The sequence below is a fragment of the Algoriphagus sp. genome (assembly GCF_024305035.1).
GTDB lineage: Bacteria > Bacteroidota > Bacteroidia > Cytophagales > Cyclobacteriaceae > Algoriphagus.
The window spans coordinates 57,672-115,342 of sequence record NZ_JAMWZB010000006.1; the positions used below are offsets into that span (position 1 = coordinate 57,672).

General features: G+C 42.6%; 47 protein-coding genes (2 of these 47 cut by a window edge). 25 read left to right on the plus strand and 22 right to left on the minus strand.

Annotated elements, in window-relative coordinates:
• The 4 genes from Q0L00_RS04600 to Q0L00_RS04615 all read left to right on the plus strand — a co-directional run.
• Positions 1-330, plus strand: partial view of a GNAT family N-acetyltransferase gene (locus Q0L00_RS04600; protein WP_297335690.1) — the 3' portion only. 150 nt of this gene lie to the left of the window's left edge; the window shows 330 of its 480 coding nt (coding positions 151-480); the start codon falls outside the window, past its left edge; its stop codon occupies positions 328-330.
• Positions 327-1,592 (plus strand): MFS transporter, encoded by a 1,266-nt coding sequence (locus Q0L00_RS04605; RefSeq protein ID WP_297335691.1) that lies wholly within the window; start codon positions 327-329, stop codon positions 1,590-1,592. The genes Q0L00_RS04600 and Q0L00_RS04605 overlap by 4 nt, the downstream gene beginning before the upstream one ends.
• A 106-nt stretch (positions 1,593-1,698) precedes the next feature.
• Positions 1,699-3,195, plus strand: a complete 1,497-nt coding sequence (locus tag Q0L00_RS04610) for a glycoside hydrolase family 3 N-terminal domain-containing protein (RefSeq protein ID WP_297335692.1) — start codon at positions 1,699-1,701, stop codon at positions 3,193-3,195.
• Between the two features lie 99 nt (positions 3,196-3,294).
• Complete coding sequence (locus tag Q0L00_RS04615; RefSeq protein WP_297335693.1) at positions 3,295-4,764, plus strand: phage tail sheath C-terminal domain-containing protein; 1,470 nt, start codon at positions 3,295-3,297, stop codon at positions 4,762-4,764.
• Positions 4,765-4,943: 179 nt separating this feature from the next.
• Here Q0L00_RS04615 and Q0L00_RS04620 read toward each other — a convergent pair whose 3' ends face one another.
• The 3 genes from Q0L00_RS04620 to gndA form a co-directional block, all read right to left on the minus strand.
• A complete protein-coding gene (locus tag Q0L00_RS04620) occupies positions 4,944-6,086 on the minus strand; it encodes an aldose epimerase family protein (RefSeq protein ID WP_297335694.1) in 1,143 nt (380 codons plus the stop codon).
• Between the two features lie 95 nt (positions 6,087-6,181).
• Entirely contained in the window at positions 6,182-7,549 is a 1,368-nt protein-coding gene (locus Q0L00_RS04625) for an amidohydrolase family protein (protein ID WP_297335695.1), read from the minus strand.
• 113 nt (positions 7,550-7,662) lie between these two features.
• Positions 7,663-9,564: an NADP-dependent phosphogluconate dehydrogenase gene (gene gndA, locus Q0L00_RS04630; protein WP_297335696.1), complete on the minus strand. Its 1,902-nt coding sequence runs from the start codon at positions 9,562-9,564 to the stop codon at positions 7,663-7,665.
• Between the two features lie 102 nt (positions 9,565-9,666).
• Here gndA and Q0L00_RS04635 point away from each other — a divergent pair, with 102 nt between their 5' ends.
• The 3 genes from Q0L00_RS04635 to Q0L00_RS04645 all read left to right on the plus strand — a co-directional run bounded on the left by Q0L00_RS04635 (position 9,667) and on the right by Q0L00_RS04645 (position 14,643).
• A complete protein-coding gene (locus tag Q0L00_RS04635; protein ID WP_297335697.1) occupies positions 9,667-11,121 on the plus strand; it encodes a DUF294 nucleotidyltransferase-like domain-containing protein in 1,455 nt (484 codons plus the stop codon).
• A 240-nt stretch (positions 11,122-11,361) separates the two neighbouring features.
• On the plus strand, positions 11,362-13,689 hold the full coding sequence (locus tag Q0L00_RS04640) for a glucosamine-6-phosphate isomerase (RefSeq protein WP_297335698.1): 2,328 nt from the start codon (positions 11,362-11,364) through the stop codon (positions 13,687-13,689).
• 93 nt (positions 13,690-13,782) lie between these two features.
• Positions 13,783-14,643 (plus strand): ROK family protein, encoded by an 861-nt coding sequence (locus Q0L00_RS04645; RefSeq protein ID WP_297335699.1) that lies wholly within the window; start codon positions 13,783-13,785, stop codon positions 14,641-14,643.
• A 56-nt stretch (positions 14,644-14,699) separates the two neighbouring features.
• On the opposite strand, the gene Q0L00_RS04650 is transcribed toward Q0L00_RS04645, so the two are convergent.
• The 3 genes from Q0L00_RS04650 to Q0L00_RS04660 form a co-directional block, all read right to left on the minus strand.
• Positions 14,700-15,869 (minus strand): 6-bladed beta-propeller, encoded by a 1,170-nt coding sequence (locus Q0L00_RS04650; protein ID WP_297335700.1) that lies wholly within the window; start codon positions 15,867-15,869, stop codon positions 14,700-14,702.
• A gap of 48 nt (positions 15,870-15,917) precedes the next feature.
• On the minus strand, positions 15,918-16,160 hold the full coding sequence (locus Q0L00_RS04655) for a hypothetical protein (protein ID WP_297335701.1): 243 nt from the start codon (positions 16,158-16,160) through the stop codon (positions 15,918-15,920).
• A 106-nt stretch (positions 16,161-16,266) separates the two neighbouring features.
• Positions 16,267-17,385 carry an endo-1,4-beta-xylanase gene (locus tag Q0L00_RS04660; RefSeq protein ID WP_297335702.1) on the minus strand — a complete coding sequence of 373 codons (1,119 nt, stop codon included), beginning with the start codon at positions 17,383-17,385 and terminating at the stop codon, positions 16,267-16,269.
• Positions 17,386-17,506: 121 nt separating this feature from the next.
• Here Q0L00_RS04660 and Q0L00_RS04665 point away from each other — a divergent pair, with 121 nt between their 5' ends.
• Positions 17,507-18,466: a carbon-nitrogen hydrolase family protein gene (locus Q0L00_RS04665; protein ID WP_297335703.1), complete on the plus strand. Its 960-nt coding sequence runs from the start codon at positions 17,507-17,509 to the stop codon at positions 18,464-18,466.
• A gap of 152 nt (positions 18,467-18,618) precedes the next feature.
• Here Q0L00_RS04665 and Q0L00_RS04670 read toward each other — a convergent pair whose 3' ends face one another.
• Positions 18,619-19,995, minus strand: coding sequence for a Gfo/Idh/MocA family oxidoreductase (locus Q0L00_RS04670; RefSeq protein WP_297335704.1), 1,377 nt, complete (start codon positions 19,993-19,995; stop codon positions 18,619-18,621).
• 135 nt (positions 19,996-20,130) lie between these two features.
• On the opposite strand from Q0L00_RS04670, the gene Q0L00_RS04675 reads away from it, so the two are divergent.
• The 11 genes from Q0L00_RS04675 (at position 20,131) to Q0L00_RS04725 (ending at position 34,733) form a co-directional block, all read left to right on the plus strand.
• The gene (locus Q0L00_RS04675; RefSeq protein WP_297335705.1) at positions 20,131-21,003 is read left to right on the plus strand and encodes a geranylgeranylglycerol-phosphate geranylgeranyltransferase; all 873 of its coding nucleotides are present in this window, start codon (positions 20,131-20,133) and stop codon (positions 21,001-21,003) included.
• An 82-nt stretch (positions 21,004-21,085) separates the two neighbouring features.
• Positions 21,086-22,168, plus strand: coding sequence for a glutamate 5-kinase (proB, locus tag Q0L00_RS04680; protein ID WP_297335706.1), 1,083 nt, complete (start codon positions 21,086-21,088; stop codon positions 22,166-22,168).
• A complete protein-coding gene (locus tag Q0L00_RS04685) occupies positions 22,161-23,402 on the plus strand; it encodes a glutamate-5-semialdehyde dehydrogenase (protein WP_297335707.1) in 1,242 nt (413 codons plus the stop codon). Before proB ends, Q0L00_RS04685 begins: the two co-directional genes overlap by 8 nt.
• A gap of 106 nt (positions 23,403-23,508) precedes the next feature.
• Positions 23,509-24,066, plus strand: a complete 558-nt coding sequence (purN, locus tag Q0L00_RS04690; RefSeq protein ID WP_297335708.1) for a phosphoribosylglycinamide formyltransferase — start codon at positions 23,509-23,511, stop codon at positions 24,064-24,066.
• Positions 24,067-24,175: 109 nt separating this feature from the next.
• Entirely contained in the window at positions 24,176-25,702 is a 1,527-nt protein-coding gene (gene purH, locus Q0L00_RS04695; protein ID WP_297335709.1) for a bifunctional phosphoribosylaminoimidazolecarboxamide formyltransferase/IMP cyclohydrolase, read from the plus strand.
• 159 nt (positions 25,703-25,861) lie between these two features.
• The gene (locus Q0L00_RS04700) at positions 25,862-26,068 is read left to right on the plus strand and encodes a hypothetical protein (RefSeq protein WP_297335710.1); all 207 of its coding nucleotides are present in this window, start codon (positions 25,862-25,864) and stop codon (positions 26,066-26,068) included.
• A gap of 282 nt (positions 26,069-26,350) precedes the next feature.
• Positions 26,351-27,844 (plus strand): cysteine--tRNA ligase, encoded by a 1,494-nt coding sequence (gene cysS, locus Q0L00_RS04705; RefSeq protein WP_297335711.1) that lies wholly within the window; start codon positions 26,351-26,353, stop codon positions 27,842-27,844.
• Positions 27,834-28,814, plus strand: coding sequence for a M28 family peptidase (locus Q0L00_RS04710; protein WP_297335712.1), 981 nt, complete (start codon positions 27,834-27,836; stop codon positions 28,812-28,814). Before cysS ends, Q0L00_RS04710 begins: the two co-directional genes overlap by 11 nt.
• 77 nt (positions 28,815-28,891) lie before the next feature.
• The gene (locus Q0L00_RS04715) at positions 28,892-29,929 is read left to right on the plus strand and encodes a LacI family DNA-binding transcriptional regulator (protein WP_297335777.1); all 1,038 of its coding nucleotides are present in this window, start codon (positions 28,892-28,894) and stop codon (positions 29,927-29,929) included.
• Between the two features lie 2 nt (positions 29,930-29,931).
• A complete protein-coding gene (locus Q0L00_RS04720) occupies positions 29,932-31,080 on the plus strand; it encodes a galactokinase (RefSeq protein ID WP_297335713.1) in 1,149 nt (382 codons plus the stop codon).
• 212 nt (positions 31,081-31,292) lie between these two features.
• Positions 31,293-34,733, plus strand: a complete 3,441-nt coding sequence (locus Q0L00_RS04725; RefSeq protein WP_297335714.1) for a ThuA domain-containing protein — start codon at positions 31,293-31,295, stop codon at positions 34,731-34,733.
• Between the two features lie 284 nt (positions 34,734-35,017).
• Here the strand turns inward: Q0L00_RS04725 and Q0L00_RS04730 are convergent, their stop codons facing one another.
• Genes Q0L00_RS04730 through Q0L00_RS04740 form a run of 3 tightly spaced genes read right to left on the minus strand, consistent with a single transcriptional unit; the run spans position 35,018 to position 37,803 of the window.
• Positions 35,018-36,313, minus strand: a complete 1,296-nt coding sequence (locus Q0L00_RS04730) for a TRAP transporter large permease (protein ID WP_297335715.1) — start codon at positions 36,311-36,313, stop codon at positions 35,018-35,020.
• 1 nt (position 36,314) lies between these two features.
• Positions 36,315-36,803 (minus strand): TRAP transporter small permease, encoded by a 489-nt coding sequence (locus tag Q0L00_RS04735; protein ID WP_297335716.1) that lies wholly within the window; start codon positions 36,801-36,803, stop codon positions 36,315-36,317.
• A gap of 10 nt (positions 36,804-36,813) precedes the next feature.
• Positions 36,814-37,803 carry a TRAP transporter substrate-binding protein gene (locus Q0L00_RS04740; RefSeq protein ID WP_297335717.1) on the minus strand — a complete coding sequence of 330 codons (990 nt, stop codon included), beginning with the start codon at positions 37,801-37,803 and terminating at the stop codon, positions 36,814-36,816.
• A 196-nt stretch (positions 37,804-37,999) separates the two neighbouring features.
• Between Q0L00_RS04740 and Q0L00_RS04745 the strand changes: the two genes are divergently transcribed.
• Entirely contained in the window at positions 38,000-39,640 is a 1,641-nt protein-coding gene (locus Q0L00_RS04745) for an altronate dehydratase family protein (RefSeq protein ID WP_297335718.1), read from the plus strand.
• Positions 39,641-39,650: 10 nt separating this feature from the next.
• Complete coding sequence (locus Q0L00_RS04750) at positions 39,651-41,039, plus strand: tagaturonate reductase (RefSeq protein WP_297335719.1); 1,389 nt, start codon at positions 39,651-39,653, stop codon at positions 41,037-41,039.
• Here Q0L00_RS04750 and Q0L00_RS04755 read toward each other — a convergent pair.
• From Q0L00_RS04755 to Q0L00_RS04795, 9 genes are all read right to left on the minus strand, one after another.
• Positions 41,031-41,810: a zinc-dependent peptidase gene (locus Q0L00_RS04755; RefSeq protein WP_297335720.1), complete on the minus strand. Its 780-nt coding sequence runs from the start codon at positions 41,808-41,810 to the stop codon at positions 41,031-41,033. The genes Q0L00_RS04750 and Q0L00_RS04755 overlap by 9 nt on opposite strands.
• A 40-nt stretch (positions 41,811-41,850) precedes the next feature.
• Positions 41,851-43,416: a ribonuclease Y gene (gene rny / locus Q0L00_RS04760; protein WP_297335721.1), complete on the minus strand. Its 1,566-nt coding sequence runs from the start codon at positions 43,414-43,416 to the stop codon at positions 41,851-41,853.
• 69 nt (positions 43,417-43,485) lie between these two features.
• Complete coding sequence (locus Q0L00_RS04765; protein ID WP_297335722.1) at positions 43,486-43,770, minus strand: cell division protein ZapA; 285 nt, start codon at positions 43,768-43,770, stop codon at positions 43,486-43,488.
• 1 nt (position 43,771) lies between these two features.
• Entirely contained in the window at positions 43,772-44,056 is a 285-nt protein-coding gene (locus Q0L00_RS04770; RefSeq protein ID WP_297335723.1) for a hypothetical protein, read from the minus strand.
• A 3-nt stretch (positions 44,057-44,059) separates the two neighbouring features.
• On the minus strand, positions 44,060-46,474 hold the full coding sequence (gene pheT, locus Q0L00_RS04775) for a phenylalanine--tRNA ligase subunit beta (protein ID WP_297335724.1): 2,415 nt from the start codon (positions 46,472-46,474) through the stop codon (positions 44,060-44,062).
• Between the two features lie 112 nt (positions 46,475-46,586).
• Positions 46,587-47,204, minus strand: coding sequence for a DUF1684 domain-containing protein (locus tag Q0L00_RS04780; RefSeq protein WP_297335725.1), 618 nt, complete (start codon positions 47,202-47,204; stop codon positions 46,587-46,589).
• A 213-nt stretch (positions 47,205-47,417) separates the two neighbouring features.
• The gene (radC, locus tag Q0L00_RS04785; protein ID WP_297335726.1) at positions 47,418-48,113 is read right to left on the minus strand and encodes a DNA repair protein RadC; all 696 of its coding nucleotides are present in this window, start codon (positions 48,111-48,113) and stop codon (positions 47,418-47,420) included.
• Positions 48,114-48,211: 98 nt separating this feature from the next.
• Entirely contained in the window at positions 48,212-48,466 is a 255-nt protein-coding gene (rpsT, locus tag Q0L00_RS04790; protein WP_087939707.1) for a 30S ribosomal protein S20, read from the minus strand.
• 1,118 nt (positions 48,467-49,584) lie between these two features.
• Positions 49,585-50,895, minus strand: coding sequence for a pyridoxal phosphate-dependent aminotransferase (locus Q0L00_RS04795; protein WP_297335727.1), 1,311 nt, complete (start codon positions 50,893-50,895; stop codon positions 49,585-49,587).
• A gap of 233 nt (positions 50,896-51,128) precedes the next feature.
• Between Q0L00_RS04795 and Q0L00_RS04800 the strand changes: the two genes are divergently transcribed.
• Positions 51,129-52,361 carry a metallophosphoesterase gene (locus Q0L00_RS04800; protein WP_297335728.1) on the plus strand — a complete coding sequence of 411 codons (1,233 nt, stop codon included), beginning with the start codon at positions 51,129-51,131 and terminating at the stop codon, positions 52,359-52,361.
• A 242-nt stretch (positions 52,362-52,603) separates the two neighbouring features.
• Complete coding sequence (locus Q0L00_RS04805; RefSeq protein WP_297335729.1) at positions 52,604-52,885, plus strand: hypothetical protein; 282 nt, start codon at positions 52,604-52,606, stop codon at positions 52,883-52,885.
• Positions 52,886-53,033: 148 nt separating this feature from the next.
• Here Q0L00_RS04805 and ettA read toward each other — a convergent pair whose 3' ends face one another.
• Positions 53,034-54,713 carry an energy-dependent translational throttle protein EttA gene (ettA, locus tag Q0L00_RS04810; RefSeq protein WP_297335730.1) on the minus strand — a complete coding sequence of 560 codons (1,680 nt, stop codon included), beginning with the start codon at positions 54,711-54,713 and terminating at the stop codon, positions 53,034-53,036.
• Positions 54,714-54,843: 130 nt separating this feature from the next.
• On the opposite strand from ettA, the gene Q0L00_RS04815 reads away from it, so the two are divergent.
• Positions 54,844-56,091, plus strand: coding sequence for a DUF349 domain-containing protein (locus Q0L00_RS04815; protein WP_297335731.1), 1,248 nt, complete (start codon positions 54,844-54,846; stop codon positions 56,089-56,091).
• A gap of 77 nt (positions 56,092-56,168) precedes the next feature.
• Positions 56,169-56,390, plus strand: a complete 222-nt coding sequence (locus tag Q0L00_RS04820) for a DUF2795 domain-containing protein (protein WP_026952747.1) — start codon at positions 56,169-56,171, stop codon at positions 56,388-56,390.
• Positions 56,391-56,451: 61 nt separating this feature from the next.
• Here the strand turns inward: Q0L00_RS04820 and Q0L00_RS04825 are convergent, their stop codons facing one another.
• Positions 56,452-57,174, minus strand: coding sequence for a LytTR family transcriptional regulator DNA-binding domain-containing protein (locus tag Q0L00_RS04825; RefSeq protein ID WP_297335732.1), 723 nt, complete (start codon positions 57,172-57,174; stop codon positions 56,452-56,454).
• A protein-coding gene (locus Q0L00_RS04830) for a histidine kinase (RefSeq protein ID WP_297335733.1) crosses the window boundary here: on the minus strand, positions 57,171-57,671 show its end. Its footprint extends 540 nt past the window's final position; 501 of the gene's 1,041 nt are visible here — the last part of the coding sequence; its start codon lies beyond the right edge, outside the window; the stop codon is at positions 57,171-57,173. Before Q0L00_RS04830 ends, Q0L00_RS04825 begins: the two co-directional genes overlap by 4 nt.

Here is a 57,671-nt window from a genome sequence, read left to right on the forward strand (position 1 = left end):
TATTGGCAGTCGGAGGTGGACGTTGCCTTTTCCCGTCAACCGGTAGCCTGCTGGATCGCACAGCGGGAAAACGAGATTCTGGGTTTTGCCTGCTATGAGTGCACCGCTAGAAATTTCTTTGGCCCAACCGGAACCCAAGAATCCGAACGCGGAAAAGGAATCGGAAAAATACTCTTAATCAAATCCCTCGAATCCCTCCGGGAAATGGGCTATGCCTATGCAATTATTGGCGGTGTGGGCCCTTCGGAATTTTACACTAAGACGGTGGGGGCTAAACTCATTGAGGACTCCGAAATTAGTGTTTATCAGCATTTACTCCGAAAATCATGACCCAACACCCCACTAAAAACCCATGGATCTGGGTTCCATCACTTTATCTTACCGAGTCCCTGCCTTATGTAATCATCATTACCGTGTCTGTGGTGATGTATAAAAGTTTGGGCATTTCCAATGCAGACATCGGACTATACACCTCTTTTTTATACCTACCCTGGGTAATCAAACCGATTTGGAGTCCGATTCTGGAACTTTTTGGAAACAAAAAACAGTGGTTTCTGAGCATGCAACTAATCCTATCCCTTGTTTTTTTGGCTGTAGGACTAACGACAGGAATCAACCAGTTTTTTTTAATTACACTTGCCTTTTTTTGGATGGGAGCCTTCGCTTCGGCCACCAATGACATTGCCTCGGATGGTTTGTATTTGATTGCTTTAAAACCGGATCAACAAAGCTTCTTCGTGGGGATGCGAAGTACATTTTATCGGGTCGGAATGATCACCGGGCAGGGTTTGATTGTGATTTTTGCCGGCTACCTTGAAAATAAATATGGAAATCCTGCTCAAGCTTGGTCCTGGACGATGATCGCTGTATCCGGACTGATGCTTTTACTAACAGGAGTCAATTATTTAGCTACTCCCAAAGTTATCGAGTATAAAATTGCGAAAGCAGATCGTCCCAGTTTCGGGAAAGTTTTTGAAACTTTTTTCACCAAGAAAAATATCGGCTTGTCTTTGGCCTTTGTTCTTCTGTACCGATTAGGGGAATCCCAATTGGTCAAGATGGCTTCCCCATTCTTTTTGGATACTAGAGAAGTGGGTGGCCTAGGACTTAGCGTGACCGAAGTGGGTTATTTGTATGGTACCTTGGGGGTAATCGCCCTGTTGGCTGGAGGCATTATTGGAGGCGTTTTAATTTCAAAGGATGGACTAGGCAAATGGATGATTCCCATGGCAATGGCTATTAATTTACCAAATGTCGGATATGTGTTGCTTTCTTGGATTCAGCCAGAGTCTTTTCTTTTCCCGGCAATTGTCGTCCTCATCGAACAGCTCGGTTACGGCTTTGGATTTGCGGCCTACATGGTCTTTCTGATTTATTTGGCGGAAGGACTCTTCAAAACTGCACACTATGCTTTAGCGACAGGTTTTATGGCTTTGGGAATGATGGTGCCCGGAATGATCTCCGGCTACATGCAGGAATGGCTAGGCTATCCTGGCTTTTTTGTATGGGTGGTGGTCGCTACGATCCCAAGCTTTGTAATGGCTTTTGCGGCTAAGTATCCAAAGGAATTTGGAAAAAAAGCAGAAGGCTAATGATTCACCAATCTTTCAGGTTGAACAGTGTCGAAGTCAGGTAAATGTCAATTCATTTGCTCCAATTAAGCGGGAGTGCCGCCACTCTCACAGGAATTTAAAGACCATGAATAAAAATCAAAAAATTGCACAATGCTTTTCGCCAGCGGCGTTTATTCACGATACGGAGGAAAATTATCAAGCCATCGAAAAGTTGATTTGCGAGCAGGGAATCGGAGGGTTGACCTTTTTTCACAGTAGACATTCCGCTGCAGCAAATTTTGAAAAAAGAACAGAATCCCTGAAAAGCGAAGGCACTTTCGAAAAACTCATTGAACTAATCAATCGTTATCAGGCTAGTTCCAAAATCCCATTGCTAATCAGTATTGATGGAGAATATGGTTTAGCCATGCGGGTGGAAAAAACACCCCAATACCCTTTTGCCATTACGCTCGGTGCGGTGAAAAAGGATTCGGAAAAATGGGTGGAGGAAGTCGGGTTTCGGATGGGGATGGACATGAAGCGCTCAGGCATTCATCTCAACTTGGCTCCCTGCGCCGATGTCAATACCAATCCGGAAAATCCTGTAATTGGATACCGATCCTTCGGGAATCAAACCGAAAAGGTTGCCAGCCTTTCATTTGCAGCTTATTTGGGCATGAAAAAGGCTGGAATTGGGGCATGCCTGAAGCATTTTCCCGGTCATGGAGACACCGCGGTTGATTCGCATTTGGGTTTACCCATTTTACATAAATCAAAAGCCGAACTCAAGGCTGAAGAACTTCTCCCCTTCCAATTTGGCATCGACCAAGGTGTAGAAATGATCATGGTGGGCCACTTAGCCGTCCCTGCGCTGACCGGCGGAAAAAACATTCCAGCCAGCATCAGCAGGGATTTGATCACTGATTTGCTCAAAAGAGAAATGGGATTTAAAGGCCTCGTAATTTCCGACGCCCTCAATATGAAAGCTGTAGCCGATCTATATCCGGAGCCCGGAGAACTTGAATGGCAGGCTTTTCATGCCGGAAATGACATTCTCTGTTTTTCGGATCACGTGCAGGAGGGGATTGAAAAAATTGCTCAAAATGCATCAGATGCCGAAGTAAATGTCGTGTTTGAAAAAGTAATGGACTTGAAAAGGCGATTGGGAATAAGGGAAGGCAAGCCCATTAAGGTTCCATCTTTCGATTGGGAAATTCATTCCCAACTCCAAAAGGACCTAGCAAAAAACTACGTTTCAGTAATTTCAGGAAAGATCGATACCGCAAATCTCCCCACTTTGGGAAATGGCGGAAAGCTGGCTTACCGAGAATTTTTTAACCAAAGCCCGAGTACCTTTTCTCAAGAGTTAAATTTACTTCCCATCCCTATCGAACAAGCAGAAAAAATGATTTTGGCCGTTTTTGTTCCAAGTCATAAACCGCTAAATCAATTTGGAATGAATCAAGCCGTATTGGATGAAATTCAGCACTTGGCAAAAAATAAACCCTGTATTTTAATCCATTTCGGAAATCCTTTGGCACTCCAGCAGTTGGGAAATCTGGACGATTTTGAAGCCGTGATCTGTGCTTATCAGGGATTTGAGGAAACCCAGCATGTGGTTGCTAACACTTTAGGCTTTTGAGTATAAAATCAGTTTTCTTAAGGTAAATAAAAGGAAATATCCACTTTGTTAGGCCTTAACTCATTCTAAAGGTATTTTGAATTCCTAAACCCCATTTTAATGAGTAAACATTACAGAAAACCAGGTATTTACATTGAGCAAGTCAGCCCATTACCCAGGACAATTACTCAAGCCTCTACTGCAATTCCTGTCTTCATTGGTTATACTGAATTAGCGATACACCAGGGGCAACCTGCCTTAAACACGCCAGTTAAGATCCATTCCTTTTCAGAATATCAAGCCAAATTTGGGGGAAATTATCCACCAATTTTTGAAATTCTTCCAGCTACCCCTACTGATCCTGACCCGATCACGATCCACGGCGAATTAAAATCTATTGTTTTAAAGCCGAAACAAAAAGCTTATCTGTACCACAGCATTCGGGATTTCTTCTACCATGGAGGAGGAAGCTGCTACATCATTTCGACGGGAACCTACGCTGATGCAAATGAAGTCTTCATCCATCGAGATGAACTCTTGGGAACCACCTCTTCAACTCCAGCTGGGCTACAGGTGCTAGCAAGCGTACCAGAAGCCAGTTTGGTTTTGATCCCTGACGCGGTAGAACTTGGCCATGAGGCTTTCCCAATCTATCAAGAGCTACTGAGAACCGCTGCTCAGGACCAAAAACGCTTTGCTATTTTAGATATTCCCAATGGGTTTCTCGAGCGAACCGTAGACCAGGATATCATTGAGGAATTCAGAACTGGAATTGGAAATCAGCATTTAAGTTTTGGGGCCGCATATTATCCTTGGCTGAACCGTCTGGAAAGTGATTTTAGGCTCAGTTACACCAATTTAGAATCCTCGCTTTCGTTGCAAGAGTTGCTTCCTGAACCAGCAGCTCAGCAGTTTCTGCAAACTACTACTGGATCAGCGGAAACTATTCATAGAAGCTTAGAAATACTAAGCCCCACTTATCAGGCTATACTTCATCAAATGGCGAAAAGATTAATCTCATTTCCAAGTTCGGGAGCGGTTGCGGGTGCTTTTTGCTTGACTGATACAAGCCGAGGTGTATGGAAAGCTCCAGCCAATATCTCGCTTTCCGGTTTTACAGGTCCTAGTGTCTCAATCAGTTCTTCTCAGCAGGAAGATTTAAATTCTGGTGGACTATCTGGAAAATCCATTAACGCGATTCGATTATTTCCTGGAAAAGGAATTTTAATTTGGGGGGCAAGAACTCTTGCAGGCAATGACAAGGAGTGGCGCTATGTACCCGTTCGAAGAACAGCCATCATGATCGAACAATCCATCAAGACAGCTTTACTAGCTTGGAGTGGCGAGCCCAATACTCCAACTACTTGGAATGGGGTCAAACTAAGTTGCGAAAACTTCTTATTAAACCTCTGGAGAAATGGAGGACTTGCCGGAGCAAAGTTTGAGGATGCTTTTTTTGTCCGTGTGGGGTTGGGTCAGACCATGACACAGCAAGATATTTTGGATAATCTACTGAAGGTAGAAATTGGATTGGCCATGATCCGACCTGCTGAGTTTATCATCATTAGAGTCAGTCAAGAGATAGATTAAGGTTAAGGTGTTGGCGAAAAATCCTGTCCCATTCCTTTTGCATGATCTAATCCAAATTTAAAAACCGAAGAAGTAAAGTTTAGGAAACATTTTCAGTCCTAATTCGGGAATTTTCCGAATCGCCTTCAAATAGCCAAAAAAGTCTCCAAGGAATATTAAGCCCTGGAGACTTCATTCTTTTATCTTTCGACCGAAAACCGATACTCAATAGTATGCTCGTATTTCTCTCCCGGGTTTAAAATCGGGCTGGGGAAGTTTTCATGATGGATGGCATCGGGCCAGTTTTGGGACTCGAGACAGAAGCCCCAATGCTTGTCATAGGTTTTACCATCCGCACCGGCAAAATCAGAGAGGAAATTTCCGGTATAAAACTGAACCCCCATGTTATCAGAATACATATCGAGAACTCGGCCGGACTCCGGATGACGAACGCGCACAAAATGCTTCATTTCATCCGATTTTTCCATTTTCATCACCATGTTATGGTCAAATCCCGCTCCATTAGCAGCAATCTGATCGCCCAGAATTTTTGGGGTGCGAAAATCGAAAGGGGTCCCAGTCACGTCTTTGACTTCACCCGTTGGAATTAAGCCTTCGTCAATTGGGGTATAGGCATCTGCCCAAAACTGAAACTCATGATCTAAGGCGTCACGTTTTACTCCGCCAAGATTGAAATAGGTATGATTGGTCAGATTGACGATCGTTTTTTGATCTGTGGTTGCTTCATAGCGGATCCGTAGTGTGTTGTCCGAAGTCAACTCGATCCACTGCGTAGTTTGCAATGTTCCCGGATAACCTTCCTCACCGTCAGGACTGGTATAGCTCATTTTCACTCCCACTACTTTTTCATCTGAGTAAGGTTCTGCCTGCCATACTTTTTTATTAAACCCTTCTACTCCCCCATGAAGATGGTTTGGCCCATTATTTTGTGCTAAAGTGTATTTTTCACCATCCAATTCAAACTCTCCTTTGGCGATCCGGTTGGCCACACGGCCTGCCGTTGCCCCAAAAAAGGGGTTTTCTTTGGTCAAAAACTCTTCCACCGTATCAAAGGTCAACGTAATATTTTCTTGATTTCCTTCGTTGTCCGGAGTTATGATTTTGGTGATTACTCCCCCATAATTGGTGAGCTCCACCTGCATGTTTCCATTGTCCAATACATATTTGGATACGGATTCACCTCGATGCTCGGCAACTTTTTCTGCTTTACTCATAAGTTTGATTTCTTCTTTAATCGTTTCTTTTTCTTCACTCGATTTTTGGGCGCAGGATAGTGCGAGGAAGAGCAAAATTCCTGCTGGAATGAGAGACTTAATTTTCATAGGATTTGGATTGGTTTTAAGCTTAGCGTAAGGGGACACGAGCTCCTCTAGCTTTCGCAGATTTGCCTGTCCCTAATGGAAGTGGGTAAACCACCTTAGTTCCGCTCATGATTTTTCTTTATTCGGTCCAGTTCTTTTTGAAGCTTTTCTCGACTGATCCATTTGCCATCGATCATCACTCCTAGGGGCTGATGCATAGTTTTCAAGTTTTCCAGCGGATTTTCTTCAACCATTACAAAATCAGCCAACATCCCCTCTTTAATCATACCCCACTCTGAGGCTGCATTCATGTAACGGGCAGGCTCAAGTGAACCGGTTTTCAAAATTTCATAGGTAGACATTCCCGCTTTGGACATCAACTCGATTTCATGATGAATGGAAAAACCAGGGACATTAAATACTTGAGGTGAATCCGAAGCCATAATCATGGGCACGCCTGCCCGGTGGAGCTCCATAAATAATTGATTTCGGAAAGCCAAATACGGTTCCACAAATTCCCGATCAAGCATTCCCGCCCGTTCCAATTGCTTTTTACTATTGACCCATTGCTGAATCATCGGACCTGGCAAATAGTCCATTTCCGGAGCCAAACGAAATTCATCCGCCGGAATATATCCAAAATACCGATCAAACAAGGTTAAGGTAGGTGCGATGTAAGTCCCTTGATCGAGCGTTTTTTGAATCAAAGCGGGTAATTTTTCCAGTTCCACTTGGTCTACCAACTTCAAATTAAACGGCCCGGAAGTTGTTGGATCAATTTCAAAATTATCCGGCAATAGCCCCTCCATGTATCCGTCCATGTGTTCAATGGATTTAAACCCTGCTCCTAAGGCATTTTCAATTCCTACAGCCAGGGGCACATGTCCTCCGAAGGGGATTTTTTCCTCTTTGGCTGTTTTGGCAATCTCCCACATTTCATCCAGTTCTACTCCAGGATGGATTTTCAGGTGATCATACCCGGCCTCTTTCTGCTCTTTAACCATTTGGGCAGCTTGCTCCGGGCTGCTGATTGAGTTGCCATTAAATGAAGGACCAGAAATAAATACCCGGGGCCCCAGGGTTTCCCCTGACCGCACCCGACTTCTCAAATCCAGATGAGAGGGATGCCCTAGCATACTTCGAATTCGCAACACCCCATTAGCCAGATAAAGCCACATGGATTCCTCTTGAAGTTGGGTACTGCCATCGCTAGCGACCGGCAGATGGGCATGAAACTCCGCTAATCCCGGAAAAATATAGGCCCCATTTCCATCGATTACCTGGTCTGCGCTCATCCGCGGTGTACGGGCAGTGAGCGGAATGATTTTCTGAATTTTCCCTTCGGAAATGTAAATCGCTTGATCCTTCAAAACCTGATCATTTTCCATGCTGATCACATGAACATTGGTCACCAAAAGATCCTGAGCTTTTAGGGGAAAAGCCATAAAAGACATTAGCAATAGAGCAATGAAATATAGTCGCATAGTTAGGTGATTTGGATGTGCAATGAATTTCGTCCTTTCAAAACTCCCAACCAATCCAGTGGTGGAATTTTTTACCGGAAAAGAAAAGAAAAGATGAGCAAAACTAGCGTAGCTTAAATTTCTTTTGAATTCCAATTCGTGTGAAAAAATTTCCCGCTTGGATCCTCTTTACGCTGATAAGTATGAGCTCCAAAATAATCCCGCTGTGCCTGGATTACCGAAGCACTGGATTCAGCAGTAATTCTTCCCAAAAGATAATTCATTCCTGCACTCATTACCGGCAGGGCAAATCCATGAGTAAGCCCCAAGCCCACCAATTCAGCTAGTGGCATTCGGTCTGAAATCACTGATTCTTTAATTCCCTTCATTTCAAAAAACGAATCAGAATACTTTTCGGAAATATGTTCCATCAATTCCGATCGGATGATACATCCATTAGTCCAGATGCGAGCAATTTCATGAAAATTTAGGGACCAACTTTTAGCATCCGAAACCGCTTTCATCAAGCCAAAACCCACCTCATGATTGATGATTCGGGCCAGGGCATAGGCTTGCTTGATTTTGGGGAGCCATGCATCTATTGAGTCATCAATTTTTCGAAACTCATGCTGAAAGGTGCGGGAAAATTCTTTTCGCTGCGTCTTTTTTCCTGAAACACCCCGAGCATTTACCGCTTCGGCCAGCGGACTGTAAGGTACTCCGAACTCCAAAGCCGTCGTCAACGACCATCCTCCTGTACCTTTCTGACCCGCTTGATCTAAAATTTGATCAAGCACTAGCCCTCCTTGATCCTTGAAGAGTAAAATATCAGCTGTAATTTCCAGTAAAAAGGACTTCAAATTGCCCTTATTCCAATCCGAATAAATTTCTGCCACCTGCGCGGCGGCACATCCAAACCCAAATCGAAGTAAATGAGTCAATTCTGCCAAAACTTGCATCTCCCCATATTCAATGGAATTGTGCACCATTTTGATAAAATGCCCGGATCCACCTGGACCGACATAGGTGACACAGGGCTGTCCATTTTTGTCTTTGGCCGAAATTCTACTTAAAAAATCGGTTACCATAGCATAACCTTCGGCATTACCCCCTGGCATAATAGAGGGGCCTTTTCTAGCCCCTTGTTCTCCTCCGGAGACTCCCATGGGCAAGAAATGAATTCCCAATTCCTGCAATCGATGGACTCTTCGTTCAGAATCTTTGTAAAAAGAGTTGCCTCCATCAATGATGAGATCCCCTTTTTCCAACGTTAATATCAATTGATCCAACTGCGCATCAATGGCTGTTCCGGCGGGAATCATCATCAAGATTTTTCGAGGTTTTTCCAAGGAAGACAAAAAAGCGTCCATTTCCTCAAAAGCTAGCATATTGGCAAAGTCAGGATTTTCTTCCAGCACTTTTTGGGCAATCCCCTCTTCCTTTCCGGCTACATAGCGATTGTAAATAGCAAGGGGCACCCCATTTTCAGCTAAATTTAGAGCGAGACTCTTCCCCATCACCCCCATTCCGATCACCCCCATTTTCATCTTTAAAGGATGGGATTGTATGTATCCTAAAGCCTTTGAAAGCATAATTTCTGGAGATTGATCTATCGAAAGCTGAAAACCATAGCTTGGATCCTCCCATGTGGAAAGTTGGGAGTCCAGCATTTCGGCTTTCATGTAGTGATTTTTTCGGGCAAGCATCCGCGACCAAATCAAATCCCGCTCACCGATTAAGTGAATCCAACGTAAGTTTTCCGATACTTGGAGCATCTGACGATAGGATTCCTTGAGGGCCGAACAAGCCAAAACAGCTCCCCCTGTTTTTTCAGACTCTTCAAGCTTTTGGGCTAGCGCCAACAGCCAAGGTTGACGATCCTCATCATTCAAGGGCTGGCCCTGACTCATTTTGGCAATGTTTTCGGCGGGATGAAAATCATCCGCATCAAAAAATGGGAGATGGAAACGTTTAGAAAGTGCTGTTCCGAGAGTCGTTTTTCCGGTACCGGAAACGCCGGTGACAATAATTAACATGGCTAGGCTGGGTTTGAATAGGTTGAGATTTTAAAGATATACGCTCTTGAGGGAATGAAAAAATCACATGAGAAAATTGTAAGATTCTGTAATTTAGGCAAGATGAAAAAAGAAAGCTCATTTATTTCGGATCAATTCTATTCCAAGCAAGTTCGGGACCTACATTTTCGGCATTTGCGGTTGGAAAAACCTACTTCCTCGATCCAATCCTGCGCAGAGCGAATGGCTCATGAGCAAGTAAGCTGTCTTTTTCTTGGAGAATCCATCCCACAAATTCAAGGGTATATTACCGATATCACGCTTCGTGATCAGGTTCTGGCTAAAGGACTTTCACCCCAATCCCCCGTCTCCCAAATCATGGAATTTGACATGGTCTCCATTCCTCCCGATGCCAGTTTGGTCGAGGCCCTGATGTTGATGTTTCGCACCAAATCCCGCTATCTTTTAGTCCAAGAAAATGGGCAATTTGTTGGCTGGATTAGTCGAACCAAAATCCTTACTGAGCAAAGTCAGGGACCATTCATGTTTATTCAATCGGTCAAAGAGGCTCGGCAAATTCCTGAACTCCGAAGCAAATGGCAGCGCATGCCGGAAATTATTCACCTATTGCTTAGCCGTGGGATGAAAGCTGCCATTGTCAATCAAATCATCACTACAGTAGCCGACACGATTACTCAACGAGTCATCGAACGAGTCATCAAAGAAATTGGACCCGCACCTGCAAAGTTTGTCTTTTTTGTGCTCGGCAGTGAAGGACGGGGCGAGCTCACGTTAAAAACTGACCAAGATAATGCCATCATTTATGAAGACAAGGCCAACGAACAACGAGAAATGGTTCGGACTTATTTTCTGGATTTTGCCACACGCGTTTCCACGGCACTGGATCAAATTGGAATCGATTTTTGCGCAGGAGAATTAATGGCAATGAATCCCAAATGGACCCATTCGCTCTCGCATTGGAAGCGTAATTATGAGCAATGGATTTCAGATGCTTCACAGGAAACGGCCATGAATTACACTACTTTTTTTGATTGCCGGGCAATTTATGGAGAAAATCAGCTTTTAGAGGAACTGCAATCTCATATGGGAAAGCTACTCGAAAAGGCCTCAGAGCGTTTTTTTATGAATTTGGGATTCAATGCACTTCAATATGAACCCCCGCTGACCTTTTTTAGAACAATCAAAAGCGAAAAAATCGACGGAGAAAAGCAAATCAACATTAAACAAATCATGCGTCCTATTGTGGATTTGGCGCGAGTTTATGCCTTAAAGTATCAGATTTTTGAAACCAATACAGCTAGAAGAATAGAGCTTCTCACTCAAAAGGGCGTATTTTCCGATCCCGAAAGTCAGGAACTTTTGCATGCGTTTAATTACTTAATGTCGCTTCGGCTGGAAAACCAGTCCCAATTGATCCTAACCGAAAATAGCAAAGCCAAAAACTACCTGAGTCTTTCCCTTTTAACCAAAGTACAATCGGTTACCCTCACTGAGATTTTTAAAGTTATCCGGGATTTTCAGGCACGAATCAAATTAACCTTTACCAGAAGTCTATAAATTTTACAGACAGGGTGTACTTTATTAAATTTTTTATAAAAGTTGTTTTTTATTATCCAAAGTTTTTTAATTTTGTTAAAACAAATAAATTGCAAAAAGGAAGGCCTAACTCAATAGATAATTTCACGAATAATCCATTTGAAGGGTATAATATTGAAGCCAATCCATTTCCTATTTCCTTTTATTTGGTAAAAGCTCAAATAACAACCAATCTTACAAACCTTAATCTGTCAAACCAGTATGCTCAGTAAGTATCCGCTTTCGGAAGTCGAGAAAAATTTCCTCCAAGAATCCGGTGTTGAAAAAATCAGCACGAAGATTCCCTACCTTATGGTGGACAATTTTCCAAAACTAGGACTCCTCACTGCATGCAGATTCCTGGAATGGGCTGCTGCTAATCCGGAGGGGGTGATCAGCTTGCCAACGGGAAAAACACCAGAGTTTTTTATCAAATGGACCCAATACCTTCTCGAAAACTGGGACAGTAAAAAAGGAAAGGAAATCCGTGAAAAATATGGGATGGACGGGCTCAAAAAACCAGTTCTCAAAGATTTGACTTTTGTGCAGATCGATGAATTTTATCCGATTTCCTCACAGCAACACAATAGTTTTTACGACTACGTCAATAAATTTTACCTTCAGGGTTTTGGACTTTCCAAAGAAAAAGCCATCCTGATCAATTCAGATGATATCCCTTTAGCAGAAGGCAAACACTACAGCGAGATTTTTCCTGACTTAAAAGTGGACCTTTCACTCCGCTTCCGAGAGCCGCAGAATGAACTCGAAAAACTCCAGCAAGATTCCATTTACAAAATCGATCAATGGTGTGCCGATTACGAGAAAAAAATCCGTGATTTGGGCGGAATTGGTTTCTTCCTCGGAGGAATCGGTCCGGATGGGCACATCGCATTTAATACGCGTGGATCGCATATTTACTCGGTGACCCGATTGACTGAAACCAATTTTGAAACCCAAGCCGTCGCTGCCGGTGACCTGGGTGGAATAGAAGTTTCTGCAAATCGCCTGGTCATTACTATTGGTTTGGATACCATCGTATACAATCCTGAAGCCGTGGCTATAATTATTGCCGCCGGAGAGGCCAAAGCCGGAATCGTGAAAGATTCATTAGAGACCTCACTTAACAATGTCTATCCTGCCACGGTTCTTCAAAAACTGAAAAATGGGCGCTTTTACCTGACTAAAGGCGCTGCGGTAAAACTGACTGACTCCATGGATTCCTATTACCAAAAAGGAGAATGGACCTTTGAAAAAACGGAGCGGGCAGTCATTGATCTTTGTAAAAAGCTCAACAAATACGGACATCGTCTCAAACTCGAGGACTTAAAAAATGACCGCTACTGCAAACTCATCCCAGACCTTTCCGAAGACACCGTCAGTCAAGTAATCCAGAGTGTGGATTCCAAACTAGCCAAAGGCCTAGAACCTGAACGGAATGAAGTGATACTTCACACCGGTCCACATCACGACGATATTTCCCTGGGGATTTTACCCCATATCACCAATCAGCTCAACGAACCTTCAAACGAAGCTCACTTTAGTGTACTCACCTCCGGATTTACCGCAGTGACCAATACTTTTGTCATTGATACGCTTCAGCACACCAAAAAACTTTTGGATGAAAATAAAATCCAAATGGTCAATTATGAGGATTTCTTTACGGTTGGATATAGCCTCAAAACAGACAAAGATGTTTATCATTACCTGACCAACGTAGCCTCTGAAAATGCGGATGCCCGTAAGCGAGGACTTTGCCATCGAGTAGTTCGAGCCTTGGTAATCGTATACGAAATCAAAAATAAAACCCAGCTTCGCGAAACAATCAACGATGTCATCAGCATCCTGCGAAGAAGTTACGACGGGGAGAAAAACCCTGCCAAAATCCAAAAATTGAAGGGGATGATCCGGGAGTTTGAGGAGGAATTGGTTTGGGCACACTTTGGTGTACAGGTAAAAAATGTTCACCACCTGCGATTGGGCTTTTATACTGGGGATATTTTCACCGAGCAGCCGGATAAAAAACGGGATGTGGAACCGATCGTGGAAATGTTCCGAAAAATTAAACCTACAAAGATTAGCTTAACGCTCGACCCGGAAGGATCAGGCCCTGACACTCATTACAAAGTTCTTCAGGCCACCGCCGAAGCTGTGCGTCAATGGAGTAAGGAGCATGATACCAGTGAACTCCGAATTATCGGATACCGAAATGTTTGGTTCAAATTTGAGCCACATGAGGCCAATGTGATTGTACCTGTATCGCTTGGAGACATGTCAGTCATGGAGGACTCTTTTGCCAACTGCTACCTCAGTCAGGTCAATGCTTCTTTCCCTAGCTATTCGCACAATGGAAAGTTCAGCACCGTGGCCAAACGAACTTGGGTCGGACAATTAAATGATATTCAGCTTTTGCTAGGTAAAAACTACTTCTACCTTCACGAGCGAGCCAAAGTTCGCTCCAGCCACGGATTGATTTTCTTCCGAGACATGAATGTGGATGAGTTTTTGGCAACAGCCAGAGATCTGGAAAAATCCATTGAAGGAATGCTCTAAAGGCCTTTCCTTTTTTCAAAAACACGGAGAAGCTTTAAAACTGATCCGGTTTTTGACTCAAACCTAATTTATCAACCAATTTAACCTAAGCGAATGGAAAAGGCCATTTTGGGAATTGACATCGGAGGTACTGGCATCAAAGGCGGTGTGCTGATCAAAGGCCATTTGGAGGATATCCGGTCCATTCCTACCCCGGCCCATGAGGATAAAGAGCATATTCTGGAAACGATAGCGGTTTTTATTGAATCGTATCTGCAATATGATCCTGCAGGAATCGGAGTGGGTATCCCCGGACTAGTAAACGTAGAGGAAGGGATCGTGTTGGGACTTTCAAATATCCCCGCTTTTCAACATGTGGAACTCGGTAAGTTTTTGACCGAGCGTTTTGCTCGGCCTGTATTTATCAATAATGACGCTAATTGCTTTGCTTTGGGCGTGCATAAATTCGGTGTAGGTCGAAAATTCAAAAACATGATCGGCATTACACTTGGAACTGGGCTCGGAGGAGGAATTGTCATCAACGGACATATTTATTCAGGAGTAAATTCAGCGGCAGGAGAGTGGTGCAGCGTGCCTTATTTGGATCATAATTTTGAACATTATTGCAGTGGAAAGTTCTTTCTGAATTATTACCATAGCAAACCTAAAGCCTTGGCAAAACGAGCCATGGCAGGGGATTTAGTTGCTCAAAAAGCCTTTGATGAATTTGGCCATCATCTTGGTGTATTGTTTAAACACATCTTGTATACTCTAGCTCCTGAGGCCATTATTCTAGGCGGATCGATTCGGAAATCTTTCCCCCTTTTCAAAGCTTCGCTAGAGCATACCTTGTCTACTTTTGCCTATCCTACGGTGTTGGAAAATTTCCAAATTTTACTCTCCGAGCTGGATGAAACTGCCATTCACGGAGCCGTGGCCTTAGTCGAAATCGAAGAAGAAACAGTGAATAGTTAAGAATAAAGTTGGTTTAGTAGATTCAAAAAGGCGACCCAGGATTTGGGTCGTTTTTTTTATTTCTTCCTATAAATAAATAGAACAGGATTTTCTTCCAAACTTGGTAAAATCTCCGTGAGAAAATCTTGGTAGGGATTTATTCCTTTTCTCATTTCTATGGATGAATAAATTTCGGTAGGCGATAAGTTGATAATCATTTGATTTGCCTGAAAGTTAGTTGGGAAAATTGCGGGGAGATTTTCAATAACACCATCCATATCATTTTTAAAGCTGGAGACAATTCTTGCTTTATTTTCTACTTTATCAAAAGCTAAAAGACCAAGCCTTCCCCCCTCATAAAAATTTACAAAAACAAGATCTCCTAAATCCAAAACCTGATCCCCAAGGTTTAAAAAATTATTAAATCTTATCTCCTGAAAAAGTTTTACCATGTGAATGGAAGGCTTTGATTCATCCCAAGGTAAATTTGATAGAGAAAAAATGCGATCTTCAGGAAACTCTAACGAGAAGACCTGATATTCTCCAGAGTTTAGTAAATAAAGATTACTGGATAAAGTTTCTTTAAAAAATAAATCACCATCAGACCCAGGATAAAAAAACTGAAACTTTGATCCCGCCTCTAATAAAAAATCATTCTCAATAAATTCAAGTGGTGTTTCCACGAAATCTAAATTCTGATCTAAATATTCTAATTCAATTGAAAGATTATCAAGCGAAGGTTTCAAAATGAGATACCCATCCTCATAGGGAATCATATCATTAAAAGACTCTCTAAAGTCAAATTTCTTTTCAAAAATCAATTCTCCATCAAAATTGAATGCCAAAATTTTAGACAATGAACTATCTTGGATAAAAACAATATCTGAATCCTTGGAAAGGTAAAAATTGGTAACTCTCAAAAATTCATTAGGTCCATTTCCTGTCCCAGAAAAAAAATTAATTAATTTGCCTTTATAGTCAAAAATGTAAAGTGATTCAGAAACATGTCTATCCAAGACAAAGATAAAGCTCTCTGTGGTGATCACTTTTGTCGCTTCTCCTAGAAGGGAATTTTCTGTCACCTCCAATGGCACAATTAAAGTAGTATCAAAAAAATCGGTAAATCTTAAATCGATAGTGTCGCCTAAATCTATTTCGATTTCCTCTAAGCTGCTATTTTCAAATTTTTCAACTCTAGTGCAAGAAAAATTTAGTACAACTAGAAATAAAATTAAATTTTTACTCATTGATATAAAATTTAGCGAATCCTTCATTTGAAGGATTCGCAATCTTAATTATTTACATTTTGGCTCTTCTTCTGACATACAAGGACAAAGTTCCCCCCAGGCAAAAACGCATATTTCCCAAGTCGCAAAATATCCATTGCACCATTTAATTTGCGGTTCAGGCTTAAAGTGTTCGGTATATTCGGGACATGTTAAAATCTGACCCTGAGCAGGCTGGTTTAGTATAAGAGTACCACATAAAAATAGTAACCCTAAAAAGAGGCTAAAGGATCCAACAAATAACTTTTTCATACAATGTTAATTTGGTTTAAACTAATTTACATTGCTAAAGGAAGAAAGAAAGAAAGAAAGAAAGAAGCAATATTTTTTTGTTTTTTCTTTAAGCTTTGATGTATTACTAAGTTGGAATTATCGTTTTTTTTTGGAATGATGCAGTATTCCACTTCAACCTCATCTCCCGATCAAATAGTAAAGGATAATTTGTGCGGCCTCGGACCGGCCAATTATTCAACCAAGTGCTGCCGTCATGCAAGCCCCAAAAGGTCACTCGGCTGATTTTGTCCGAATGCTTTTTGAATAGTCCAAAAAGGGAGACGTATCGGTTAACTAACTTATCATGCACCTCAGCAGGAATAAAATCGGCATATGGATTCCACTCGGGTGAATCTGCATAGGAAATCTCTAAATCCGCCCCATCGAAATCACTGGGCCGGGGTAATACATCCACATCGAGCTCAGTGATCATGACCTGAAAACCCGCCTGGTGAATTTCCTCAATGGCTGTTTCAATCTGATCTAAGCTCGGAAAATCCAGTCGATAATGCCCCTGCATCCCAATCCCATCAATTCGAATTCCCCGACTCCTAAGATTTTGAGCCATTTTCAAAATTGCCCTCCGTTTTTCCGGTTTCCAGACATTGTAATCATTGTAATACAATTCAGCATTTGGATCCACTTGATGAGCTTTGGCGAATGCCTGAGCAATATATTCCTCACCCATGAGCAAGTACCAATGCGTCTTCCGCCATCCCCCATCATCCTCAAAGGCCTCATTGACCACATCCCATCCATCAATTTGGTCTTTATATCGTCCCATTACGGTTTGAATATGATCGTCCATTCGTTCTTGTAGTGCCTCTTTGGAAAGGAAAGACCCCTCCTTATCCCGAAATACCCAATCGGGGACCTGTTGATGCCAAACCAAGGTATGCCCTACGATAAACGCATCCATTTTTTTCCCTCTTTTTACATAATTATCCCCAAACTCAAAAGCAAATTTTCCCTCCTCAGGTTGGACATTACTCCATTTAAGCCCATTCTCGGCAGTCAAGGAATTAAAATGAAGATCAAGCAAAGAATCAGCAGAAGCCATACTTCCATCGACTTGTCGGGCATTTACTGCCGCTCCAATAAAAAAATTGGATTGGAATTCATCCTTTAGCCCGCGCTCATTGGATGACTGACAGGAAAAAGCACCCAGCAAAATACAGGAAATTAAAAATCGGGAATGGTTCATCTTTAGGATTTTATAGGTTTGTTTAAAGATAAAAATACAAGGCTTCAATCCTTTCATTTTTTGATTAAAGGACCTTTCCTTAATTTGAGCTGACAATCTTTTCCACCAAATCCAATGAATCATGAATCCCACGCAATTGACTGTAGCTCTAGTACAAATCCCCTCAGTCTGGGCTAATAAATCAGCTACCCTCCAAGTAGCCAAGGACCGGATAAACGAAGCGGCAAATGAAGGTGCGGAATTGGTGATTTTTGGAGAGGGATTTCTTCCAGGATATCCTTGGTGGCTTTCGGTCACTGCGGCTAGCGCTTGGGATAATCAGGTGCAAAAAGAAATTTTTGCCCATTACGCCCGTCAAGCCATTCAGATTGAAAAAGGGGATCTTGATGAAGTTCAGGTTTTGGCGAAGGAAAAGAAAATAGCCGTATATCTGGGAATCATCGAGCGGCCTTCGGATCGGGGAGGTCATAGCCTTTACTGTTCGCTGGTCTACATTGACCCAAAAGGCGAAATCAAATCTATTCACCGTAAACTTCAGCCAACTTATGACGAACGATTGGTTTGGTCGCCCGGAGATGGAAATGGCCTGCAAGTTCATCCACTCAAGGCTTTTTCAGTGGGCGGATTAAATTGCTGGGAAAACTGGATGCCACTCGCACGAACAGCACTTTACGGATTGGGTGAAAATCTTCACATCGCCGTCTGGCCGGGTTCGGTGAGAAATACCGAACTAATCACCCGAATGATCGCCCAAGAAAGCCGCTCTTTTGTGATTTCGGTTTCCAGTCTGATGCGAAAGGTGGATTTCCCGACAAATACCCCCCACTTGGATTACATTTTAGAAAACTTCCCGGAAATCATGGGGAATGGAGGAAGCTGCATTGCAGGTCCGGATGGAAAATGGATTCTAGAACCGGTCGCTCATCAAGAAGGAATTTTAATGGAAACAGTAGACTATAACCGAGTGCTCGAGGAGCGTCAAAACTTTGACCCCGTTGGCCACTATTCCCGGCCAGATGTACTTCAGCTCCAGGTTAATCGGGAGAGGCAGGGAAGTGTTTGGCTATCGGAAAAAAAATAATGGAATGGTGTTATCTGTTGATACTTTGCTTCTCAATGGTCAGTTGGAATACCCAGAAAATCATCCTCCTATGGGAGATTTATTCTCTTAGGCATCTCATGTAGGGGAGTGTCACTAGCCCTCCTGAAAACCCTTAGACTTCGGGCTCAAACTTAGCCTACCCTCCCCCGACCACTTTCCATTAGCTCAATATCGGTCAAATCTGAAATATGGATCTTTTTGCCTTGCTCAATGCTGGTTCTAGCGGCCACTCCCACCAAAATCGACATGGCGCCATCCCGACTCCCAGCGGATTGACGCCAAGGATCAGCCATATCCGGATCCTTGAAAAGCTTATTCTTCAATCGAGTGTCTCCACCACCATGCCCTCCTTGGCCGTGAGGAATGACGATTTCTTCCCGCTCCCCAAAATTCCGAGTGAGATAAATGACATCTTCTTTGGCTTCCTCCCAAGGTTGACGCTCTTTGATCCAAGCTTCGAGTCGGCCTTTTGTTCCGTTAAATGCAATCCGATACCCTTCATAAGGTGAGTAGGTCGTTAAGGAATAGCTGACCTGAACTTTGTTTTTGTATTTAATCTGAACGGCCATTTTATCATAAATATCTACATCTTCCCGAAATACACAGCCGTCTCGATCGTAACCATCGAATTCACGATTGTCTACGTAAAGCTTGTTCAAATGCTCATTTTTAGTGATATCCCAGTAAAAATCACAGGATGAGGTATGCGGACATTCCCTACAGTTTTTAGCTCGGAAGGGACCGTTTTTTCCATAAAACTCCAATTCCCCATAGGCAAAAACCTCCTCCGGATCAGAATCAATCCACCAATTGAGCAAATCAAAATGGTGTGTGGATTTATGGACTAGTAGGGTACCCCCAAATTCTTTTTTGCGATGCCAACGACGGAAATAATCTGCTCCATGATACACATCCAAATACCAATGAAAATCCACAGAAGTCAAATCGCCGATTTCACCTGCACGCAAAAGTTCAAATAATCGCTGCCTGTGAGGAGAGTAGCGATAATTAAAAGTCACAATGAGTTTATTTCCACTTTCCCGTTCGGCATCCAAAATAGCCTGACATTTTACTTCATCCGTCGTCATTGGCTTTTCCGAAATCACGTTCATACCTGCCTTTAGTCCGGCAATGATATATTCATGATGAGTACTGTCCATGGTAGTCACAATTAATACATCGGCGCCCGATTCTTGAATCATTTGATGTCCATTAAGATAGACAGGACAATCTACTCCTATGAATGTTTTGGCATAGGTTAACCGCCCTTCATTGCTATCAGAAAGCCCCACAAATTCCACCTCCTGAGAATAATCACGAACTACATCTCGGCCAAACATGGTTGTCCCTCGAATCCCTGTCCCAATTAGGGCCACTTTCATTTTTTGCCCCGGTTTGTCAAAAATAGAAATTGCCTCAGCTATTGGATGAATGAAAAAGCTACCGGCCAGAAGGCTTCCAGAAAGTGCAATAAAATCCCTCCGGGATTGAGCTTCGTTTAAATTCATGGTTTTTGGGTATAAAAGGATTGATTTTCAAGATAATGAATTCGTCAAAAAAGTGAAAAACAAATTACGGAATCGATTTTTAAGAGTATTTCCCAGAAATCGAAAATATACCCGCATTTGACGTATTTTTGAGTAATGAATTCAATCAATCAGGAGCGTACCCTTTCTTTCCGGGGGCTTTTCCGAATCAGTCGTCCTATTAATTTGCTCTTAGTGGCTTTCACCCAAATGATGACTGCCTATTTTTTGGTGGAGGAAAGTGCGGCAGGAATTCCTGTTTTGCAAGATTTTAGATTGTATTTATTGATCCTGGCCACCTTGATGGTCACCGCGGCAGGATACATGATCAACGACTATTACGATGTCAAAATCGATTACGTCAACCGTCCCGAAGAAGTCGTCATCGGAAAAGGAATCAAACGAAGGGTCGTGATTTTTTTACATACCCTATTGAACTTTTCCGCTATTGGATTAGGGTATTTGGTAGCGCCACGAATCGCTCTTATTTGCTTCTTTGCTGCATTTTTACTTTGGCTCTACAGTAATCAACTGAAAAGAAAACCGTTTATCGGAAATTTGACCGTAGCCTTCCTTACTTCAATTTCGGTATATCTAATTGCGATTTATTACCAAAAAAATGAACTTTTGGTGCTCACTTATGCCATTTTTGCATTCTTTCTCAATCTTATCCGGGAGATCATCAAAGACATCGAAGACCGGGATGGAGACCGAAAGCACGGCTGCCGGACACTTCCTATTGTATTAGGCTTTCGCAAAACCAAACAAGTCATATTTTTGGTGGCGACCTGTTTCATCTTTGCTATTTTGATCATCACTTTTGAAATCAATAAGCCTGAACTTTTTTACTATTTCGGTGGATTAGGTCTGTTCTTTCTTTGGTTTATGCGCCAAGTGTACTTGGCAGACCGAAAATCTCATTTTAGCCAGTTAAGCACATTTGCTAAAGTCTTGATGCTTGTGGGAACACTAAGCATGAGTTTTCTTTAAAAAACCAAAAAATCAAAGAAACCTATCATTTTTTAGAAATTTGATTCCAATACCCTACTTTTGATTGAATAAATTCAAATAAATGTCCCCTTGCACAACAATCGTTATCAAAATCGGGTCCAATGTGTTGACTCAAGCGAATGGTCTACCAGACTTGGACCGCATGGAACATCTGGTAGATCAGGTAATGAAATTGAAAACTGCGGGAAAGAAGGTGGTTTTAGTTAGTTCGGGAGCAGTTGCTTTTGGTCGTCAAAAAGCAAAACTTCCCGAAAAACTCAACCCGGTTTTCAAAAAACAAATCTGGGCCTCCATCGGGCAAATCCACTTGATTAATCAGTATCAGCAGCTATTTGAAAATCAGGATCAAAGCATTGCCCAAATTTTGGTAACGAAAGAAGATTTTCGGGATCGAAAGCATTACCTGAATATGAAAAACTGTATCGAGGCTTTGCTGCAGCAAGATATTCTTCCAATTGTCAATGAAAATGATACCGTCACCATCACTGAATTGATGTTTACCGATAATGACGAACTGGCCAGCCTCACCGCGGCCATGATCAATTCGGACACCTTGATACTACTCAGCAATGTCGATGGCATTTTCACTGGAAATCCAGAAAATCCGGATGCCCAGCTCATTGAAAAAATTAAAGCCAATATGCCCGAAATTAATGAATATATTTCAGCGAGTAAGTCTTCTTTTGGGCGAGGTGGAATGCTTACCAAATATAGCATGGCTAAAAAATCGGCCGATTTAGGAATCCAGGTTTTGATTGCCAACGGTAAAAAAGATGGAGTACTCGAAGCTTTTGTAGATGGAAATTTACGCTGCACTTGGTTTGAGCCAAAAAAGCAAAAACAAGCCCCCAAAAAATGGCTGGCACATGGAAGTCATTATTACAAAGGTGAAATTTTCGTAAATTCTGGGGCAAAAAAATCGCTTACTTCATCGGTAATTCGAAGTCTCTTGCCCATCGGAATTACCCACATCGAAGGAGAGTTTTCCAAAGGAGATATTCTTTTGATTCGAGACGAAAATGGGCATAAAATCGGGCTAGGCCGAGCTGAATACTCCTCCAAATCCGCTGCCGAAAAAATCGGCCAGCATAAACAAAAACCAATCATTCATTACAATTACCTTTATTTATTTGACCATGAATAATTATTCCCAACCCTTCGCCGCTGTAAAACAGGCCAGTCGAAAATTGATCCGAGTTAGCATCGATCAAGTGGAAGATGTGTTGGAACGATTGGCTGAATTGCTGAAGGAAAAGACTTGGTTTTTACTCGAAGAGAACCAAAAGGACTTGGATCGCATGGATCCTGAAAACCCCATGTATGATCGTTTAGCACTGACTGAGGATCGGATTCTTGGAATCGCGCAAGAAATCCATAACGTACAAAAGCTTCCAAGTCCATTGCATATTCGACTGGAAGAGAAAATACTTTCAAATGGGCTTTATCTTGAAAAAATCAGCGTTCCGCTTGGGGTAATCGGGGTGATTTACGAGGCCAGGCCTAATGTCACGTTGGATGTGTTTTCTTTGGCTTTAAAATCTGGTAATGGATTGATTTTGAAAGGCGGATCGGATGCAGAGTTTTCAAATAAAGCCATTATTCAACTCATCTATCAGGTGCTTCGGGAATTTGATTTGCCACAGCAGGCTTTTCTCCTTCTTCCCTCTGATCGCCAAGCCACTTCAGCCTTGTTGGAGGCCGTAGATTTTGTGGATGTAATTATTCCTCGGGGTTCGCAGGGTTTAATTGATTTTGTTAGACAAACTGCCAAAGTTCCCGTGATCGAAACCGGTGCAGGGATTGTCCATGCCTATGTAGATGAATCCGCAGATTTAGAAAAGGCCAAAGCGATTATTCTAAATTCAAAAACCCGTCGTCCTAGCGTTTGCAATTCGTTGGATTGTTTGATTATTCATCAATCCCATTTACCCAATTTGGAACAGATGCTATCCCCTTTGCTGAAGGCAGGAGTTGAGGTATTTGCTGATTCGGATTCATTTGCAGCATTGAACCCAAACCCAAAAATTTCAATAGCCTCTGAAAATCACTTTGGTTCAGAGTTTTTAAGTTTGAAACTCTCAATCAAAACCGTGAAAAACATCGATCAAGCTTTGGAGCATATTTCTAAATATTCTTCCAAGCATTCCGAAGCTATCATCGCTGAAAAGCAAGAGACCATAGATCGCTTTTTACTGGAAGTAGATGCTGCTGCAGTCTATGCCAACGCCTCAACCGCTTTTACCGATGGGGCACAATTTGGCCTTGGTGCTGAGATCGGAATCAGTACCCAGAAACTTCACGCCCGTGGCCCCATGGGATTGCGGGAATTAACCAGCTACAAATGGGTAGTTCGGGGAAATGGACAAGTTCGAAATTAAATTAACCCTGGTTCTCTGTCCCACTCATTCCCGCTAGAGAATTGAAATAGATTTTCATCCCCAATCTGCTTTTTCTTAGATTCGTGTCGAATTTTAATAATCTGCTGTGAAACGACTTGCCATCTTAGCCTCCGGAAGCGGCTCCAATGCTGAAAAAATCATGGAGCATTTCCGATATTCCCAAAAAGCTAAGGTTTCCTTAATAGCTTCTAATAAATCCGATGCTTTTGTACTGGAGCGGGCCAAGAAATATGGCATACCCACTTTTACGTTTACCCCTAAAGAAATGGAAAGTGGGGAACTACTTGGTAAACTTCAGGCTGAAATGATCGATTTTGTGATTTTAGCAGGTTTTTTACTAAAAATCCCAGAGGATTTGATCCGAGCCTTTCCCAACCGAATGGTCAATATTCATCCTGCTCTCCTTCCTAATTATGGTGGAAAAGGCATGTACGGAATGAAAGTGCATCAGGCCGTAAAGGCTGCCGGAGATACGCAAACAGGGATCACGATTCATTTGGTCAATGAAAATTACGACGAGGGAAAAATTATTTTTCAGGCAGCGACCCCCGTTTTGCCCGAGGATAGCCCCGAGACTATTGCCGAAAAAGTTCATGCGCTTGAACACCGTTATTTTCCCGAGGTAATCGAAAGTTTGGTTTAATACCTCCACAAAACTTCCAGACAGTTACTTGTGAGGATAATTGAGGAGCTTCGAGGCATTTTTCCTACCTTTGCACCTTCTTAGAAACTTACACCTATCCATCTCAAAAATGGCTGTTAAAAAAATTCAATCTGCTCTTATATCTGTCTTTTACAAAGACAATCTCGAACCGATCATCGCTTTGCTTAAAAAGCACGGAGTAACAATCTACTCCACCGGCGGTACCCAAAAATTCATTGAGGAACAAGGCGCCGAGGTAATTCCTGTGGAAGAGCTAACCTCCTACCCATCCATATTCGGAGGAAGAGTCAAAACCCTTCACCCAAAGGTTTTTGGTGGGATTTTGTATCGAAGAGAAAATGAAGGAGATGTATCTCAGGCAGCTGAATTTGACATCCCGGCCATTGATTTGGTAATCGTGGATTTATATCCCTTTGAGGAGACTGTAGCTTCAGGTGCATCTGAAGCTGATATCATTGAGAAAATTGATATCGGTGGCATTTCCTTGATCCGAGCTGCTGCTAAAAACTTTAAGGATGTCACCATTATTGCCTCAAAAAATCAGTATGCAGAATTGGAGGCCAAACTGGAGGCACAGGATGGAGGAACTAGCTTGGAGGACAGACGCTATTTCGCCGCTCAGGCATTTCAGGTTTCTTCCCATTATGATACCCATATTTTTAATTACTTCAATCAAATTGAAGCTATTCCTACACTGAAAGTTTCTGAAAGCAAAGCCAAAACACTTCGATATGGTGAAAACCCACATCAAGCAGCCCATTTTTATGGCGACTTAGAAGGACTTTTTGACCAACTTAACGGAAAAGAGCTTTCCTACAATAACCTGGTAGACGTGGATGCCGCGGTAAATTTGATAGCGGAATTCCCAGACCAAACTGCATTCGCCATTTTGAAGCATACCAATGCCTGCGGATGTGCGACAGCGGAAACGGTGAAAGAGGCATATCAAAAAGCGTTTGCGGCCGACACCACATCTGCCTTTGGAGGAGTATTAGTGACCAATCAAATCGTGGACAAAGCTGCAGCCGAAGAGATGCACTCACTTTTCTTTGAAGTTTTGATTGCACCTGATTTCACAGAAGACGCGTTGGAAATTCTAAAAGGAAAAAAGAACCGGATTTTGCTTCGCCAAAAAATGGGATTGCCGGGTACCAAAATGATCAAAACACTTCTCAACGGAGTAATTGAGCAGGACAAAGATTTAGCTACCGAAAGCAAAGAAGATTTCAAGGTAGCCACCAAAAAAGCGCCTTCCCAAAAAGAACTAGACGCTTTGGTTTTTGCAGCGAAAGTCTGCAAACACACCAAATCCAACACCATCGTTTTGAGCAACGATAACCAATTGTTTGCCTCTGGTGTAGGACAAACCTCCCGGGTAGATGCTTTGCGCCAAGCCATCATCAAAGCCAAGGAGTTTGGATTTGATTTGAAAGGGGCAGTCATGGCATCGGATGCTTTTTTCCCTTTTCCTGACTGTGTGGAAATCGCCAATGAAGCAGGAATCACCGCGGTCGTCCAGCCAGGGGGGTCTATCAAAGATCAGGACAGCATTGATTTCTGTGATGCCCATGGCATGAGCATGGTGATGACTGGAGTGAGGCATTTTAAGCATTGATCTGGATAGTTTGAAGCAGTCAATGAAAATTAAAAACTCCGGCTCTAAAAAACCGGAGTTTTTTTTACCTAGGGCTGAAGAAAACACCAATTCTAGGTCATTGATTAAGAGTTATTTATAAAACGGAGTATAAAAACCACCCTTCAGAATAAGGGTGGGATGGAGGCGGCCACACGACCCCAGTCTCCAATTCGGGATTGGTACTACTTTTACCGTGAAGAAGAAAAACTGTTATTCAAATCGATCTCCAAAGCTCCAAATGGCGAACTAGCTCCGATGTTTGAGTACAACTATGATCCTGAGGGCGGGTTGTTCAAGGAGCAGGAGCAATACCCAAATATGGATTTCGGGAATAGGTTTCAATGAATTACCTCGATCATGAAGGAAAATAATGTGGCTTATCCAGCTCATGGGATTTTAATACTAAGGAACTCGAAAACCTTTGGAAAGAAGAACTTTTGAGTTTTTGAAAAACCAATCGTTAAATTAAAACTGCATACAAAATTCATTCATTAATTCTCTTAAAAATTTCCCGGTATTTTCCTTCAGGCTTCAATCTCCCCCATTTTTCCGCTAATTTGCAGCCTGTTATTAAAAAACGGAATCATCCTGTACTTTGAATTCGTTACCTAGTACTACGTACCTCCTATGAAATCGCATCAACTTAAACTTTACAATACCCTGTCAAGGGAAAAGGAAGAATTTCAAGCCATCAACCCCCCATTTGTAGGCATGTATGTTTGCGGGCCTACCGTATATGGCGACGCCCATTTGGGCCACGGCCGTCCAGCGGTCACCTTTGACACGGTCAATCGATATTTGACCCATCTCGGCTTTCGGGTTCGCTATGTTAGAAATATCACTGATGTGGGGCACCTTACTGGGGATGCAGATGAGGGAGAGGATAAAATCGCCAAAAAAGCCAAACTCGAACAACTTGAACCCATGGAGGTGGCCCAGCAGTACACGGATTCCTACCATCGTGATATGGCCCTGCTCAATACCTGGAAACCGAGCATTGAACCTCGTGCTACCGGACACATTCCTGAGCAAATTGCTTTGGTAGAAGCTATTCTCAACGAAGGACTCGCCTATGAAGTCAACGGCTCAGTTTATTTTGATGTACTCAAATACAACGAATCCTACAAATACGGGAAACTTTCCGGCCGTGTTCTCGAGGACCTAATGAGTGGAACCCGGGATCTAGACGGCCAAGGCGAAAAACGAAATGCTGCGGATTTTGCCTTATGGAAAAAAGCAGCTCCTGAGCACCTCATGAAGTGGAATTCACCTTGGGGACTGGGATTTCCAGGTTGGCACCTCGAATGTACAGCCATGAGCTCCAAGTATCTTGGCAATCAATTTGATATTCACGGAGGGGGAATGGATTTAATGTTTCCACATCACGAATGTGAAATCGCACAAGGAAATGCCTGCAATCATCAGGACCCTGCCAAATACTGGATGCACAATAATATGATTACCATCAACGGTCAGAAGATGGGAAAATCATTGGGAAATTTCATTACCCTTCAAGAGTTATTTACTGGAAAGCATGACTTGTTAACGCAAGCTTACAGTCCAATGACCATTCGCTATTTCATGCTGACGGCCCACTATCGCTCAACTTTGGACTTTTCCAATGAAGCCTTGAAAGCCGCACAAAAAGGATACAAAAAGATCATTAATGGACTTCGTATTGCCCAAATCCTTGAGTATCGGGAAGATCAATCCATAGAATTAGATCAGACCCAAATTGAACAAATTGAGTCTAGCATCCAGCACGCCTATCGTGCAATGGATGACGACTTTAATACCGCACAGGCCATTGGGCATTTATTCAATCTCTTAAAAAAAATCAATTCGATCTTTACAGGACAGCTCCAGTCGGCTGCTTTGGGACAGGATGTTTTTGTGAAGCTCAAAGACACCTTTATCACCTTTGTAACTGATATTTTGGGATTAATAGAGGAGAAAAGTGATGTCCAAAATGAGATGTTGGATTTGATGCTCGAGCTTTATGGCCAAGCTAAAACCGCAAGAGATTATGCCAAAGTGGATGAAATCAGAGCTGGGTTAAAGTCGATGGGCTTTGTAGTAAAAGATATGAAAGACAAAATTGACTGGGCTTATGAAGAATAGTGTTTATGGTTTGCTGCTTTTTATTGTATTTTTCTGGGCCTGCTCGGTAGAAAAAACGTCAGAAACTCAAGTTCCAGACAAAGAGCTTAAACCCTATCCCAAATTCCATGCAGATTCGGCTTATGCTTTTGTGCAGAAACAAGTAGAATTCGGACCTCGTGTTCCCGGCACTCAAGGTCATCAAGAAACCAAAGAGTGGATTTTGGCTCAGCTAGACCAATGGGGATGGGAAGTTCAAACTCAAGATTTTGAAGCGAAAACCTACGATGGACTCACTTGGAATTTGAGTAATATCATTGCGAGCTACAAGCCCCAAGCCAGCAAACGGATTCTGTTGGCAGCACATTGGGACACCCGAAGGATAGCAGACAAAGATACCGAGCGAATCGACGAACCGATTGATGGAGCCAATGATGGCGGTTCAGGGGTTGGAGTATTGATGGAAATCGCACGCATAATTGGCTCGCAAGATCTCAAACCCGATGTTGGGATTGACCTTATTCTTTTTGATGGGGAAGATGATGGGGAACCAGAAAATGCTCGAATTAGAGATAACTCACAGATCTGGTGGTGTTTGGGCTCTCAGTACTGGTCCAAAAATAAGCATAACTCCAATTACACGGCCTATTATGGGATTTTGGTGGATTTGGTCGGAGCTAAAGGTGCCAAATTTTATCGGGAAGGATATTCCAGAAATTTTGCTTCAGGCATACTCAAAAAAGTTTGGGACAATGCTCATCAACTAGGTCATTCCGATTATTTTATTTACAAAGATTCACCGGAAATTATTGACGATCATTTCTTTGTGAATAGAGATGCGGGAATCCCCATGATTGACATCATTGAATTTTCTCCTGACCTCGGATTTGGGAGATATCATCATACTCATATGGATAATATGGACCTGATTGACCGCAAATCCTTGCAAGCTGTAGGAGAAACTGTTTTATTTACAGTATATCAGGAATAAAAATTTTCTTATTTAATTACAATTCAAACAAAAAGAGTGGCTTGTGATTATCAATTTGAAAATAAATCTTCAATGTAATTGAAAAAATCATGAAGAAAGGGCATCAGGTTACTATGAAGGAAATCGCCAAGAAATTAGGCGTCTCAGTTTCTACGATTTCCAGAGCATTGAAAGATTCTCCGGAGCTTCATCCCGAAACCAAACGAAAAATCGTGGAAATGGCCAAGGAGATGAACTATCAGCCCAATTTGCTTGCGCAAAGTCTACGAATTAGCCGGACCAAAACTCTAGGTGTTATAGTCCCTGAAATCACCTCTCATTTTTTTGCATCTTGCATCAGCGGCATTCAGGATCATGCCAATAAACGGGGCTACAATGTCATGATCTGTCAGTCCAATGAATCGATCGATCAAGAAATCGCGAATATAAAAACGCTCGTCGCCTCACAAGTAGATGCCTTATTGATTTCACTTAGCAGAGAAACCAACCATTATGAGCATCTCTATGAGTTGTACAGTAGAGAAATTCCCTTTGTCCTGTTTGATCGGGTTCATGAAGAAATTCCTGTTTCCAAGGTAACCTTTAACGATGCAGGAGGGGCCTATCAGGTCACCCATCATCTACTTGAAATGGGCTGCAGAAATATCGTTTACGTTTCAGGCCCAGAAGACCTTTACATTTCTAAAAAGCGAAAAGAAGGATACCTCAAAGCCTTAACAGAATACGGCATCAAAGAAAACCCTGAATTCATCAAAATTTCGGATTTAACCGAAGATGGAAACATCCGAGTTGCTCAGGAAATCCTTCAAATGAACCCCAAACCCGACGCGGTTTTTTGCATGATCGATCCGGTGGCAGTGGATGTTTTAACGTATTGGAAATCAAAAGGAATAAAAGTCCCCGAAGAATTTGCGCTTGCCGGATTTACCAACAACCCCACCTCTGCGGTCGTGGAACCTCCCCTGACCACAGTATCCCAACCAGGATATGAAATGGGGAAATTAGCGGTCAGCCACCTGCTCGATCAACTCGACGGACTTGCTTCGGATGATCCGATATCCATTGTCCTGGACACTACTTTAGTTCCTAGAAAATCATCACAAAAAACCATTTGAACTTGAAAACAAAGCTATTCGAGCTTTTTCAAAAGACCTTCGAAAGTACCCCTATCCTTGCTTTTGCTCCCGGTAGAATTAATTTAATCGGAGAGCACACCGATTATCAAGAGGGCTTTGTATTCCCTGCTGCTGTCCAGTTTGGTATCTGGGTGGGAATTCAGAAAAATGAACTGTCCTATTGTCGCTTGTACTCCTTGGATTTTGAGGAGGAATTCACTTTTGACTGGACCAGTTTTTCTCCCAAAAAAGGTCATTGGAGCACTTATGTAATGGGATTTTTAGCCCAATTAAAGCAAGCCGGTTATCCATTTAAAGGGTTTGATATGATGATTGGAGGGGATATTCCTGTTGGCGCGGGACTTTCTTCTTCTGCCGCCTTATCTGTTTCTATTGGCACGGCTCTTTCTTCCCTTTACGATTTGAAACTAAGCCCGATTTCCATCTCCAAGTACGCCCAAAACTCAGAGCATCAGTATGCTGGAGTGCATTGTGGAATCATGGACCCCTATGCCTCTGCTTTCGGCAAAAAAGATCAGGCTCTCCTGTTGGATTGCCGGAGCAATCAGCATCAGGAAATCCCAGTTCATCTAGGCGAGTACTCCTTGCTTTTAGTTAATTCCAATGTCAAGCATTCCCTAGCCGATTCGGCTTATAATCAGCGAAGAGCTGCTTGTGAGGAAAGTGTCGAAATTTTAAAAAAATTCTATGCTGGTATTCAAACACTTCGAGATGTGAAGGTTTCAGAGTTGGAAAAAGTACAACAATTGCTCCCAGGCTCACTGTTTCCCAAAGCCAAACATATCATCAGCGAATGTGAGCGAGTTCATGCCGCTGCAACTGCTCTTCAATCTGGAGATTTAGATTCCTTTGGAAAGCTCTTGAATGCATCCCATCAGAGTCTGAGTCAGGATTATAAAGTCAGCTGTGCCGAACTGGATTTTTTGGCGGAAAAAGCTCAAGATTTTCCCGGTATTTTAGGAGCTCGAATGATGGGAGGAGGTTTTGGTGGCTGCACCATCAATTTGATTAAAACTAGTACGGTCTCTGATTTTCTAGAAAAAATTCAGCAATCATACCCAACAAAATTTGGATTGAACCCTTCCTTTATTTCCGTGGAGGTTAGTGAAGGAGCCCGAATAGTGGGTTGATTTTCACTCCTGCATTTGCAAAAGAAAGAAAAGCATAAGTTTCTCATCTGGAAAAACTCAAATTAGTAACCTAACCAGTTTATTTGAAACGGTAAAAAATTATTGTTTCAATTTGAAAAAATAGCACACTTTATCACCAAAAATTGCCGAATTTCAGTTACTTAGCGCAGCAATTTTAATAAATGCCTAATTTGTCAAAAAATTACCTTAGTATGAATTTTCCCAAAAACCTAAAAAACCTACTTAGCATCCTTTCAATGGCTGTGATAATGGGGATTTTGGTTTCCTCCTGTTCCAAAAAACGTGAAGGAGATCCCAAAGTACTCGTGTTTCATAAAACGGCCGGATTTTACCATGAATCCATTCCTAGCGGAATAGCTGCCATCGAAAAATTAGGAGCCGAAAATGGCTTCGAAGTAGATGCTACAGACAATGCAGAAGATATTAATGAGGAAAACCTCGAAAAATACGCTGCAGTAATCTGGCTCAGCACCACTGGAGATGTCTTAAATCATTACCAAGAAGCCGATTTTGAGCGATACATTCAGTCTGGCGGAGGCTTTGTCGGCATTCATGCCGCAGCTGACACGGAATATGAGTGGGGCTGGTATAATCAACTGGTCGGTGGTTATTTCGCAGATCATCCCGGCATCAACGATCCTCACCCTAACGTTCAGCCTGGAGTCATCACCAAAACTGGCGAAAGCCATCCATCTGTGGATTTTTTACCTGATTCTTGGGAGCGCACTGACGAATGGTATTCCTACAAAGAGGTAAATCCTGATACGAAGAAGTTGCTCCTTTTGGATGAATCTTCCTATCAGGGAGGTTTAGATATGGGTGAACATCCAATTGCTTGGGTTCATGATTTTGACGGAGGGCGGGCCTTTTACACTGGAGGCGGACATACGAATGAATCTTACCAGGAAGAAACCTTTTTAAGGCACCTTCTGGCAGGTATTCAATATGCGATTGGTGACAACCTCGCCTTAGATTATTCCCAAGCCCGTCAAAAACGAACTCCAGAAGAAAACCGCTTCACCAAAACCATGCTCGCTGAGGGGGATTTCACTGAGCCTACGGAATTGACTGTCTTGCCCAATCTCGACATTTTGGTATCTCAGCGGAGAGGTGAGATTCTATATTGGAACGAAAATACCCAATCAATTTCTGAGGTGGCCAAACTTGATGTGTATTGGCAAAGTGGAGTCCAAGGCGTGAATGCTGAAGAAGGATTGATGGGGATTCAAAAAGATCCCAATTTTACTCAAAATAATTTTGTTTTCGTTTACTATGCACCGGCAGGAGATGAGCAAATCAATCGGCTTTCACGATTTACTTTCAAAGATGGGGTGTGGGATATGAATTCGGAAACGGTCATTTTGGACATTCCTTCTGACCGGTACATTTGCTGCCATACCGGTGGATCGATCGCTTTTGACAAAGACGGAAATCTCTTTCTCTCTTTAGGAGACAATTCCACTCCTTTTAATCAAAATGAATCTCAGTACACCTTAAATGGCTATGCTCCATTGGATGCAAGAGACGGAAGAAAGCAATGGGATGCACGAAGAAGTTCTGGAAACTCCAATGACCTACGAGGAAAAATCTTGAGAATCAAAGTTGCCGAAGACGGAAGCTATACCATTCCGGAAGGAAATCTTTATCCTGAAGGAACCGAAGGCACCAAACCTGAAATCTACGTACAAGGAAACCGAAACCCTTATCGAATTTCAGTCGATCAGAAAACCGGATTTCTTTATTGGGGCGAAGTTGGGCCTGATGCACGAGCAGACTCCATCGATTGGAAAGGTCCAAGAGGTTACGACGAAGTGAACCAAGCTCGAAAAGCTGGAAATTTTGGCTGGCCCTACCACATTGGAGACAATTATGCCTATCGGGAATTCAACTACGAAACCGGCGAAACTGGACCTGTTTTTGACCCGGCAAAACCAGTCAATAATTCCCCACATAATACCGGTTTGAAAGAACTTCCTCCAGCTCAGCCTGCTTTCATTTGGTATCCTTATGACAATTCTCCTGATTTCCCACAAGTGGGAACAGGTGGACGAAATGCCATGGCTGGACCAGTTTACTATTCGGACATGTATCCGGAGGAGACTCGATTCCCCAATTATTTTGACGGAAAATTATTCATCTATGACTGGATCCGAGGCTGGATCAAAGTGGTCACTATGGAAGAAAATGGGGATTTCTCTAAAATGGAGCCTTTTATGCCCAATACCAAATTCAATTCCCTGATTGACATGGAAATGGGACCTGATGGTAAAATGTACCTATTGGAATATGGAACGGGTTGGTTTAGTAAAAACTCCGATTCAGGTTTATCTCGTATTGATTTCAACGGAGGAAACAGACCTCCGGTAGTTACCGAAGTCAATTCTGACAAAACCTCGGGAAGCCTCCCGCTTACGGTGACTTTCACGGCCCAAGCTTCCGATCCTGAAAATGACGAAATCACTTATTCTTGGGATTTGGGGAATGGTAAAACTGAAACCACCACTGAGCCTCAGATAACTGCTACTTTTGATCAAATTGGGGAATACGAAGTGACCGTCTCTGCCTCCGATGATTCTGGACTCAGCGGAACAGGCCCTAAAGCTACCGTATATGCCGGTAACGTCGCTCCTGAGGTCACCATCAGTATTAACGGAAATCAGACCTTTTATTTCCCAGGGCAGCGGGTATCCTATGAGGTTTCTGTTTCAGATGAAGATCATCCCGAAATCAACCCTGAAAACCTCTTTGTCGCGGCTGATTACATCGAAAGTTTCGATCAGGCAGAAGCAGATATGGGCCACAAAGTTATGAGTGAAGCCATGACTGGAAAAGCATTGGTTCAATCCCTTACCTGTAAAACTTGCCACAAGGAAGACGAAGCCTCCATAGGTCCTGCTTATACAGCTGTTGCCGAAAAATACCGAACTCGCCAAGCCAATTATTTGAAAGAGAAAATCAAAAACGGTGGTGGCGGCGTCTGGGGTGAAACAGCCATGCCTGCTAATCCAGATCTCAAAGATTCTGATTTGAACGCTTTAGTTGCCTATATTTTCTCTCTCAAAGGAGAGCAAACACCAAGTTTACCGGCTAGTGGTACTCTTGATGCAACGATGGGCAAAACACCTTCTCCGATGGGAGCATTAATGATCAATGCTTCTTACACCGATCAAGGTGGCGAAAACATCAAACCCCTTTCAGGCGGAACAACCAAGACGCTATTACCAAACACATTGGATCCAGGCTTGGCTACCGACTTAGAAGGTTATTCTAGTATGGCTTTTGATGGACGAAATCTTTTGATGGTTCCATCAGAAAACGCTTCTTTCGGTCTTCCTGCCGTGGATCTGACTGGAATTGGCTCAGTGACCTTCACCGTAGCTTCTCCTGAAGAGATTAAAATTCCTGTGAATTTCGAGATTCGTGTAGGAAGTCCAAGCGGAGATATTATTGCGAAAGGTACCTACACACAAGGTCCTGCGGTCAAAGATCCAAATGTCCCTGTGATGTTTGCTCAGGCTACTATTCCTGTCACTGGAACAGCAAATGGAGAAAAAATCTATGTTGTGACCACTCCAGAAAATGGGGAATTGGGCACGTTTATCATTTCGGCCATTACTTTTAATGCCAAATAACCCCCCCTACCCCTTCACAAAAGCCGAATCCATGATGGGTTCGGCTTTTTTTATGAACAAATGGCGTAACTATCCAAAGGATGAAATCGAGCATGACGTACCCGTCACACACCGGGATGATTAGAATTGCGAGATTCCATATGACCGCTGAAGAACCAATTAGAAACAGATGAAAAACAAGTAGGTAGTTAATCGCGGAATTATCCTTAAACCATGGACTTGGAAAGTTCTATGGGCTCAAAGGTTTAATCCAACGAATAGAAAATAGTTTGCTTTGACTAAAATCAAACTCCAAAAACACTGGGTAACCAAAGTGAAATCTGAGGAAAAAGCATAATGAGAATCAAAGCCAAAATCATCGCAAAGAAAAAAGGCAAAAGTGGTTTAATTACTTTTTGAATACTCGTTTGAGCCACTCCTACTCCAATAAATAAGATCGAGCCTACCGGAGGAGTACATAATCCAATACACAGGTTTAATACCATCATAATTCCAAAATGGACCGGATCAACACCAAGTTCAACCACTACTGGAAGAAAGATGGGGGTAAAAATCAACACCGCTGGGGTCATATCCATAAATACACCCACCACCAATAAAATCAAATTGATCATCATCAATATCACGAAAATATTATCCGAAAGGGAAAGTAAAGAATCGGAAATTTGTTGAGGGATCTCCTCCACAGACATTACCCAAGACATCGCCATGGAGGTGGCAATCAGAAGCATGACCACTGCCGTGGTTTCTGCTGATTTGAGCAAAACTGCAGGTAAGTCTTTAACTTTCATCTCCCGGTAAATCAAGGATAGTCCCAAAGCATACAATACCGCAATGGCAGAGGCTTCCGTAGCGGTAAAGACTCCCGCTACTATTCCTCCTATCACTACAATGAGAAGAAATAAACTCGGTATCGCTTTCCAAAAAGTACCGATTACATGCTTAAAAGAAGAAACTTCCCCTGCTGGTAACTTTTTGATTTTTACCATAATAGCAGCAGTGATCATTAGCATCAATCCCACCAAAAGTCCCGGTAAATATCCAGCCACAAATAATGCCGCTACCGACACTCCTCCCGAAGCTAAGGAATAAACAATCAAAACATTGGAAGGCGGAATAATTAAGCCCGTAGTCGATGAGGTAATATTTACAGCTGCCCCCAATTCTTTGGGATAACCTTCTTTTTCCATTCGCTTTCCAAGGATTCCGCCCATCGACGAAGCTGCCGCCACGGCAGATCCGGCAATTGCCCCCATGAGCATGGCTGCGATTACATTAACATGAAGCAGCCCGCCGGGCAGTTTGCCTGTCAGTGCCTTGGCAAAATCAATTAATCGCCTGGCAATCCCTCCGCTATTCATCAGCTCTCCAGCCAAAATAAAAAAGGGAATGGCCAATAATGAAAAACTATCCAAGCCTGTCCCCATGCGTTGAGCGATCGTGGTCATCGCTGGAAGAGATGCCACGGTCACCAATAAGGTCAATAAGCTGGACAAACCTAAGCTCCAAGCTACCGGTACCCCAATGCCCAAAAAGATAACAAAGGAAAACACCAAAACCAGAATACTGAGCGTCTCCATTTTAGTGGTGATTTATACGTTTAGTTAATTTAACCATATCAAAAACCTGATAAAAAATTACCAAGAGTCCACTGGCTGGAATTATTCCATACACATAAGCTAAAGGAATTCGTAAAGCAGCTGAAGTTTGATCCAAAATAAATGTAATATAAACCAAATTAGCCCCACCTATTACCATGGTTAAAAGCGCAAAAACCAGAATTAGTATTCGAATGATAAATTGAATTCGAATACGGTTTTCAACACTCAGCTTTTCCTGAAATACGTCAATGGCCAAGTGCTCATTTTTCCCTGCGACAAAAGCGGCCCCCAACATTCCAATCCAAATTAGCATATATCTGGCTAGCTCATCGGTGAAGGAACTCGGATTATTGAGCAGGTACCGTGAGGCCACCTGCCAACTCACATTGATCACCATCAGTCCCATCAACAGAATAAGCATCCATGAAATCACGCGATCAATTTTTTGACGAAAAAGAACTATACTCATATCTCCTTGCTTAATCCACTGCTTGAATCGCTTCAATAATTTTATAGATATCGGGCTGTTCGACCTTCATCTGCTCATACATGGAGGCAACCCCTTCCCTAAATTTTGATTTGTCCGGATAGCTGATCTGAACACCTGCTTTCTCTAGCTCGCGCAATGACTCCGCTGTGGACTCCGCCCAAATCTTATATTGGAGTCGGGAGGATTCATCGGCAGCCTCCTGTATCCACTGTTGTTCCTCTGGATTTAGGCTTTCCCAAACTTTGGTACTAATCAGCACCACATCAGGAAGGACGGTATGCTCATCAATGCTGTAATATTTACAGATTTCATAATGCTTGGATGTGTAGAGACTCGGAGGATTGTTTTCTGCCCCATCCACGATTCCCTGCTGCAATGCACTGTAAAGCTCTCCATAGGCAACCGGTGTCGGCGAACCTCCCATGGAGCGGACCATATTGGTGGCCATATTACTTTCCATCACTCGGATCTTTAGCCCTTTCAAATCTTCAGGGCTTTCAATAGGTTTTTCTTTGGAATAAAAACTCCGCTTTCCCCCATCGTAATAACAGAGCCCTCTTAGCCAGTATTTTTCTGGATCCAAAAGCAATTGCTTGCCAATTGGCCCTTCTAAAACTCGCTTTTGATGTGCATCATCTTTAAACAGGTAAGGCATCCCAAAAACCTGCATCGTAGGGGCAAACCCCTCCAAAGCAGCAGCCGAAACCTTCGTCATCCCCAAACTACCGATTTGTAAAAGCTCCAAAAGTTCTCGCTCCGTACCCAATTGCTGGTTGGGATAAACCTTGATTTGAAGTTTTCCGCCAGATTTTTCCTCCACACGCTTCGCCAAAAAAACCATCGCCTCATGGACTGGGTGAGAGGTCACCAAAGCATGCCCCATCTTGATTTCCCTGACCTGCAGCACATTTTGACAACTGGACAAAAACAATCCAAGAATTAAGAAAAAGAAAGCACTATGGTTGAAATAAGGGTTCATTGTCAATTGACTCAGTTAGACAATAATAAGGTTTTCTGCTTACAATTGCCCAGCTATTTACGGAATCGATTTTCTTTGCCTTCTGGTAAAAAAAGGTGAAAATCAATTTTCACTTTCCTTATTCATCACTCTTCCTCAAATTGCCATTAACCGGATTGTGAAAAATGAGACTATCTTAGGGAAAGAAACTAAACCTATGAACCGAAGAATTCTTCAAATACATCCTGACGACAATGCCATAGTAGCGCTCACAGACTTGGAAAGAAATGAAGTTTTTGAACTCAATGGCGAATTCATCTCTATTCTCGAGCCCATCCCGGCCAAACATAAATTTTGCATTCAAGACATGACCCCCGGGGATCGGATCATTATGTATGGAGTGACAGTTGGCAAAGCTCAATCATTCATTTCAAAAGGAGCGCTCCTCACCACCCTCAACACCAAACATGATGCTAGTGACTTTAAACATAAAACAGCAGAATACTCATGGACTTCCCCCGATAGTTCTGCTTTCGAAAAACAAACTTTCCTTGGCTATCACCGGGAAGACGGACAAGTCGGAACCGCAAATTTTTGGCTGATAATCCCACTCGTATTCTGTGAAAACAGAAATGTGGAAATTATAAAAGAAGCCTTTTTAGAGGAATTGGGCTACGCAAAACCCAATCCCTATAAATACTTGGTTCGCCAACTCATACTCCAATCCCAATCCAAAGAGGCTGCGAGCGAGCAATTTTTCGAACCTTTTCAAACTGCCACTACAAATAAAATATTTGAAAATATTGACGGGATTAAATTTCTCACCCATCAAGGGGGGTGCGGAGGTACCAGGCAAGATGCCGAAATGCTTTGCAAGCTTCTCGCCGGATACATCCATCATCCCAATGTAGCTGGAGCAACGGTTTTGAGTCTGGGATGCCAGCATGCTCAAACCGCTATCCTTAAAGAAAAATTAAATGAGCTAAATCCAAGTTTTCAAAAACCACTGTTGATTTTTGAGCAACAGCAGGAAGGAACTGAAGAACAATTATTACAAAAAGCAATCACACAAACTTTTCTCCAACTGAATCGGGCAAATGCCATTTTCCGTAAACCCGCTCCCCTTTCCAAACTCAAAATAGGCCTGGAATGTGGGGGATCCGATGGCTTTTCGGGTATTTCTGCCAACCCTGTCTTGGGGCATGTTTCAGATTTGATTACTGCTTTGGGCGGTAGCGCGGTGCTTTCTGAGTTTCCCGAACTTTGCGGTGTAGAACAGGAATTAATCAACCGCTGCGTGAATCTTGAAAAAGCTGAAAAGTTCACCCAACTCATGCGGGCCTATTCGGCTTCCGCCGAAGCAGTCGGTTCCGGCTTTGACATGAATCCTTCTCCCGGTAATATTCGGGATGGGCTAATTACCGATGCGATCAAATCCTGTGGAGCAGCTAAAAAAGGCGGATCCTCCCCCATCACAGACGTGTTAGACTATGGAGAATATGTCAAAGAAGCGGGATTAAACCTTCTTTGTACCCCAGGGAATGATGTGGAAAGTACCACGGCCTTGGCAGGGGCAGGATGCAATATCATCTTATTTTCCACCGGCCTGGGTACTCCTACCGGAAATCCAATTTGTCCGGTGGTCAAAGTATCTACCAATAATCGACTTGCTGAGCGCATGCCTGACTTGATTGATTTCAATACGGGTTCCATTATTTCAGGAGAAAAAACCATCTCTGAGATGGGAGAGGAACTATTGCAACTAATCATTCAAATCGCAAGCGGGAAGAAATCCACCAAGGCAATGGACTTGGGGCAGGATGATTTCATCCCTTGGAAAAGAGGAGTGTCACTTTGATTTTTTTGAAATGGAATCAGAAGAAAAAATATCGATTCTCCAATTCGGAAACGGGAATTTTCTACGAGGCTTTGCCGATTGGATTTTCCAACAATTAATCAATCAAGGGCTATTTTCGGGAGGCATTCACAGCCTTCAAATCCATAATCCCAAGCCGGATGATCGAATGCTGCTTCAAAAAAACCAATATCATGTTTGGGTTGCCGGCTTGGAAAATGGTCAACAGGTAGACCGTATTGATCTCATTAATTGTATCAAAAAATACAGCTCAATTTTCGATTCGTATGCAGATTATTTGAAAATTGGGGAGATTCCAGACTTGCGTTATGTGATTAGCAATACCACAGAAGCAGGAATCGTATTTGATCCCAAGGACGATTCTTTTCAACAAATCCCAAATACTTTCCCTGCCAAACTGACCGCATTGCTTTTTCATCGATTTAAGTTTTTTCGGGAAGATCCAGCAAAGGGACTACAGGTATTGCCTTGTGAACTGATTGAGAAAAATGGCGATAAGCTCAAAAAATGTATTCGCTCCTATACTCAGCTATGGGGGCTTCCCGAAGAATTTGACCAATGGCTGAATGATTCCTGCTCATTTTACAACACATTAGTCGATCGGATTGTCCCGGGATTCCCAAAAGATCAAGTGGAAGAGCTTGAGCAAAAAATCGGCAAACCGGACAAATTGATCGTTATGGCTGAGCCTTACTACCTCTGGGCAATCGAAGGAGCTGAACAGCTTCAATCTGAAATCAACTGGGAAAAAGCCGATTTAAATATCAAATTTGTCAAAGACCTCGAATTCTACCGCACTCGAAAAGTACGGATTCTAAATGGAGCCCACACTGCCTTGGTACCCTTCGCCATTCTAAATGGTACCCGAACTGTCAAGGAAGCGATTAAGACTCCAAAAATTAGTCAGTGGCTGAAGTCCATTATTTTTGGCGAAATCATTCCAAGTCTTTCACCGGATTCTAATGAACTGGAAAGATATGCTACTGCCGTTTTGGAGCGGTTTGCCAACCCCTATTTGGAGCATCAGCTCGCAGACATCGCACTCAATAGTATATCCAAGTTTAAGGTTCGCATTTTGCCCTCCATCGTGGCATATGAAAACGAAAGAGGAGTATGGCCAAAATACCTCATGCAATCTTTTGCTGCCTTACTCCTTTTTTACAAAGGCGAATTTCAGGGCCAAAAACTTCCCATTCGAGAGGATAGGCGTTTCACAATTTTTTTAAGTAATGCTTGGCAGTTACCCAATTTATCATCGACTTTAGATGAGATCTTAAAAAATGAACAACTTTGGGAAACGGACTTGAGCAACTTAAAGGGATTCAAGGAATCGCTATTGGCAGCTTTTCAGGAGCTTGAGAAAACTTGGGATTTAGCTTGAGTTCCTACGTGCGGACTTTAGAAAAATTGGGTCTTGAATCAGTAGGTTCACCAATACCGAATATAACTCCGGTTTTTTTGCTTTAAACTGTTCCGGTCTTTCAAAGAAATTCTCAAGTGCCACAGCAAAGAACTCATGCTCATTTTCAGCCCCTCTTTTTCTAAAAAAATCAGATCCTCCAGTTTGGATCAAATTCATTTCCCGTTGTGCTAATTCCTCATAGCTTCTCCAAAGTTGGGGATTCAGAAAATTAAACTCATCATTGCTTCGAATGCGATTTTCCAATTTCAGCGCATGCGCTACCTCATGAATCCCTAGGTTAATTCCATCCGTTTCGTCTATAAATCCTTCGATAAAACAAGGCCAGGAGAGCACGATTATTCCCAGACGGGGATTGACTTCCCCTCGGTGGTAGGCTTGAGAAATTGTCGAAATGTATCGATCAGGATACACCAGAATTTTACTGAAATGACTTAGCGAAACCCGTGGAAGCCCAAAAGTCACCTGAACGATAGTCGCTCCGATCAAAATTTTCATTTCGGAAGTAATTTCTGTTAATCCTCCCCTAGGAATGAATTTTTTGGTCGTCAAAATATAGGAAAGTTTGCCACGAAACTCCTTTTGATGTTCAGGCTTCAGGACTTGGTAATAGCGCGAAAGATTTTGCAAGGTTTCGATCTCCGAATGGGACAGTCGGTACCTAAAAAGCCAAAGGCCAAGTCGATAAATCGATTCGGTGAAAAAATTTACTAATTGAATACTGAAGGGCATAGAAAAAAAGCAGCTCCCTAAAGAGCTGCCTGATTATCGTTTAACGAGCGTAATTAACCGCTCGCATTTCTCTGATTACTGTAATTTTGATCTGACCGGGATATTGCATTTCCTTTTCAATTTTTTGTGAAATGTCAAAAGAAAGCTTTCCTGCAGTCTGATCATCCACATTGTCTGCATCGACCAAAACCCGGAGTTCTCGCCCCGCTTGCATCGCAAAGCATTTATTCACCCCGTCAAAGCTCAGTGCTAATTCCTCCAGCTCTTTGAGACGCTTGATGTAGCTATCCATGATTTCTCGACGTGCCCCCGGTCTAGATCCTGAGATCGCATCAGAAGCTTGCACAATTGGCGAAATCATGGAGGTCATTTCAATCTCATCGTGGTGAGCTCCGATGGCATTGCATACTTCTGGATTTTCCTTGTATCGCTTGGCGAGTTCCATCCCTAAAATCGCATGAGGCAGTTCCTGCTCCTCATGCCAAACCTTTCCGATATCGTGAAGCAGTCCAGCCCGCTTGGCGAGCTTGGCATTCAACCCCATTTCAGCGGCCATTGTAGCAGAAAGCTTTGCCACTTCTCTGGAGTGCTGCAAAAGGTTCTGCCCATAGGAAGAACGGAATCTCATTCGTCCTACCATTTTGATTAATTCAGGATGTAATCCATGCACACCCAAGTCGATGCAAGTTCGTTCCCCGATTTCAACGATTTCCTCTTCAATGTTTTTCTCGGTTTTGGCAACTACCTCCTCGATTCGAGCTGGATGAATTCTACCGTCTTGCACCAATCGGTGAAGCGAAAGCTTGGCAATCTCCCTTCTCACCGGATCAAATCCAGAAATGATAATCGCCTCCGGGGTATCATCTACAACGATTTCAACTCCAGTAGCCGCTTCTAAAGCTCGGATATTTCGGCCTTCTCTGCCGATGATTTTTCCTTTGATATCGTCACTTTCGATATTAAACACCGAGACACAGTTTTCGATGGCATGTTCTGTAGCAGTTCGCTGAATCGTATCTAATACGATTTTTTTTGCCTGCTTGGTGGCCGTCAGTTTGGCTTCGTCTAGAATATCCTTGATCTGAGAAGAGGCTTTGGTATTGGCTTCCTCTGTGAGCATTTGGATCAATTGTTCGCGCGCTTCTTCACGGGTCAATGCTGCAATTTTTTCCAAGTCCGAAATCCGCTGATTGGTAATGCGGTCGAGCTCTTCTTTCTTTACCTGAACGGCATGCAGCTGCGCATTGAGGTTTTCTTTCTTGCTATCCAGTTCAGCTTCTTTGCGCTTTACTTGCTCCAATTCTTTCGATACCTGCTGCTCACGCTGCTTTACTTTGTTTTCATTGGTGAGGATAATGTTCTTTTTATGAGACATCTCCTCATCAAAGTCAGCCTTAATTTTCAGGTATTTCTCCTTGGCTTCAAGAATTTTATCCTTTTTCAAAGACTCGGCTGAAATTTCAGCTTCTCTGAGCATGGACTTGACCTTTTCTTTGGCCTCTTCCTCTAATTTTTGATTTTTATTTTTAATTAGTACGCCTGCAAGCGTCGCTCCTGCGCCCAGGCCTACTAGGCCTGCGAGGATAATGTATAGCACTTCTCCCATAGGTATTTTGGTATAAATAAAACCTGCAGGAATCCTAAAAAACTCGGAAAATCAGTGGTATTTCAATATTTATACAACTTTTGAAAGTAGGGAATTGATCTGTGCAAGACTACTTTTGATGTGCTCACTATCTTCGGCGTTGACCTCATTGGTCTCCAAAGACTCGACCATACAGTCGAATGCCACCATAGCCAGTAAATCCTGATTGTCATCCAATCCAAATTCTGACTTATACTTTCTCAGTTTCTCATTGATCAGCTTACCTGCATGGCGGATTTTTGATTCATCCTCCACCTTCACGCGCATAGGGTACTCGCGGTCCCCAATTTTGATTCGAATGGCAAGTGTCTCCATATCACTCGGATAAGTAGGTGATCAACTGATCGATTTCTTGTATATAATTATTGATTAAGTCACTCATTTCGGCCGAATCCTCGGGATTCACCGGTCGGTTGTCCACAATGTTACTAATTTTAATTTTATTTTTAAAATCATCGATTTCCTGCGCTTTCTTTTCCAAAGTGGCATTAACTTCTGCCAAATTTTCTTTCAACTGCCGGTTCTCTTCCTGAAGCTCCAGCAATCGCATACTTGCCTGTCGGGCTAGTTTTTCTAATTTTTGCAGTTCCTCGTGAATCATTTACTACATTCGGATTAGCGCTCCCACTTGGTTTTGGAAAGCCTGAATCAATTTACTCATTGTTTTGTCAATAACCTTATCAGTCAATGTATTTTCCTGATCTTGAAGATGAAAACTCAACGCATAGGCTTTTTTTCCAGCTTCGATTTTATCGCCCTGATAGACATCAAATACTCCAATTCGTTGAAGTAACTTTCCTCCTGCCTTGATAGCTACCTGCTTCACCTGATCATAGCTTACTGACTTATCCAATACCAGGGACAAATCCCTCCGCACCTCCGGAAACTTAGAAATCTCCTGATATTTTTTAAGCCCGGAAGCCTTTTTGCAAAGTAAATCCCAGTCCAAATCTGCATACCAGACCTCCTGGCGAACTTCAGCAAGCTTCAAAAGCTGATCATCTACCAGACCAATCACCCCTAGTTCCTTTGATCCTAGCTTTAATCGTAAGCCGTACGCGAAAGGACTGGACTCCAGCATTTCCACTTCTCCGATTGAAATAGTGAGCTTATCTAAAATTTGCTCAATTGTGGCATACAGGTCCGCAAATGCAAACGGTTTGGCAGGCTCGATCCAGCTTTCAGCTGAACGATTTCCTGAATGAAAAATTGCCAATCGCCGTCCCTCTTGATAGCTTCCTTCCCTTTTTTGGTACACTGTTCCAAATTCGAAAAGCTTCAGATCGGTTTGTCTTCGGTTGATATTATGGGCTAAAACCTCCAATCCGCTGAACAGTAAGGTCTGCCGCATCACCCCCAAGTCCTCACTAAGCTTATTGTAGATTTCTACATTGAATTTAGGATCCAAAAAGGCGGATTTCTCAGCATAGGACGGTTTGGTTAGGCTATTGGTGATCATCTCCTGGTATCCTTGAGCACCGAGAATTTCTGAAAGCCGATACTGAAGTTTATTCAAATCCTTCACCGGATGCTCAGCGAGATAATCGGTTTTAAGATTTTCGGAAAGAGCAACTTGCTGAAAACCATAGATTCGAAGCACCTCCTCAATGATATCCGCCTCTCGGGTTACATCCACTCGATAGGGCTTGACGATAGCCTTGAATCCTGATTCGCTCTCATTTTGCACGCCAATTTCCAGTCCTTCCAATATTGATTTCACTTGTGCTGGTTCGATCTTTTTCCCAATTAATCGATTGATATGGCCATATTCTACCTCAATTTCAAAGTCGGCAACAGGATTGGGGTAGTAGTCTATGATTTGGGAACTTACCTTTCCACCCGCAATTTCCTGAAGCAGTTTTACTGCTTTTTTGAGTGCATAGACAGGCATATTCGGATCTGTTCCTCGCTCAAACCGGAAGGAAGCATCCGTCTTCAGACCATGAAACTGAGCTCCTTTTCGGATGACGTCAGGAGAAAAATAGGCCGACTCCAAGAAAATTGAAGTTGTCTTCTCGGATACCCCCGAGCTTTTTCCTCCAAAAATTCCGCCAATACACATCCCCCCCTCTGCATCACAAATCATCAGCTCTTGGCCAGAGAGTTTTCGTTCCTTTTCGTCCAAGGTGATGAATTTTGTGTCTTTGGGAAGTTTTTTCACAATGACTTTGCTCCCTGAAATTTTATCCGCATCAAAAGCATGAAGCGGCTGGCCCAAATCATGCAAAATGAAATTGGTAATATCCACCACATTATTGATCGGTTCCAAATCGAGTGCATGGAGAAAATCCTGCAACCACTGAGGTGAGGGGGCTACCTTCAAATCAGAAATCACTACACCGGCATATCGTGGACAATCAGCAGCATTTTCTACTGTTACTTCGATTGCTTTCAGATCTCCCTCAACCTGCAATTCAGGGATCTGATCCATGCAAAGTGGGCGTCCCAACAAAGCTTTTAAATCCCGGGCTACGCCTAAATGAGAAGCCGCATCGGCTCGATTAGGTGTTAGGCCAATCTCCAAGACCTGATCCTGAGTAACAGGAATCAATTTGGAAGCGGGAGTTCCATTCGGCAAATCTGTATCCAATACCATAATGCCATCATGACTAACTCCTAGTCCCAATTCATCCTCGGCACAGATCATTCCCTCCGAAACTTGCCCACGAATTTTGGCCTTTTTGATGGTAAAGGAATCTCCTTCTGTCGGATATAAGGTTGCTCCTACCGTGGCCACAAGCACCTTCTGACCGGCAGCGACATTTGGAGCACCACATACGATTTGTGAAGGTTCGTCGGCACCAATATCCACTGTAGTCAAGCTTAGTTTATCCGCATCCGGATGCTTGACACAGGTCAGGACTTCTCCAATTACGATCCCTTCCAAAGCACCTGGTATCGAAACAAACTCTTCGATTCCTTCGACTTCCAAGCCAGACTGAGTCAACAGAGCAGCAATCTCTTCCGGAGATTCAGTTAGGGCAATGTATTTTTTTAATCGATTGATTGAGATTTTCATAGTAAACAGCAATTCGGTGATTTATACACCCTATCTAAAGAAAAAGGGTTCAAGAACCCTTTTTTCCTACCTAAATGATTACAAATTTAACGCTTTTAGATGAGGCTAAAGCCTATTCTTTATAATTTTTCTCCCCGGCCTCAATTGGGATCTCCAGTAAATTTTCTCTGGGCGGCAATGGACAAGCATAGTCTGGATTATAAGCGCAATAGGGATTATAAGCCAAGTTAAAATCGATCGTGATGCTATTTTTACCATCCTGACGGGCATTGATGTAGCGACCTCCCCCATAAGTTTCTTCTCCACTGGTATCGTCTGCAAAAGCCAAAAAGAAATTCCGCTTATCCGGTTCGTCCATGGCTTGAAGCAACAGTAGGCGGTTGGTTTTCCCTCCCAATTCAAATTCTGCAAAAGCATGCTCGATATAGCGCTCTTTGGTCCCGTCAGTCATGGGAAGCTCACGGACTTTTTTATTTTCGATAGAAACTAGTCTGGCTCGGACTTTATAGGCCGGATCAATGGGGTAAAAATTCAATTCCTTAAAATCACGTTTTTGATCTTCAGTCAGTGGAGAATCAATATTGTATCGGACAAACTTAAACTGCCGATCTCGCTCAGCTTCGATTTTTTCGATGTAGGTTTCCGGGTCCTCAGCACTAGTCAGGGTATACACCACTGCAGCCAAAATGACCACAGAGACAAAAATTAATATGATATGGTTGGTCTTCATCTGTTTTTGCTTGTTCTTTAGTCCCCGCATGAAATCTCGCTGAGGAAATAGTCATCCCTATTTGTTAACGTTTTAATTCATACTCGATTTCATGAATCATGATCAATTTTCCTGTGCCCCTTTTTCAACAACAGACTAATTCATCCAGTGCTCAAAAATACGAGCTATCCCTGATCGGCACTAGTTCTGATCTTCTTTTCTCCAAGCGTTTGGCTATAAAATGCCTTCATCGGCAAAGCTAAAATAGCCCGTATCTGTAAAAATCACATGATCAAGAACTGGTAAATCCATCGCACGACCAATATCTGTTAACCGTCTAGTCAACCGTCGATCTTGTTCAGAAGGACTGAGACTGCCACTGGGATGATTATGAATCAAAATTATGGACTGAGCCTGATAGTCTAAAGCAGATTTGAATACGAGCTTAGCATCGACTACGGTACCGGAAGTCCCTCCCTGAGAAATCCGCTCTTTCTTGATCACTTGATTTCTCCGGGTAAGGAGAAGAACGTAAAAATGTTCCACGACTTCGTCATAAAGCTCAGGCTTCATCAGTTCAAAAACATCCCTAGAACTGGAAATTTTAAATCGCTTTTGAGGTTCTGCAATCTTTCGTCTCCGTCCAAGCTCCAATGCACTGACAATGCTGATGGCTTTTGCTTCGCCGATTCCCTTGAATTTTTTGAGATCCTGAATACTCATCCGAGCCAAGGCAGCCAAATCATGACTGACAGAAGCCAAAATATGCCGAGATAAATCGACAGCACTGATTTTGGGTGTCCCCGAACCAATTAAAATGGCAATGAGCTCCGCATCGCTAAGTGCAGTTTTTCCACGGAGTAGGAGTTTTTCCCGAGGTCGATCCTCCTGGGCAAGCTGGGAGATTTTTATCGAAGAATACTGTTCCATAACTCATTTATTTCTAAAAAGTAAAACTAAAAATACTAATCTTTAGGCATAAAAAAAACCCCGACTAGCAGGGTTTTCAATTCTATACAGAAAATTGATTACGCTAAAGCGTTTACAAATTTGGCCAATCTAGATTTCTTGTTGCTGGCGTTGTTTTTATGAATGACGTTTTTCTTAGCCAGTTTATCTAGCAGAGAAGATACTTTCACATAAAGCTCTTGAGCCTCTACTTTATCAGTAGTCGCCTTCAATCTTTTGATGAATGTTCTGGTCGTCTTAGCCTGATATCTGTTTCTCAAACGCTTCGCTTCGTTGGCACGAATTCTTTTCAGAGCTGATTTGTGATTTGCCATATCTTAATTTAAATAAAGTTCTTTTTGTTCCCCTATACCGAATCGGAGTGCAAAGTTATTGGAAATAATTAATTCTGCCAAAGGAATTTATAATATTCCTATAGCTACTTCGTTTTTTCCCCTTTTTTCTTTTGGTTCGAAATCGATTTCAACCGCAAATATAGTGGTATTTTTTACTTTTAATTCCTGAAAATTTTGAATAAATTAAAAAACAAAGTTTTTACCTCTGCATATTTTTTTATGGATCGTGCCGTATTCGGCAACCACTCCTTGGGCTTTTTTACCCACAGTTTAATTAATCGCCTGGCTGAGTATTCGCTACCGCTCGAGTTAACAGCATTCTACAAATCACATATTCAATTAATTACCGAAAAAAAGTCAACCCTGATCGAAGGGGAAATGCAGCCAAAGGCCAAGCTGAAAAGCAGTCCCTTGACTTGGCATGTATGGATATTCTGCACGGCCTATTTCTATTTCAAATTGAGGAGTTGTGAAAAAATAGAGAAAGGGTACTCTCGGTAGTGATTTTACATGGGACTTTAAAATACATGCCCAAATACCCTAAGGCCAATCATGGATAAAAAACAGAAAGTTTATCGGTCTGTTTTTGAAGGACCTGGGCCATTCTATGAGATGTATTCTACCACTTTCTTATTGGACACAATTACAACCAACAGCCACCAAAAGGGAATCCTTCGCTTGAGAAAAAATGCACTCAACTAAATGGCAAATATTTTCTCTCTTTTTTTCTTTCTTTTTCTCTTTTTTCTTTCTTGGGAGGGGGAAGTCTAGTCCATGGAGCTTTTCAGAAAACGACTTGGCAAGGAGTTGTTTAGGCCATTGCGTAGATGGATTGGTGTTCCTTGGTGAAAAAGTACTCCCCTGATCCCCTCCCTAAAATCAGCAATTTAACGTTGAAGATCAAAACAGACTATTTGCTTAATCGGGTCAGTTCCTACGATGTTACCAAAGCTTTTACTGACTCTTTGGATAAGAGGATCGAGCAGCAACCACAAAACTCCATTAGACAAAGGTTCGTAGCTAACAAAAATACCCCAAGACTTAGGTGGATCAGCTGGAACCTTCGTACAACCGGAGGTGCGGATCAGGATCTGATTTTAGACTTCTGACTTCAGGTAGTGTTTAATCGCTTGCCCCAGTCGTTCAAAGGTGTTTTTAAACACTTCCTCGTTTTCTTCCAACAGGGTCACTCGAAACCCTCTCAAATCGGAGCAAAAAGAAGATATTGGAACGACACAGATTTGCTCAGCAGCCAGTAAATAATAGACAAATCGCTTGTCCAAAGGCATATTTTTATCCTGAAGCCAAGCATCAAGCATGCCTTGCAAACGCGGATCGGTAATCTGAAGAGATTGATTCGGGCTTAAAAGTTTTTCATCAAAGACAATCGTATTGTAAAAAGCCCCTTGAGTGGGATTAAATTTGATTCCCTCGATATCTCCCAGGATCTCCCGCATCCAATCACTCCGCTTCCCAATTTGCGCATTGGCCTCTTCTCTGTAGGCCTGATAATTGGGATGGTTCATGATTTTTGGGATTGCCAATTGCGGTAAAATCGTCGAGCAAACTTCAATCATTTTTGCATTTTCGAGGGTTTGGCAGAGTTTGGAAAATTCGATTGAAGCTTCCCGATTATAAAACTCCATCCAGCCACAGCGTGCTCCCGGCCATGGAAATTCTTTGGAAATTCCCTTTAGCGAAATCGCAGGACGACTACCTATCACTTCTGCCAAAGCCACAGCCTCTATGCCGTTGTACGTGATATTCTGGTAGATTTCATCTGCGATCAACAAGAGGTTAAACTCCTCTGCAATTTTGACAAACCCTTCCAAAACCTCCTTAGGATAAACCATTCCAGTAGGATTATCCGGATTGATAATTAAAATCCCGACAATCGAGGGATTATACTTGACCTTCAAAAAAAGATCTTCCATATCAGGAAGCCACTGATTATCCGGATCGAGTTTGTAGGTAATTGGAGCAGTATTGGCGTGGGCGGCCTCGGCCGAACTGTGTGTCGAATAGGCCGGTGAAGGCCCAATAATTCGCGCTGTGGGGACCAGGAATTGATACAACTTCGCAATTGCATCACCTAAGCCATTGAAAAACAAAATATCCTCGGCTGTAATCTGAGTGCCTCTTTTCTCATTGTTCAGTCCTGCTAAAAACTGTCGGGTTTCCAGTACACCTTTGGAATCCGCATAGCCGTAGGTTTTGTCTTCTTTGAGTAAGTTAGCGATAATATCCTTCATCCAATCAGGCACCTGATTACTTTTTTGGATGGGATCACCAATATTTTCCCAGGTGATCGAGTGGCCAAGCGCTTCGATTTGGCGGGCCTTTTTTACGATTCCACGGATTTCATAGGAAAGTTCCTCTGCTCCGGGTCTGAGGAGTAGCTGTCTCATAGGTTAATAGGCTGGTTTTGAAAAAGTCTTCCTTACAAAGAAAGGCAAAAGACTTACCAAAATACACAAAGGGGCAAAAAAGACTCTTGACAGAGTCGCCCTAATTGAAAATTCCCTTACTTGAGGTTTTAGAATCCAGAATTTCCCTTCCATATTTCCAACTTGCTTTTCCCCTGTCCGTTCTAGTAATTTAAAATTCGAAAAACAATCCACTTACCCTTAGCCACAACTCTGTGATCAGCATTTTGATTCGATTAACCCTATTCATCCTTTTCCTCGGCTTGATTGACTGGTATTCCTTCCAGGCTTTCAAAACCGGCCTCCCTTCCCAACCCTGGGTCAAATATGCCTTTTGGGGCTTTTCGATGCTAGTCTATTTCTTTGTCGGCTATGTATTTTTGACTTTCGAAAGGGGAGCGATTACTCTTAGTTTTGGCCGAATGGTCTCCCTACTCATTCTTTCTCTTATCCCAAAACTGATCATCTTGGTACTTCTTTTTGGTGAGGATATGCTGCGTTTGTTTTCAGGAGGATTTCAATCATTCACCGGAGGAAGAGAAGGTGACTTCTTACCCGAACGGAGAAAAATGATCAGTCAGACGGCTTTGATTCTAGCGGCTGTTCCATTTTTAGGAATTTTACATGGAGTATTGATCGGAAAATATCGCTACCGAGTAGTGAAACACCGTCTGGAATTTGATGAGCTCCCAGAGGAATTTGATGGTTTTACCATTACCCAGATTTCAGATATCCACTCAGGGAGCTTTGACAACAAAAAGAAACTGGAATACGGCGTAGAGCTGATCAATCAGCAAAACTCAGATGTCATTCTTTTCACCGGAGACTTGGTTAATAATCAAGCAGCAGAAATGGAACCTTGGATTGAAACCTTCCAAAAGCTAGAAGCCCCGATGGGCAAATATTCAATTTTGGGAAACCATGATTACGGAGATTACATGGAATGGCCAAATCGGGAGGCCAAAGTGGAAAACATGCGACGACTTTTCCAAGTCCATAAGGATTTGGGCTTCCAGCTTCTTCGAAACGAAAATATCCAAATTCAAAAGGGAAGGTCAAGCATTGATTTGATCGGGGTAGAAAACTGGGGAAAAGGCTTTGCCCAACATGGAGACTTGGCAAAAGCAACTGAAAAACTTCGAAATCAAAGCTTCAAAATTCTGATGAGTCATGATCCTTCCCATTTTGATGAGCAGGTAAAGAATTTCTCTCAATTTATTCACTTGACGCTGAGTGGCCATACCCATGGGATGCAGTTTGGGATCGAAATCCCAGGCTGGGTCAAATGGAGTCCAGCTTCCCTTCGCTATCCCAAATGGGCGGGACTCTACGAAGAAATGGGGCGTTTCTTGCATGTAAATCGGGGCTTTGGATTTTTGGCATTTCCGGGTCGGGTAGGAATTTGGCCGGAGATTACGGTCTTGGAGTTGAGGAAGAAAAAGGGTTAGTTCGAATTTCCCCCAAAGTTTTAACTAGCTTGAAATTTAAAGGATTAGCTAGTTTTTCTTTCTATCCCGTATCCCTTCCACAAAAAAAGCAATTGCTCCCCATGCAATAATTACTCCCAAAACCCATGTGGGCAGTGGAAACAAATCCAAGTTCTTACCAATTAGCAAAAGTCCAAGGCAGAGGAAAATGAAAGCATGGAGGTATTTGTATGTTTTCATTTTCGCCTCAATAGCTCTCTCGTATGACCATTAGAATAACCGAGAATAAGGGTGTCACCTACAGTGCCATTGCGATGAGTACGGCTTCCTTCACTGGTATTCATCTCCAGTGTTTGATGGTTGATGGTTTTCCTTTGGAACGAAGAAATCGCAGAATAATCAATAGGGGCATTCACCCCCAATCTTTTGGCATTGTCTCCAAAGAACTGCGGATCAATGATCCAATTCCCATCCTTTGCAAAGGTTTACACATAGATCTTTCCGTAAAACTCATCTTCACTTATTTCTCCACTCGCATCTTTTGAGAAAAGCATCGTCAATTTCCCAAACAGCCGTGGGTCTGGTTCGGCTTTTTTAATAAAAACCCCCTCGGAAATTTCTCCTCGAGGGGGTTAGCTTTTTCAGATTTCTGATTTTGAACTTCTGAATTCACTGCAAACTGCCACTGTCTACCTATTTCAAATTCTTATAGCGAATCCGTTTCGGCGTCACATCACCGAGGCGTTTCTTCTTATTCTCTTCGTAGTCGGAAAAGTTTCCTTCAAACCAATAGACCTGAGAATCTCCCTCAAAAGCCAAAATATGGGTGCAAATCCTGTCCAAAAACCATCGGTCGTGGGAAATAATCACTGCACAGCCTCCGAAGTTTTCCAAGGCTTCTTCCAGTGCACGAAGCGTGTTCACATCCAAGTCGTTGGTTGGTTCATCGAGAAGAAGCAAGTTTCCACCTTCTTTGAGCGTGATAGCCAGATGAACTCGGTTTCGTTCTCCACCAGAAAGTACGCCGACTTTTTTCTCCTGATCAGAGCCTGCAAAGTTGAATTTGGATACGTAAGCCCGAGAATTAACCTCTTTATTTCCCAGCTTCATCAATTCATTCCCTTCAGAAATCAATTGATACACCGTTTTGTCCGGATCAAGGGAATCATGTTCCTGATCAACATAGGCCAACTTCACGGTTTCCCCGACTTCGAAATTTCCAGAATCCGGCTTTTCCTGGCCGGTAATCAACTTGAACAAGGTAGTTTTACCAGCACCATTCGGCCCAATAATCCCAACAATTCCTCCTTGTGGTAGCGAGAAACTCAAATCTTCAAAAAGCAACTTGTCGCCATAGGCTTTGGAAACATGATTAGCCTCGATGACTTTCGCTCCCAATCGTGGTCCCGGCGGAATGAATAATTCCAGCTTGGCTTCTTTCTCTTTTGCTTCCTCTCCGACCAGTTTATCATAGGCATTGAGTCGGGCTTTTCCTTTGGATTGACGGGCTTTAGGGGACATTCGGATCCACTCGAGTTCCCGTTCCAAGGTTTTCTGGCGCTTGGATTCGGTTTTTTCCTCTTGCTTGAGACGCTGTTGCTTTTGGTCTAGCCAGGAGGAATAATTTCCTTTCCATGGAATTCCCTCTCCTCGATCGAGCTCAAGTATCCAGCCTGCTACATTATCTAGGAAGTACCGATCGTGCGTTACTGCAATGACGGTTCCTTTGTAGTTTTTCAAGTGCTGCTCTAGCCAATGAACCGACTCTGCATCCAGGTGGTTGGTCGGTTCATCGAGCAACAACACATCCGGCTCTTGAAGCAATAAACGACAAAGGGCAACCCTTCTTTTTTCCCCACCGGAAAGATTGTCCACATTGGCATCTGCCGGAGGAAGACGAAGTGCATCCATGGCTTTGTCTAACATCACATCGAGTTCCCAGGCATTGGCCGCATCGAGTTTCTCTTGAACTTCTCCTTGTCGCTCAATCAGCTTATTCATCGCATCAGGATCCTCCATCAAAGCTGGATCCATGAATTTCTCATTGATCTGTTCAAATTCTTTCAACAGATTAACCGTATCGGCTACTGCTTCTTCGACCACCTCTTTTACTGTTTTGTCTGGATCAAGTTTGGGCTCTTGCTCCAGCATGCCTACGGTATATCCAGGGGAAAAGACGACTTCACCTTGGTATTCCTTATCGATCCCAGCAATGATCCGAAGTAGGGAGGATTTCCCCGAACCGTTGAGGCCAAGGACGCCTATTTTGGCACCGTAAAAAAATGAGAGGTAGATATCTTTCAGGACTTTTTTCTGTGGCGGGTAGATTTTGGAAACCCCTGCCATGGAAAAGATGATTTTTTCTGCACTCATGAGTTGAATTTTTCTTGAAAATTTGCGTTAAAAAGCAAAGATGCAAAAAAAGCCCTTTCTTAGGATAAGTGCTTTTGAATTAATTAATTTGCGGAAAATTGAAAACGACCACTTAACCTACTGTAGCGCAATGGACCATCCATACGGATACATCAAAGACAATAAAGTTTATTTAAAAGGATTTCTGGGGAATGCGGACAGGGAGATTGGAGAAGTGAAAGAAGACGAGGCTTCTACCATTGCTTATTTTGAAGGTCGTTTTGAGCAAATCAAAGAAAAGGTTGAAAAGCTCAAATCCGATATTGCCGAAAACCAAAACAAGGGTTCTTTCTTAATGAAACTGATTCACCTGCGCGATTCCCTTCATGAATCAGATGCTTTGGGTGATTTTATTCCCTTGATCGAGGAACTCAATCAACAGGAAGTTTACTTAAACGAAATCATTCAAGCCAATCGAACAAAAAATCTGGAGGTAAAAAAGGCCCTTATCCAAGAAGCAGAATCGATGAGAGATGATACGGATTGGAAGGCTACCACGGAATTTTACAAAGAATTGAAAATGCGCTGGATCAAAACTGGTCCCGTGGATAAAGAAATCGAGGAAGAAATCGAGCAGGAATTTAACGATCATGTGCAGCATTTCTTCGAAAACAGAAGGCATTTCTTTGAAGGGTTGGCTCTTCAGGCAGAGGAAAACATCAAAGTTTATGAAGCCCTGGTTGAACAAGCCCGGGAAGCCCATGATCTACCTGATGCCAAAATGGCTTTTGAGATTAGCAAGAAAATCCAAAAAGAATGGAAATCAGCCGGAAAGGTTCCTGCCGAAAAGCGACAACCGCTTTGGGATGAATTTTCTAAACTGAACAATCGGATCTTTTCTCGCTACCGTCGAGCCTTAAATCCAGGTCCCCAGATGCATCCGCGCGAAGTGATGAAACAGGTGGAAAGCCTCACTGAGGAAATCAAAAAGCTGGCAGGGCAGCCCTCCAGCTATCAACTTATCGGTCGGGCTAAAGAAATCCAGCAAGAATGGCGGAAACTCCCTCCTCGCAAACCCAAGGATGCGAATTTACTGGCTCGCTCTTTCCAGTTTTTCTCAGATATCGTTTTTGAAAAGGCATTTCTGGAAAAACTGGTCCATGGCAAATACCCGGACTTTGATCAAAAACCCGAATCTGAACAAAATCAGATTAAAGTGGCTTTACTCAAAGACCTTCTTCACCGAGATCAAACAGAATATGAGACTGCTCAAAACAATACCGACAATTTTCAGGTCAGAAGTAGCGATTTTGAGATTATGATGAAGAAAAAATTATCGGCACTGAAGCGGAAAGTTGATGTAAAAAATTACATTTTAAAGCAACTTTCTTTTAAATAATCAGTACACGATTACATATCTAAAAAAAAGGATAATTTTGCAACCTTAAAAATCCGGAACTACTTAAAACAAACACTATGTACTGGACACTTGAATTAGCTTCCTATCTAGAGGATGCTCCCTGGCCAGCCACAAAGGATGAGCTGATTGACTATGCCATCCGATCTGGCGCCCCGCTAGAAGTAGTAGAAAATCTTCAGGAATTGGAAGATGATGGAGAACCTTATGAGACCATCGAAGAGATTTGGCCGGACTACCCGACTAAAGATGACTTCTTCTTCAACGAGGACGAATATTAATACCAAAGCCTTGGATTTTTCCAGGGCTTTTTTCATTTATTTTGGCGGGTTCCCATTTTCCTTAAACACCTAAAACCTGCCGTAATCTGCTGTATCCGATCTTACTCACAGGCAGCTTATCTCCGTTTCTCAAAAACACCAAATACGTATCTTTCTGGTAAGGCTCTATCCGGGTGACTGCATTGACATTAATCATGTAGGACCGATGAATCCTCGCAAAACGATCCGGAGCCAATGCTTCCTCCAAAGATTTCATGGTCATCTTTTTTAAGAATTTGCCTCCAGCTGTATAAATGGCGATGTAATCATCCGCTCCTTCAAAATATAAGACATCGGAAACCGCTATGATTTTAATTTCATTTTTGACTCGAACAACAAGACGATTACTTTTTTCGGCCATTTGCTGAAGTCCAGCGGAAACTTGGGGAGCTTCACGGCTGGCTAAAAATTTTTGAATCGCTTGATTAAACCGCTCTTGGGAAAAGGGTTTCAACAAATAATCCATAGCTTTCGCATCAAAGGCTTTCAGCGCATACTGATCAAATGCGGTGGTAAAAATTACTGGGGGAGCTTCGTCTAGCAATTCCAGCATTTCAAATCCTGTGATTTTCGGCATTTGTACGTCCAAAAAAATCAAATCCGGTTGATATTTCTGAATGGCTTTAAGTCCCTCAAATCCATCTGCACACTGCTCGAGTAGCTCAAATTGCGGAAATTCGGAAAGAAATTCACGGACTATCCCTGCTGCCAAGGGCTCATCATCGATAATAATGGTGCGAATCATTTCAGTTGTGGAATTTTAAGCTCAACGCGAAATAGGTCATTCTTTGCTCCTTTGGTCAATAAATCATTTCTACCAAACAGTAAATAAAGTCTTCTCTGGATCGAGGAAAGACCAAATCCAGTCCCATGCTGCGCGGGTGTTGCAGGATCAAAAGGATTTTCTACTGTTAAAATCAAATAGTTTTGTCTTTTCGCAGCATTTAACCGGATATTTACCTCGCCGGTTACGCCATAAAGCCCATGTTTGATTGCATTTTCCAACAGTGGCTGTATTAAAAGTTGCGGTAATTGAAGCTGAGAAGCTTCGGTTGAACTATCAAAATCCACTTGCAACCGATGGCCAAACCGTACTTTCTCAATCTCCAGATATAATTTCAGATAGGCCATTTCCTCCTCCAGGCTGACCCAGGTTTGGTGGTCTTTTCGGATGGTACCTCTTAAAAAATCCGAGAGCTGCAAAACCATTTCCCGGGCTTTTTTGGATTCGGAAATCACCAA

Excerpts from the sequence above, each read along its gene's own strand:
- Q0L00_RS04605 (WP_297335691.1), top strand. The coding sequence starts at position 327 with ATGACCCAACACCCCACTAAAAACCCATGGATCTGGGTTCCATCACTT.
- Q0L00_RS04610 (WP_297335692.1), top strand. The coding sequence starts at position 1,699 with ATGAATAAAAATCAAAAAATTGCACAATGCTTTTCGCCAGCGGCGTTT.
- Q0L00_RS04615 (WP_297335693.1), top strand. The coding sequence starts at position 3,295 with ATGAGTAAACATTACAGAAAACCAGGTATTTACATTGAGCAAGTCAGC.
- Q0L00_RS04620 (WP_297335694.1), bottom strand. The coding sequence starts at position 6,086 with ATGAAAATTAAGTCTCTCATTCCAGCAGGAATTTTGCTCTTCCTCGCA.
- Q0L00_RS04625 (WP_297335695.1), bottom strand. The coding sequence starts at position 7,549 with ATGCGACTATATTTCATTGCTCTATTGCTAATGTCTTTTATGGCTTTT.
- gndA (WP_297335696.1), bottom strand. The coding sequence starts at position 9,564 with ATGTTAATTATTGTCACCGGCGTTTCCGGTACCGGAAAAACGACTCTC.
- Q0L00_RS04635 (WP_297335697.1), top strand. The coding sequence starts at position 9,667 with ATGAAAAAAGAAAGCTCATTTATTTCGGATCAATTCTATTCCAAGCAA.
- Q0L00_RS04640 (WP_297335698.1), top strand. The coding sequence starts at position 11,362 with ATGCTCAGTAAGTATCCGCTTTCGGAAGTCGAGAAAAATTTCCTCCAA.
- Q0L00_RS04645 (WP_297335699.1), top strand. The coding sequence starts at position 13,783 with ATGGAAAAGGCCATTTTGGGAATTGACATCGGAGGTACTGGCATCAAA.
- Q0L00_RS04650 (WP_297335700.1), bottom strand. The coding sequence starts at position 15,869 with ATGAGTAAAAATTTAATTTTATTTCTAGTTGTACTAAATTTTTCTTGC.
- Q0L00_RS04655 (WP_297335701.1), bottom strand. The coding sequence starts at position 16,160 with ATGAAAAAGTTATTTGTTGGATCCTTTAGCCTCTTTTTAGGGTTACTA.
- Q0L00_RS04660 (WP_297335702.1), bottom strand. The coding sequence starts at position 17,385 with ATGAACCATTCCCGATTTTTAATTTCCTGTATTTTGCTGGGTGCTTTT.
- Q0L00_RS04665 (WP_297335703.1), top strand. The coding sequence starts at position 17,507 with ATGAATCCCACGCAATTGACTGTAGCTCTAGTACAAATCCCCTCAGTC.
- Q0L00_RS04670 (WP_297335704.1), bottom strand. The coding sequence starts at position 19,995 with ATGAATTTAAACGAAGCTCAATCCCGGAGGGATTTTATTGCACTTTCT.
- Q0L00_RS04675 (WP_297335705.1), top strand. The coding sequence starts at position 20,131 with ATGAATTCAATCAATCAGGAGCGTACCCTTTCTTTCCGGGGGCTTTTC.
- proB (WP_297335706.1), top strand. The coding sequence starts at position 21,086 with ATGTCCCCTTGCACAACAATCGTTATCAAAATCGGGTCCAATGTGTTG.
- Q0L00_RS04685 (WP_297335707.1), top strand. The coding sequence starts at position 22,161 with ATGAATAATTATTCCCAACCCTTCGCCGCTGTAAAACAGGCCAGTCGA.
- purH (WP_297335709.1), top strand. The coding sequence starts at position 24,176 with ATGGCTGTTAAAAAAATTCAATCTGCTCTTATATCTGTCTTTTACAAA.
- Q0L00_RS04700 (WP_297335710.1), top strand. The coding sequence starts at position 25,862 with ATGGAGGCGGCCACACGACCCCAGTCTCCAATTCGGGATTGGTACTAC.
- cysS (WP_297335711.1), top strand. The coding sequence starts at position 26,351 with ATGAAATCGCATCAACTTAAACTTTACAATACCCTGTCAAGGGAAAAG.
- Q0L00_RS04710 (WP_297335712.1), top strand. The coding sequence starts at position 27,834 with ATGAAGAATAGTGTTTATGGTTTGCTGCTTTTTATTGTATTTTTCTGG.
- Q0L00_RS04725 (WP_297335714.1), top strand. The coding sequence starts at position 31,293 with ATGAATTTTCCCAAAAACCTAAAAAACCTACTTAGCATCCTTTCAATG.
- Q0L00_RS04730 (WP_297335715.1), bottom strand. The coding sequence starts at position 36,313 with ATGGAGACGCTCAGTATTCTGGTTTTGGTGTTTTCCTTTGTTATCTTT.
- Q0L00_RS04735 (WP_297335716.1), bottom strand. The coding sequence starts at position 36,803 with ATGAGTATAGTTCTTTTTCGTCAAAAAATTGATCGCGTGATTTCATGG.
- Q0L00_RS04740 (WP_297335717.1), bottom strand. The coding sequence starts at position 37,803 with ATGAACCCTTATTTCAACCATAGTGCTTTCTTTTTCTTAATTCTTGGA.
- Q0L00_RS04745 (WP_297335718.1), top strand. The coding sequence starts at position 38,000 with ATGAACCGAAGAATTCTTCAAATACATCCTGACGACAATGCCATAGTA.
- Q0L00_RS04750 (WP_297335719.1), top strand. The coding sequence starts at position 39,651 with ATGGAATCAGAAGAAAAAATATCGATTCTCCAATTCGGAAACGGGAAT.
- Q0L00_RS04755 (WP_297335720.1), bottom strand. The coding sequence starts at position 41,810 with ATGCCCTTCAGTATTCAATTAGTAAATTTTTTCACCGAATCGATTTAT.
- rny (WP_297335721.1), bottom strand. The coding sequence starts at position 43,416 with ATGGGAGAAGTGCTATACATTATCCTCGCAGGCCTAGTAGGCCTGGGC.
- Q0L00_RS04765 (WP_297335722.1), bottom strand. The coding sequence starts at position 43,770 with ATGGAGACACTTGCCATTCGAATCAAAATTGGGGACCGCGAGTACCCT.
- Q0L00_RS04770 (WP_297335723.1), bottom strand. The coding sequence starts at position 44,056 with ATGATTCACGAGGAACTGCAAAAATTAGAAAAACTAGCCCGACAGGCA.
- pheT (WP_297335724.1), bottom strand. The coding sequence starts at position 46,474 with ATGAAAATCTCAATCAATCGATTAAAAAAATACATTGCCCTAACTGAA.
- Q0L00_RS04780 (WP_297335725.1), bottom strand. The coding sequence starts at position 47,204 with ATGAAGACCAACCATATCATATTAATTTTTGTCTCTGTGGTCATTTTG.
- radC (WP_297335726.1), bottom strand. The coding sequence starts at position 48,113 with ATGGAACAGTATTCTTCGATAAAAATCTCCCAGCTTGCCCAGGAGGAT.
- rpsT (WP_087939707.1), bottom strand. The coding sequence starts at position 48,466 with ATGGCAAATCACAAATCAGCTCTGAAAAGAATTCGTGCCAACGAAGCG.
- Q0L00_RS04795 (WP_297335727.1), bottom strand. The coding sequence starts at position 50,895 with ATGAGACAGCTACTCCTCAGACCCGGAGCAGAGGAACTTTCCTATGAA.
- Q0L00_RS04805 (WP_297335729.1), top strand. The coding sequence starts at position 52,604 with ATGACCATTAGAATAACCGAGAATAAGGGTGTCACCTACAGTGCCATT.
- ettA (WP_297335730.1), bottom strand. The coding sequence starts at position 54,713 with ATGAGTGCAGAAAAAATCATCTTTTCCATGGCAGGGGTTTCCAAAATC.
- Q0L00_RS04815 (WP_297335731.1), top strand. The coding sequence starts at position 54,844 with ATGGACCATCCATACGGATACATCAAAGACAATAAAGTTTATTTAAAA.
- Q0L00_RS04820 (WP_026952747.1), top strand. The coding sequence starts at position 56,169 with ATGTACTGGACACTTGAATTAGCTTCCTATCTAGAGGATGCTCCCTGG.
- Q0L00_RS04825 (WP_297335732.1), bottom strand. The coding sequence starts at position 57,174 with ATGATTCGCACCATTATTATCGATGATGAGCCCTTGGCAGCAGGGATA.